This window comes from Streptomyces sp. NPDC030838 (genome assembly GCF_055572035.1).
In genome coordinates this window covers 42952-99396 of the sequence record NZ_JBVIED010000009.1, presented here as the reverse complement: position 1 = coordinate 99396, position 56445 = coordinate 42952, and the positions used below count along the sequence as shown (strand labels likewise).

49 protein-coding genes (1 of these 49 only partly in view) are annotated in these 56445 nt (G+C 72.4%); 25 read left to right on the top strand and 24 right to left on the bottom strand.

Going from position 1 to position 56445, the window contains the following annotated elements; all coding sequences use genetic code 11:
* The 3 genes from ACZ42A_RS23155 to ACZ42A_RS23145 form a co-directional block, all read right to left on the bottom strand.
* On the bottom strand, positions 1-708 hold the 5' portion of the coding sequence (locus ACZ42A_RS23155; protein ID WP_468529335.1) for an MFS transporter. It extends 762 nt beyond the left edge of the window; the window shows 708 of its 1470 coding nt (coding positions 1-708); the start codon lies at positions 706-708; the stop codon falls past the left edge of the window.
* Between the two features lie 241 nt (positions 709-949).
* Positions 950-2161, bottom strand: a complete 1212-nt coding sequence (locus tag ACZ42A_RS23150) for a cytochrome P450 family protein (protein ID WP_468529155.1) — start codon at positions 2159-2161, stop codon at positions 950-952.
* A gap of 104 nt (positions 2162-2265) precedes the next feature.
* Complete coding sequence (locus tag ACZ42A_RS23145) at positions 2266-3471, bottom strand: M20 metallopeptidase family protein (RefSeq protein ID WP_468529154.1); 1206 nt, start codon at positions 3469-3471, stop codon at positions 2266-2268.
* Between the two features lie 178 nt (positions 3472-3649).
* Here ACZ42A_RS23145 and ACZ42A_RS23140 point away from each other — a divergent pair, with 178 nt between their 5' ends.
* Positions 3650-4840 (top strand): hypothetical protein, encoded by a 1191-nt coding sequence (locus ACZ42A_RS23140; protein ID WP_468529153.1) that lies wholly within the window; start codon positions 3650-3652, stop codon positions 4838-4840.
* A 38-nt stretch (positions 4841-4878) separates the two neighbouring features.
* A complete protein-coding gene (locus tag ACZ42A_RS23135; RefSeq protein WP_468529152.1) occupies positions 4879-5112 on the top strand; it encodes a hypothetical protein in 234 nt (77 codons plus the stop codon).
* 20 nt (positions 5113-5132) lie between these two features.
* Here the strand turns inward: ACZ42A_RS23135 and ACZ42A_RS23130 are convergent, their stop codons facing one another.
* Entirely contained in the window at positions 5133-6047 is a 915-nt protein-coding gene (locus tag ACZ42A_RS23130) for a serine/threonine dehydratase (protein ID WP_468529151.1), read from the bottom strand.
* Positions 6048-6127: 80 nt separating this feature from the next.
* Here ACZ42A_RS23130 and ACZ42A_RS23125 point away from each other — a divergent pair, with 80 nt between their 5' ends.
* Together ACZ42A_RS23125 and ACZ42A_RS23120 are read left to right on the top strand one after the other, a co-directional pair.
* The gene (locus tag ACZ42A_RS23125; RefSeq protein WP_468529150.1) at positions 6128-7099 is read left to right on the top strand and encodes a LysR family transcriptional regulator; all 972 of its coding nucleotides are present in this window, start codon (positions 6128-6130) and stop codon (positions 7097-7099) included.
* A 64-nt stretch (positions 7100-7163) separates the two neighbouring features.
* Positions 7164-8144: an alpha/beta fold hydrolase gene (locus tag ACZ42A_RS23120; RefSeq protein ID WP_468529149.1), complete on the top strand. Its 981-nt coding sequence runs from the start codon at positions 7164-7166 to the stop codon at positions 8142-8144.
* Positions 8145-8166: 22 nt separating this feature from the next.
* Here ACZ42A_RS23120 and ACZ42A_RS23115 read toward each other — a convergent pair whose 3' ends face one another.
* On the bottom strand, positions 8167-9396 hold the full coding sequence (locus ACZ42A_RS23115; protein WP_468529148.1) for an alginate lyase family protein: 1230 nt from the start codon (positions 9394-9396) through the stop codon (positions 8167-8169).
* Positions 9397-9663: 267 nt separating this feature from the next.
* On the opposite strand from ACZ42A_RS23115, the gene ACZ42A_RS23110 reads away from it, so the two are divergent.
* Positions 9664-11442: an aminotransferase class I/II-fold pyridoxal phosphate-dependent enzyme gene (locus ACZ42A_RS23110; protein WP_468529147.1), complete on the top strand. Its 1779-nt coding sequence runs from the start codon at positions 9664-9666 to the stop codon at positions 11440-11442.
* Positions 11439-12242, top strand: coding sequence for a phosphatidate cytidylyltransferase (locus tag ACZ42A_RS23105; protein ID WP_468529146.1), 804 nt, complete (start codon positions 11439-11441; stop codon positions 12240-12242). The genes ACZ42A_RS23110 and ACZ42A_RS23105 overlap by 4 nt, the downstream gene beginning before the upstream one ends.
* Positions 12243-12292: 50 nt before the next feature.
* Here the strand turns inward: ACZ42A_RS23105 and ACZ42A_RS23100 are convergent, their stop codons facing one another.
* The 11 genes from ACZ42A_RS23100 to ACZ42A_RS23050 all read right to left on the bottom strand — a co-directional run bounded on the left by ACZ42A_RS23100 (position 12293) and on the right by ACZ42A_RS23050 (position 18322).
* Positions 12293-12757, bottom strand: coding sequence for a DUF1877 family protein (locus ACZ42A_RS23100; RefSeq protein ID WP_468529145.1), 465 nt, complete (start codon positions 12755-12757; stop codon positions 12293-12295).
* A gap of 122 nt (positions 12758-12879) precedes the next feature.
* Entirely contained in the window at positions 12880-13284 is a 405-nt protein-coding gene (locus tag ACZ42A_RS23095) for a gas vesicle protein K (RefSeq protein ID WP_468529144.1), read from the bottom strand.
* Positions 13268-13534, bottom strand: a complete 267-nt coding sequence (locus ACZ42A_RS23090; protein WP_468529143.1) for a gas vesicle protein — start codon at positions 13532-13534, stop codon at positions 13268-13270. Before ACZ42A_RS23090 ends, ACZ42A_RS23095 begins: the two co-directional genes overlap by 17 nt.
* Complete coding sequence (locus tag ACZ42A_RS23085) at positions 13531-14322, bottom strand: GvpL/GvpF family gas vesicle protein (RefSeq protein ID WP_468529142.1); 792 nt, start codon at positions 14320-14322, stop codon at positions 13531-13533. The genes ACZ42A_RS23090 and ACZ42A_RS23085 overlap by 4 nt, the downstream gene beginning before the upstream one ends.
* Positions 14319-14783 (bottom strand): gas vesicle protein, encoded by a 465-nt coding sequence (locus ACZ42A_RS23080; RefSeq protein ID WP_468529141.1) that lies wholly within the window; start codon positions 14781-14783, stop codon positions 14319-14321. Before ACZ42A_RS23080 ends, ACZ42A_RS23085 begins: the two co-directional genes overlap by 4 nt.
* Positions 14780-15883, bottom strand: a complete 1104-nt coding sequence (locus ACZ42A_RS23075) for an SRPBCC family protein (RefSeq protein ID WP_468529140.1) — start codon at positions 15881-15883, stop codon at positions 14780-14782. The genes ACZ42A_RS23080 and ACZ42A_RS23075 overlap by 4 nt, the downstream gene beginning before the upstream one ends.
* Complete coding sequence (locus tag ACZ42A_RS23070) at positions 15876-16436, bottom strand: ABC transporter substrate-binding protein (RefSeq protein ID WP_468529139.1); 561 nt, start codon at positions 16434-16436, stop codon at positions 15876-15878. Before ACZ42A_RS23070 ends, ACZ42A_RS23075 begins: the two co-directional genes overlap by 8 nt.
* A gap of 53 nt (positions 16437-16489) precedes the next feature.
* Positions 16490-16753 (bottom strand): gas vesicle protein GvpG, encoded by a 264-nt coding sequence (locus ACZ42A_RS23065; RefSeq protein ID WP_468529138.1) that lies wholly within the window; start codon positions 16751-16753, stop codon positions 16490-16492.
* 28 nt (positions 16754-16781) lie between these two features.
* Positions 16782-17495: a GvpL/GvpF family gas vesicle protein gene (locus tag ACZ42A_RS23060; RefSeq protein ID WP_468529137.1), complete on the bottom strand. Its 714-nt coding sequence runs from the start codon at positions 17493-17495 to the stop codon at positions 16782-16784.
* A gap of 7 nt (positions 17496-17502) precedes the next feature.
* Positions 17503-17955 carry a gas vesicle structural protein GvpA gene (locus ACZ42A_RS23055; RefSeq protein WP_468529136.1) on the bottom strand — a complete coding sequence of 151 codons (453 nt, stop codon included), beginning with the start codon at positions 17953-17955 and terminating at the stop codon, positions 17503-17505.
* 34 nt (positions 17956-17989) lie between these two features.
* Complete coding sequence (locus ACZ42A_RS23050) at positions 17990-18322, bottom strand: gas vesicle protein GvpO (RefSeq protein ID WP_468529135.1); 333 nt, start codon at positions 18320-18322, stop codon at positions 17990-17992.
* A 111-nt stretch (positions 18323-18433) separates the two neighbouring features.
* Here ACZ42A_RS23050 and ACZ42A_RS23045 point away from each other — a divergent pair, with 111 nt between their 5' ends.
* The 3 genes from ACZ42A_RS23045 (at position 18434) to ACZ42A_RS23035 (ending at position 21195) form a co-directional block, all read left to right on the top strand.
* Positions 18434-20029, top strand: coding sequence for a diacylglycerol/lipid kinase family protein (locus tag ACZ42A_RS23045; RefSeq protein ID WP_468529134.1), 1596 nt, complete (start codon positions 18434-18436; stop codon positions 20027-20029).
* Between the two features lie 110 nt (positions 20030-20139).
* Complete coding sequence (locus tag ACZ42A_RS23040; protein WP_468529133.1) at positions 20140-20757, top strand: hypothetical protein; 618 nt, start codon at positions 20140-20142, stop codon at positions 20755-20757.
* Between the two features lie 138 nt (positions 20758-20895).
* Positions 20896-21195: a hypothetical protein gene (locus ACZ42A_RS23035; protein ID WP_468529132.1), complete on the top strand. Its 300-nt coding sequence runs from the start codon at positions 20896-20898 to the stop codon at positions 21193-21195.
* On the opposite strand, the gene ACZ42A_RS23030 is transcribed toward ACZ42A_RS23035, so the two are convergent.
* Positions 21146-23737 (bottom strand): NACHT domain-containing protein, encoded by a 2592-nt coding sequence (locus tag ACZ42A_RS23030; RefSeq protein WP_468529131.1) that lies wholly within the window; start codon positions 23735-23737, stop codon positions 21146-21148. The two genes, ACZ42A_RS23035 and ACZ42A_RS23030, sit on opposite strands and share 50 nt — an antisense overlap.
* Before the next feature lie 288 nt (positions 23738-24025).
* Between ACZ42A_RS23030 and ACZ42A_RS23025 the strand changes: the two genes are divergently transcribed.
* Positions 24026-25366 (top strand): hypothetical protein, encoded by a 1341-nt coding sequence (locus tag ACZ42A_RS23025; protein WP_468529130.1) that lies wholly within the window; start codon positions 24026-24028, stop codon positions 25364-25366.
* Here ACZ42A_RS23025 and ACZ42A_RS23020 read toward each other — a convergent pair.
* The 3 genes from ACZ42A_RS23020 to ACZ42A_RS23010 all read right to left on the bottom strand — a co-directional run bounded on the left by ACZ42A_RS23020 (position 25350) and on the right by ACZ42A_RS23010 (position 26937).
* Positions 25350-25769 carry a helix-turn-helix transcriptional regulator gene (locus tag ACZ42A_RS23020; RefSeq protein ID WP_468529129.1) on the bottom strand — a complete coding sequence of 140 codons (420 nt, stop codon included), beginning with the start codon at positions 25767-25769 and terminating at the stop codon, positions 25350-25352. The genes ACZ42A_RS23025 and ACZ42A_RS23020 overlap by 17 nt on opposite strands.
* 31 nt (positions 25770-25800) lie before the next feature.
* The gene (locus ACZ42A_RS23015) at positions 25801-26211 is read right to left on the bottom strand and encodes a VOC family protein (RefSeq protein ID WP_468529128.1); all 411 of its coding nucleotides are present in this window, start codon (positions 26209-26211) and stop codon (positions 25801-25803) included.
* A gap of 126 nt (positions 26212-26337) precedes the next feature.
* A complete protein-coding gene (locus ACZ42A_RS23010; protein WP_468529127.1) occupies positions 26338-26937 on the bottom strand; it encodes a hypothetical protein in 600 nt (199 codons plus the stop codon).
* A 253-nt stretch (positions 26938-27190) separates the two neighbouring features.
* On the opposite strand from ACZ42A_RS23010, the gene ACZ42A_RS23005 reads away from it, so the two are divergent.
* The 3 genes from ACZ42A_RS23005 to ACZ42A_RS22995 all read left to right on the top strand — a co-directional run bounded on the left by ACZ42A_RS23005 (position 27191) and on the right by ACZ42A_RS22995 (position 30168).
* On the top strand, positions 27191-27445 hold the full coding sequence (locus ACZ42A_RS23005; protein WP_468529126.1) for a hypothetical protein: 255 nt from the start codon (positions 27191-27193) through the stop codon (positions 27443-27445).
* A gap of 117 nt (positions 27446-27562) precedes the next feature.
* Positions 27563-29839: a catalase gene (locus ACZ42A_RS23000; protein ID WP_468529125.1), complete on the top strand. Its 2277-nt coding sequence runs from the start codon at positions 27563-27565 to the stop codon at positions 29837-29839.
* A 137-nt stretch (positions 29840-29976) separates the two neighbouring features.
* Positions 29977-30168 (top strand): hypothetical protein, encoded by a 192-nt coding sequence (locus ACZ42A_RS22995; RefSeq protein ID WP_468529124.1) that lies wholly within the window; start codon positions 29977-29979, stop codon positions 30166-30168.
* A gap of 87 nt (positions 30169-30255) precedes the next feature.
* Here ACZ42A_RS22995 and ACZ42A_RS22990 read toward each other — a convergent pair whose 3' ends face one another.
* Complete coding sequence (locus tag ACZ42A_RS22990; RefSeq protein ID WP_468529123.1) at positions 30256-32718, bottom strand: SpoIIE family protein phosphatase; 2463 nt, start codon at positions 32716-32718, stop codon at positions 30256-30258.
* A gap of 647 nt (positions 32719-33365) precedes the next feature.
* On the opposite strand from ACZ42A_RS22990, the gene ACZ42A_RS22985 reads away from it, so the two are divergent.
* Positions 33366-35432 (top strand): SpoIIE family protein phosphatase, encoded by a 2067-nt coding sequence (locus ACZ42A_RS22985; protein ID WP_468529122.1) that lies wholly within the window; start codon positions 33366-33368, stop codon positions 35430-35432.
* 5 nt (positions 35433-35437) lie between these two features.
* Here ACZ42A_RS22985 and ACZ42A_RS22980 read toward each other — a convergent pair whose 3' ends face one another.
* Entirely contained in the window at positions 35438-36235 is a 798-nt protein-coding gene (locus ACZ42A_RS22980) for a GNAT family N-acetyltransferase (protein ID WP_468529121.1), read from the bottom strand.
* Between the two features lie 223 nt (positions 36236-36458).
* Between ACZ42A_RS22980 and ACZ42A_RS22975 the strand changes: the two genes are divergently transcribed.
* The 5 genes from ACZ42A_RS22975 to ACZ42A_RS22955 all read left to right on the top strand — a co-directional run bounded on the left by ACZ42A_RS22975 (position 36459) and on the right by ACZ42A_RS22955 (position 44872).
* Entirely contained in the window at positions 36459-36848 is a 390-nt protein-coding gene (locus ACZ42A_RS22975) for a CU044_2847 family protein (protein WP_468529120.1), read from the top strand.
* On the top strand, positions 36845-41167 hold the full coding sequence (locus ACZ42A_RS22970; protein ID WP_468529119.1) for an nSTAND1 domain-containing NTPase: 4323 nt from the start codon (positions 36845-36847) through the stop codon (positions 41165-41167). Before ACZ42A_RS22975 ends, ACZ42A_RS22970 begins: the two co-directional genes overlap by 4 nt.
* Before the next feature lie 373 nt (positions 41168-41540).
* On the top strand, positions 41541-42329 hold the full coding sequence (locus ACZ42A_RS22965; protein ID WP_468529118.1) for a hypothetical protein: 789 nt from the start codon (positions 41541-41543) through the stop codon (positions 42327-42329).
* 189 nt (positions 42330-42518) lie between these two features.
* A complete protein-coding gene (locus ACZ42A_RS22960) occupies positions 42519-44600 on the top strand; it encodes a CHAT domain-containing protein (RefSeq protein ID WP_468529117.1) in 2082 nt (693 codons plus the stop codon).
* Positions 44600-44872: a hypothetical protein gene (locus tag ACZ42A_RS22955; protein ID WP_468529116.1), complete on the top strand. Its 273-nt coding sequence runs from the start codon at positions 44600-44602 to the stop codon at positions 44870-44872. The genes ACZ42A_RS22960 and ACZ42A_RS22955 overlap by 1 nt, the downstream gene beginning before the upstream one ends.
* Positions 44873-44916: 44 nt before the next feature.
* Here ACZ42A_RS22955 and ACZ42A_RS22950 read toward each other — a convergent pair whose 3' ends face one another.
* Positions 44917-50325, bottom strand: coding sequence for a CHAT domain-containing protein (locus ACZ42A_RS22950; RefSeq protein ID WP_468529115.1), 5409 nt, complete (start codon positions 50323-50325; stop codon positions 44917-44919).
* A 470-nt stretch (positions 50326-50795) separates the two neighbouring features.
* On the opposite strand from ACZ42A_RS22950, the gene ACZ42A_RS22945 reads away from it, so the two are divergent.
* Positions 50796-52397 (top strand): TROVE domain-containing protein, encoded by a 1602-nt coding sequence (locus ACZ42A_RS22945; RefSeq protein WP_468529114.1) that lies wholly within the window; start codon positions 50796-50798, stop codon positions 52395-52397.
* Positions 52398-52508: 111 nt separating this feature from the next.
* Here the strand turns inward: ACZ42A_RS22945 and ACZ42A_RS22940 are convergent, their stop codons facing one another.
* Positions 52509-52688, bottom strand: a complete 180-nt coding sequence (locus tag ACZ42A_RS22940; RefSeq protein ID WP_468529113.1) for a hypothetical protein — start codon at positions 52686-52688, stop codon at positions 52509-52511.
* 262 nt (positions 52689-52950) lie between these two features.
* Here ACZ42A_RS22940 and ACZ42A_RS22935 point away from each other — a divergent pair, with 262 nt between their 5' ends.
* From ACZ42A_RS22935 to ACZ42A_RS22915, 5 genes are all read left to right on the top strand, one after another.
* On the top strand, positions 52951-53943 hold the full coding sequence (locus ACZ42A_RS22935) for a phosphotransferase family protein (RefSeq protein ID WP_468529112.1): 993 nt from the start codon (positions 52951-52953) through the stop codon (positions 53941-53943).
* 92 nt (positions 53944-54035) lie between these two features.
* A complete protein-coding gene (locus tag ACZ42A_RS22930; RefSeq protein WP_468529111.1) occupies positions 54036-55190 on the top strand; it encodes an FUSC family protein in 1155 nt (384 codons plus the stop codon).
* Between the two features lie 158 nt (positions 55191-55348).
* The gene (locus tag ACZ42A_RS22925; RefSeq protein WP_468529110.1) at positions 55349-55720 is read left to right on the top strand and encodes a phage holin family protein; all 372 of its coding nucleotides are present in this window, start codon (positions 55349-55351) and stop codon (positions 55718-55720) included.
* Positions 55717-56073: a DUF3618 domain-containing protein gene (locus tag ACZ42A_RS22920; protein ID WP_468529109.1), complete on the top strand. Its 357-nt coding sequence runs from the start codon at positions 55717-55719 to the stop codon at positions 56071-56073. Before ACZ42A_RS22925 ends, ACZ42A_RS22920 begins: the two co-directional genes overlap by 4 nt.
* 5 nt (positions 56074-56078) lie before the next feature.
* Positions 56079-56345: a DUF4235 domain-containing protein gene (locus ACZ42A_RS22915; RefSeq protein WP_468529108.1), complete on the top strand. Its 267-nt coding sequence runs from the start codon at positions 56079-56081 to the stop codon at positions 56343-56345.
* Positions 56346-56445 lie beyond the last annotated feature (100 nt).

Below are 56445 nucleotides of genomic sequence, written 5' to 3'. Positions count from 1 at the left end.
CAGCAGGATGAACACCAGCAGGACGACGACGGCCGCCGCGAACACGGCTGGCGTCAGCCTGTCCCGCCAGCCGTCCTGCGCGGCCCGGATGAACCCGTAGACCAGCAGCACCATGCCGATCGTGGAGGTCAGCGCACCCGCCAGATCGAAGTGGCCCGGCCGGCGCTCGGACTCCCGGATCCAGCGCGGGGTCGCGAGCACGATGAGCAGGCCGATGGGCACGTTGACGAACAGCACCCAGCGCCAGTTCAGCCACTCGACGAGCATGCCGCCCGCCAGCAGCCCGATCGCGCCGCCGCCCGCCGAGACCGCGGCGAAGACACCGAAGGCCCTGTTGCGCTCGGGCCCTTCACGGAAGGTCGTACCGACCAGGGCGAGCGCGGTCGGCGACGCGATGGCGCCGCCGACGCCCTGGAGGGCACGGGCGGCGAGGAGTTGCCAGGCGTTCTGGGACAGTCCGCCGAGCAGTGAGGCGAGGACGAAGACGAGCAGGCCGAGGACGAAGACGCGTCGTCTGCCGAGGATGTCGCCCATCCGCCCGCCGAGCAGCAGCAGTCCGCCGAAGGTGAGGGTGTACGCGCTGACCACCCAGGACAGGCTCGTCGTGGAGAAGTCGAGCGAGCGCTGGATGTCCGGCAGCGCGATGTTCACGATGGTGATGTCGAGCACCACCATCAGCTGGCAGGACGCGATGACCAGCAGCGCCATACCGCTGCCGCGGCCATCGGTCCGCTCCTTCTCCTGCGGGGTGGCCTGTGCTGCGGGTGTGGACTCCGGATGGCTCATGGCATCGCGCCGTCGGCGAGGGTCGTCCGTGGCCGGTGCCGGCCACCATTCGACCGTACGCCGCTCCAGGACGCCCCTCCAGTCGATCACGGGGCCGGCGGGTGACCCGCTGCGGCGGCCGGACTCGGCGCGCGCGCCGCCTCCTTGTGCGGGTGAGCCCGTATCAGGTCGATCCGCTCGCCCGGGCGAACCGTACGGGCAGGCTCCGCGGGCCGCGGATCAGCATGCCCGAACGCCAGGTGATCGCCGCCGGATGGATGTCCAGGGACAGCTCGGCGCAGCGGTCCAGCAGTGTCCCGATCGCGACGCGTGCCTCGAGACGGGCGAGCGGCGCGCCCAGGCAGTAGTGGATGCCGTGGCCGAAGGCAACGTGGCCGCGGGCGTCGCGGCGGATGTCGAAGCGGTCGGGTGCGGGGAAGCGCGCGGGATCGCGGTTGGCGTCGGCCATCGCGACGAGGACCAGTTCGCCGCCGCCGGGGACGACCGTGTCGCCGATCGTCACCGGCTCGGTGGTGAACCGGTACGTGGGGGTCTCCACGGGGCCGTCGTAACGCAGCATCTCCTCGACCGCGTTGTCGATGAGGGACGGGTTCGCGCGCAGCGCGGCCAGCTGCTCGGGGTGCGTGAGCAGGGCCAGGACGCCGTTGGAGATGAGGTTCACGGTGGTCTCGTGGCCCGCGACGAGCAGCAGCCAGGCCATGCCCATGAGTTCCTCGTGGGAGAGCCTGTCGCCGTCGTCGTCCGAGCCGTGCATCAGCGCGCTCATCAGGTCGTCACCGGGGCGCTGCCGCTTGTCCTCCACCAACTCCGCGATGTACCGCGCCATCGAGGCGGCCGCGGCCTTGCGGACCTCGGGGTCGGTGGCGTCCAGGGCGTCGTTCGACCACGTCCGGAAGGACTCGCGGTCCAGGTCGGGGACGCCGAGCAGTTCGCAGATCACGGATATGGGCAGCGGGAAGGACAGCGCCCGCACGAGGTCGGCGCGGCCGTCGGGGGCGGTGAGCATCCGGTCCAGGAGCGCGTCGGTGGTCTTCTGGATGCGCGGGGCGAGTTCCTCCACGCGGCGCGCGGTGAACTCCCGGGCGACCAGCCTGCGCAGCCGGGTGTGGTCCGGCGGGTCGGCCCGGAGCATGTGCGGGCCGGAGGAGACGGCGCCCAGCGGCAGCGAGGGCGAGGCCTTGCTCCAGTCCTTCGACAGCCGGGAGTCGGCCAGTGCGGCGCGCCCGGCCTCGTATCCGACGACGAGCCAGGCCGAAGCGCCCCCTTCCGGCATCCGGATGCGGTGCACCGGGCCCTCGGCCCGTAACCGGGCGTAGACGGGGTAGGGATCGCGGGTGAACGACTCACCGAGCGCGGCCAGGTCGACGACGTTCATGGGGCACCACCTCATGGGCTGGTTGCAGGGCTGTGGACATCGTGCCGCACCGAGCAGGACGTGCCACCGGTGCTGACACCGACGGCTCGCGCGCCGGGGAGGGGCTACCGGGCCAGGTACCGCAGCGCCACCGCCGCGTGCAGCGCGGCGCCGGTCGCGAGGGCCGGCTCGTCGAAGACGACGCGGTTGGAGTGACAGTCGGGCGCCTCCTCCGCGGAGTCGCCCGGCGGGCGGGCGCCGAGGAAGGCCATCGTGCCGGGTACGCGGCGCAGGACGTAGGAGAAGTCCTCGGCGCCCATGAACGGCTGGGACAGGTGGTGGACGCGATCGGCGCCCAGCAGTCCGGCGGCGGTCTCGCGGACGGCGCCGGCGACCGTCTCGTCGTTGACGACGGGCGGGTAGCCCTCGGGCAGCTCCACGTCCACGTCGGCCGCGTGGGCGGCGGCCACATGCCGGGCGACGCGGGCGATCCCCTCGCGTACCCGGAGCCGGGTCTCGGGGGTGAGGGTGCGGAGGGTGCCGTGCAGCTCCGCCGTCTCCGGGATGATGTTGGTCGTGGTCCCGGCGTGAAGGGAGGCGACGGTGATCACGGCGGGGTCGAAGACGTCCACCGTGCGGGTGACCAGCGTCTGCAACGCCTGGACGATCTCGCAGGCCACCGGGACGGGATCGAGGGCCACGTGCGGTGCCGAGGCGTGGCCGGACCGGCCGCGCACGGTCAGGTGGATCCGGTCGGAGGCGGCGAACGTCGGGCCGGGGCGCAGATGGACGGTGCCGGCGGCGAAGCGCGTGGTGACGTGCAGGGCGAACGCCGCGACGATCCCGGGGCCGTCCGTGCTGTCCAGCAGCCCTTCGTCGATCATGTACTGCGCGCCCCCGTCGGTCTCCTCGGCGGGCTGGAACATGAACAGCACCCGCCCCGCCAGCTCCGCCCGCCGCGCGGCCAGCAGCCGGGCCGCGCCGACCAGCATCGCCGTGTGCAGATCGTGGCCGCAGGCGTGCATGGCGCCGGGCACCTCGGAGGCGAACTCCAGGCCGGTGTCCTCCTGTTGGGGCAGGGCGTCCATGTCGGCGCGGAGCAGCACGGTGGGCCCGGGACGACCGCCCTCCAGCACCGCCGTCACCGAGCTGAGCCGCTCCCCCGTGGTCACGGTCAGCCCCAGTCCGTCGAGTGCGGCGAGCACCGCGCGCTGGGTGCGCGGCAGATGCAGGCCCAGTTCGGGGGCACGGTGCAGACGGCGTCGTACGGCGACGATCTCGGGAAGCAGCGCACGAGCCTCGGCGAGCAGGCGATCGGGGGCGGCGGTCACCGCGCACCCCCGGCGAGCGTTCCGTTCAGCAGAGCCACGGGCACGGGCGTCTCCCTCCGGCGCAGGGGTGTGGCGTTCCGTCGGCCCGGGATGACTGCCCACGCGGGAGGCTCTTCACGCGACCCTCCTAGCATGGGGCGGTGGCCGCCCCCGCCGGTGGCCGGGAGGGGAGGGTCCGATGGTGCGCAGACCGGTCGACGGCGAGGTGGACGTTCATTATGGCCAGCTCTACGTCCTGAGCGACCGCGACGACATGGCGGATCTGCACGCGTGTTTCGCCGGTCAGGCGTCGGGGCTGTGCGGAGCCGCGGTGCCCGGCATGCTGTGGCTCGTCACCGGGCTGCACACCGGTGGTGTCGGCTTCACCGTCGAGGTGCACGACCGGGCTCCCGCGGTGGACCCGGTGTGGGAGGACGTCGTGGAGGTGTCCTACCGGCCGCGGTCCGCGCACGCCGTCCTCGAGGAGTGGGGCGGGGGGAGCTATGCGCTCGAACTCGCCGAGACCGACTACCGGGTGCGCTACTGCGCGTGGGGCATGGACCGCGGGAGGGAGCTGGACACGCGGACGGACGGGGAGCAGGCGGACCGCTATCTCCTCCAGTTCTGGCCCGATCCGCCCGCGCCGGACCGCATCCTGCGGCAGACGTCCCGACTGGCCGCCTACTGGCACGGGTTCGCCCGCGGCCTGCCGGCGCCCCCCACGCCCGCCGAACGCGCGGAGGCCGAACGCCGGGCCCGTCTCGAACAGGAGCGTGTCGAGCGGGAACGGCGGCTGGAGATCGAACGCTGGGAATGGGGAGGGCGGTTGCCGAGCGACAGCCTGCGCGCCGTCGAGGGCGTGGCGTCGGATCTTCGCCGCTTCGACGCCGACCTCGTCCACGCGCTGGACGCCGCCGGGCCCGAGGTCCAGCGCGAGGTCGCCGTGCTCGCCGCCCGGCGCGCCTGCACGGCGGCGGGCATCGCCGAGCTGGCCTGGGTCGCTCCCGCCCTCACCGCGCTGGAGCAGGGGCGACCGCTGCCGCCCCCGTTCGACGACTGGGACCGGATGTGGCAGGCGCTGCGCGCCGATCCCGAGGTCCCGGACCGCACGGTCGGCGAGGCGATACCGCCGGAGAGGCCCCCGCGTCCGGAACCGCGCCCTCGCCCCGGCGTGGGGCGCGCCGTGGCGGTGATCCACGTGACGCGTCCGGCGGGCACCCCGGCGCGTCCGGCCCGGGTCTCACAGCCGCACATGGCTCTTCCGGCCGTGTTCCGCGCGGGCGCGTCCGATCCGCTCAGGGCGGCCATCGACGCGGTGACCGCCGCCGTCCACGCCTACGGCGAGGATCACCCGACGCTGCTCCAGGAGGTACGGGCGGCCTGCTCGTAGCCCGGCGGCCGCATGCTGCTTCAGGTGGCGGGCGTCCTATGGTTGCCGGCGCCTGGCCGGCGGTCCCCGAAGCAGGGCTGGAGGAGGTCTCGCAGAAGTACGCGTATCTCACGCTGAGCGTGCGTTCCAGGGACCTCTACCAGGATGAGCCGTCACCGGATCACACCGTCCACGTGCACGTCGAGAGCGCCGACGACACCGCTCGCGTCACCTGGCCGGCCCGTCAGGTGGGTGGCCGGTTCGGCGGCAGGGTGGAGTCGGCCTCGCTCTGACCATCCGACCGCCGGGCGGCTCACTCCGCGGCCCACTCGGCGTTCGCGCCGCAGAGGATCAGGCACGGCAGGTCCCCGGGAACGCGTCCGGCCAGCCAGGCGGCGAACGGGGCGGCCGCGGCCGGTTCGACCGCGATCCGGCACTCCTCCCACAGCCGGTCCCGGGCCCGCAGGATCTCCTCGTCGCCGACCAGCACGGAGGACACGTCGTGCCCGGTCAGAACGGCGAAGGGAAGCGTCCCGACCCGGCTCGCCCCGAGCGCGGAGGCGGCGACCGAGTCCACCGCCGAGTCCACCGGCTCTCCCGCGGCGAGCGCGTCGTGCAGGCAGCGGCAGTTCCGCGGTTCGACGGCGACGACCGGGCGTCCGGCGCTCGCGAGTGCCGTACCGGCCGCCAGTCCGCCGCCGCCGACAGCCGCCGCGATCGTGTCGACCTCGGGCGCGTCGGCCACGATCTCCGCCGCCACAGTGCCCTGACCGGCGACGAGGGCCGGATCGTCGTAGGGGTGCAGGAACCGGTGACCCGGCCGCGCCGCGGCGTCCCACGCCGCAGCGGCGGCCTCGGCGAAGGTGGCGCCGTGCCGGACGAGCCGGGCGCCGGCGGACTCGATGCGGCGGGCCTTCGCCGCCGGAGCGGTCTCCGGCACGTAGACCGTGGCGGACAGGCCGAGCAGCGCGGCGGCCGTCGCGACCGCCAGGCCGTGATTGCCGCCGGACGCGGCCACGACGTGGTCGTCCACGGGCCCGGCGAGCATCGCGTTGAGCGCTCCGCGCAGTTTGAACGAGCCGCTGCGCTGGAGGTGCTCCAGCTTCAGCAGGACGCGCCGGCCGTCGATCTCCAGATCGAGCAGTGGAGTACGACGGACGTACGGGCGGATTCTGTCGGCGGCGGCCTGGACATCGGCCGCGGAGAGCATGGTGGTCGGCGTCTTCACGGATTCCATGCTTCAGCGCCGCCATCATTAGCGCCAGCGACGATCGATAAGCGGCCGTTAGTGATGCTTACGATGGGTGCATGATGCGAGAGCTGGACGTCAACCGCCTGCGGGTGCTGATGGAGGTGGCCCATGCCGCGTCCATCGCCGAGGCGGCGCGGAACCTGTCCTTCACGCCCTCGGCGCTCTCCCAGCAGCTCTCCAAACTGGAAGCCGAACTCGGCACCCGTCTGCTCGAGCGCCGCCCGACGGGGGTGACTCTCACCCCGGTCGGCGCCGTGCTCGTGGAACACGCCGAGCGCGTGATCGGAGAGCTCCGGCAGGCGCGCGTCGCGGTGGAGGCGGCGATGGGGGCACAGCCGCAGCGGCTCGCGCTCGGCTCCTTCGCGACCGCGGCGCAACTGCTGGTGCCGGCTGCGCTGGCCGCGCTGCAACACCGCCATCCCCGGGCCGAGTTGTCGCTCGTCGACATCGAACCGCCCGAGGGCTACGGACTGGTGACGTCGGGCGATCTCGACGTGCTGATCACCCACCGCTACCCCGGCGTGGCAGCGACGCCCCACCCGGGGCTCGACCGCCTTCCGCTGCTCGACGACCTGCTGCGGCTCGTGCTGCCCACCGGCCACCACCTCGCCGGGGGCACGGCACGCCGTGGTATCGACCTCGGCCGGCTCGGGAACGAGACGTGGATCTCCGGCGCGCCGGGCGTCCCGAACAGGATCTGTCTGGACACCCTCGCCCGCCAAGCCGGTGTCGACGTCCATGTCGCCTACGAGTCGGCCGACTACCACGTCATCCTGGCGCTGGTCGGCGCCGGACTGGGGGTCGCGCTCGTCCCCGAGAGCATGCTCGCCGGCGCCGACCGCTCCCGGGTCTCCGTCCACGGGCTGCGCGGGCTCACTCCGGCCCGGGAGATCAGCATCGTCCACCGCCGACGACCCACCCCACTCGTCCGCGAGCTCATCGACTTCCTGCGTCCGGCCCCCGGCAAGTTGCCGAAACGGCAACAGGACTCGGTGGCGCGGCAGCGTCCGCGGCATGATCGGCACTGAGCCGGGGCGCGCGGCGGATCGATGACGGTCGTGGCCCACGTAACCCGATCGACGCGGAGGACTCATGCCACTGCACGTCACCGAGGCCACGCACCGCCTCGTCCCGTCGGGGGCGGGCCGGATCCACCTGGTGGAGCAGGGAACCGGGCCGCTGGTGCTGCTCGTGCACGGTTTCCCCGAGTCCTGGTACTCCTGGCGCCATCAGCTGCCGGTGCTGGCCGCGGCCGGTTTTCGCGCGGTCGCCCTGGACGTCCGCGGTTACGGCCGCTCCTCCAGGCCCGCCGACCCCGCCGCGTACCGGATGCGCGATCTGGTGGCGGACACCGTCGACGTGGTGCACGCCCTGGGCGAGGAGTCGGCGGTGGTCGTCGGCCATGACTGGGGCGCGGCAATCGCCGCGAACTCCGCCCTGCTCAGGCCGGAGGTCTTCCGCGCGGTGGGGCTGCTCAGCGTCCCCTACACACCGCGCGGCGGACCGCGCCCCAGCGAGGTCTTCGCACGGCTGGGCGGGGACGAGGAGTTCTACGTCTCCTACTTCCAGCAGCCGGGCCGCGCCGAGGCCGAGATCGAACCCGACGTGCGGGGCTGGCTCGCGGGCTTCTACGCCGCGTTCTCCGGCGACACCATGCCCGGGCCGGGGGCTCCGGACCCGCACTTCGTCGGCAGGGGCGGGACGCTGCGGGACCGGTTCCCCGCCGGCCGGCGTCCCGCCTGGCTCGGTGAGGGCGATCTGGACGTCTACGCCGGGGAGTTCGAGCGGACGGGCCTGTCCGGGGCGCTGAACCGGTACCGGAACATGGACCGCGACTGGGAGGATCTCGCCGGTCTCGACGGCGCCCCGATCACCCAGCCGTCGCTGTTCATCGGGGGCCGCCGGGACGCCTCCACCACCTGGCTGGCCGACGCGATCGACGCGTACCCCACCACCCTGCCCGGGCTGGTCTCCTCCCACCTCCTCGACGACTGCGGCCACTGGATCCAGCAGGAACGCCCCGCCGAGGTCAACCGGATCCTCACCGACTGGCTGGCCGCCCTGCCCGCCTGAACCGCGCGCCCCGCTCCGCGCCTCAGGACAGGTTGTCCCCGTGGGTCAGCGTCTCCCAGGCGACGAAGAGGTTGTTCACCCCCATCGGACGCCGGGCCAGGGTGTACGCCTGGGTGTTGGTCATGGCGTGGCCGAGGCGGTTGTGCAGGGCGTTGTAGCCGACCTCGGTGACCGGGCCGAGGCCGCGCTTGACGGTGCCGCCGCAGAGCCAGGACGGCGGGTCGTTCAGTTCGTACGTGGCGTGGAAGCCGAGCGCGTGCCGGAGCCGCTCGCCGAACTCGGGGTAGAGGTCCTGGCCTTGGATCCGTGAGGTCTCGGCGACCTGGGCGATGGCGGCGATGCCGTAGCCGGTGTGAGTGAAGTCGCGGCAGGTCTCCTGGCTGAGCCCGTTGACGAAGGTGGTCTGGTGGTGCCAGTAGGCGATGATCTCGTCCCGGGTGTCGCGTCCGTCGCCCGGCTTGGTGCGGGGCAGGGCGCCGTCGGACGTGAGGTAGATGTAGGCCGGCACGCGGTTGCGGAAGAGCGAGACGGCCCGGTCGTAGATCGCCCTGTCCTCGAGGAAGACCCCGATGCCGATGATGGCCTGGGTCATGCTCAACTCCCAGTTGCCGTTGGAGTTGGAGCCGTTCTGGATCTCCGGGTAGTAGACGTTGCGGAGCATGGTGGCGAACCGGCCGGCGTTGGGCCAGTTGCCGTACACATGCTTGATGATCTCGGCGGCCTTGGGCCAGGAGGAGGCGGCCCAGGCGGTCTGCAGCGGCGCGTTGCTGTTGGTGTGGTCCCGGATGGTCGCCGACCAGGCGTCCATGATCTGGATCGCTTTGTTCGCGTGGGCGGTGTCCCGGGTGACGTACCAGGCGAGGGCGTGGGTGTACGCGGCGAGGGCATCCTCGCGCTCGTCCGTGCAGCCGTAGTTGGGGTTGGAGTACGAGCCGCACTCGACGACGGCGCGCGGGTGGGGCGTGTAGGAGAGGGAGGCGTACCGCGAGTTCATCATCTGGCTGAAGGCCGCGGCCTGCGGGGCGGTGCCCGCGTTGACGCGGGCGCGCATGGTGTCCAGTTGGGCGCGGCTGACGCCCACGCCGGGATGGGTGAACACGGCGGGGGCGGCCTGCGAGGCCGGGATCGCGGCGTCGGCGGTGGCGGAGGGGGCGGAGGCGGACCGCCCGGCCGTGGCCGGCGTGGCGAGGACGCCCGCCAGCAGCGCGCCGACCGCTCCGAGGAGGGCGGATTTCAGGACTCTGCTTCGCATGTGGGGGGTGCCTTTCTGTCGACACTGCGTTCACATATGTGAGTTGCTCCCGTTGACATGAACGACTCTCTGATGCCGGGAAGTTAACGGCACGCCATGCACGCGTCAAGGTCTAGACCTACACGGAAGACCGGGTCCGGGAAAGCCCACCGCCCGCGATCGCGCCTGAGTACGCGTACTCAGATCGCTTGCGTCGTACGCCCTTACGTCACCACTCCGCGTTCCCCACGATGAAGTGCCCCGCCCCCGCGTCCGAAAGAGGAACCCATGGGCCGTGACCTGCAGCTGCGCGCTGCCACTCCCGAGGATCTGGAGTGGATCCACGAGCTGCGTCATCGCGTGTACGCACAGGAGCTGGGCCAGCATGCGCCGCATCCGTCCGGGCGGCTCCGCGACGGGCTCGACGGCGACAACGTCTATCTGGTCGCCGCGCGCGGAGCGAGTCGCATCGGCTTCGTCAGCCTCACCCCGCCCTGGCTGGGCCGGTACGCGCTGGACAAGTACCTGACGCGCGACGAACTGCCGCTGCTCGCCGAGGACGAGCCGTTCGAGGTGCGCATCCTCACCGTCGAGCCGCGCTACCGGACCACCGTGGCGGCACCCCTGCTGATGTACGCGGCCCTGCGCTGGATCGCCGCCCGGGGCGGTCGCACGGTGGTGGCGATGGGGCGCGCGGAGCTGCTCACCATGTACCGGTCCGTCGGGCTGCGCCCGGTCGGCCGTACGGTCCACAGCGGCGCAGTGACGTTCGAGGTGCTGAGCGGAAGCGTCGCCGAGCTGACGAGGACGGCGATGGACCGTTACCGCGCCCCGCTGGAGCGTCTGGCATCCGCGGTGGACTGGCGGCTGGACGTGCCGTTCGCACCCCGGCCGGACGGCTGTGAACACGGCGGCGCCTCGTTCACCGCCATCGGCACGGACTTCCGCACCCTGCACCGGCGCCATGAGGTGGTCGCGGCCGACGTCCTGGACGCCTGGTTCCCGCCGGCCCCCGGGGTGCGGGCCGTCCTCGCCGAGGACCCCGCCTGGGCCGCCCGCACCTCGCCCCCGACCGGCGCCGAGGGCCTCCAGGCGGAGATCGCCGCGGCCCGTTCGCTGCCGGCGGAGACCCTCGCCCTCGGCGCCGGTTCGTCCGACCTGATCTTCCGGGCGTTCGGCCGGTGGCTGACGCCGGAAAGCAGGGTGCTGCTCGTCGACCCGGGGTACGGCGAGTACGCCCATGTCACGGAGCGGGTGATCGGCTGCCGGGTGGACCGGTTCCGGCTGCGCCGCGAGGACGGCTGGCGCATCGACCCGGACCGCCTGTCGGCCGCCGTCGACGCCGGCCGGTACGACCTCGTGGTGGTGGTCAACCCGAACAACCCGACCGGACGTCACGCGCCGGCCGCGGAGCTGCGCTCGGTGATCGCCGCCGCGCCGGCCCGGACCCGCTGGTGGATCGACGAGGCATACCTGGGCTACGTCGACCTGGAAGAGTCGCTCGCCGGGCTCGCCGCGACCGACCCGCGGGTCGTGGTGTGCACCTCGCTGTCCAAGATGTACGCGCTCTCCGGCGTGCGGGCCGCCTTCCTGGTGGCGGAGCCGGCCACCGCGGCCGAGCTGCGCCGGTGGACGCCGCCCTGGCCGGTAAGCCTCCCGGCGCAGCTGGCCGCGGTGGCCGCCCTGCGCGACCCGGCCTACTACCGCGACCGCTGGCTCCGCACCCACGAGCTGCGCCGTCGACTGGCCGCCGATCTGGCCGGGTTGGACCCGACCCTGCTGGTCGAGGAGTCCGTGGCGAACTTCCTCTCCGTGACCCTGCCGGCCGGCGGGCCGAGCGCCGCACAGTTGGTGCACGAGTGCCGCCGGCACGACGTGTATCTGCGCGATCTGTCGCCGCTGTCCCCGGCGTACCAGGGCCGCACCGTGCGCATCGCGGTCAGGGACACCGCCGAGAACGCGCGCATCGTGGCCGCGTGCCAGGCCGCCCTGGACACACTGGGCCCGCGTCCGGCCTCGCCCGCTCCGGTCCCCGCACCCCTCTCCGCCGCCGGAAGCACTCGATGATCACCGTCGCCGCCCTGACGCCCTACCTCGGTGGGGCGCTGCTCCTGGGCGGCGTCGCGGTGGTGGCGTCCCGGCGCCGTGAGCTGATGATCCGGTGGTGCGCCTGGGCGGTCGGAGTGCCCCTGGTCACCGGTGCGTTCTGGTGGGGCCGCCCGGGCGCCGCGCTGGTCGCCGTCGTGGCCGGGCTGATCGCCGTGCTGGAGTACGGCGGGCTGATGCGGCTGGGCCGGGCCGACCGGCTGGTGCTGGCCTCGGCGGTCACGGGCGTGGTGCTGGCGGCCTGGCTGGCCCCCGGCCAGGTGCTCCGGGTCGTGGCGATCGGGGCCCTCGCGGTGGCCGCGGTACCGCTCCTGGCCGGCGACGCCGAGCACGGTCAACGCCGGCTCGCCGCCGGGCTGCTGGGACTGGCCTGGCTGAGTGTGCTGGCCGCGCTGGTGCCGCTCGGGGCGAGCGCGCTGGCGCTGTTCGTGGCGGTCTCCATCGCCGACATCGTGGCGTACTTCGCCGGTCAGGGGCTCGGCGGACCGCGGCTGTCGCCCCTGTCACCGGCCAAACGCTGGAGCGGAACGCTCACCGGTGCCGCCGCCGGCCTCGCGGTGCTCGCCCTGCTGTCCGCGTTCAGCTGGCCGATGGCCGTCGCCGTGGCGGTCGGCGGCCCCGCCGGGGACCTCCTCGAATCGATGATCAAGAGAGGTGCGCAGGCCAAGGACGCCGGCCACTGGCTGCCCGGCTCCGGCGGCCTGCTGGACCGGATCGATTCACTGCTCGTCGCCCTGGCCGTGCTTCTGGTCCTGCGGTGACCCTCGTCGTCGACACCGGCCTCCGGGCCTGGTGAGGAGGCGCGCCCCGGTCAGAACGAGAAGTGCTTGGCCACCGCCCAGCCCCGCTGAGCCGCCCTGTCGTAGAAGGCCCGCAGTTCCTCGTGGTACTCGGCCAGAAGCTCGCGCAGTTCCTCGTCATCTCGGGCGGGCGAGGACTGCCGGGTCCACTCCTGCCAGCGCTCCTCGAACGACACCCCCTCCAGATACGCCGCCGCGCGCGCCGCCTCCGGCGGGTCGAGCGCCACGTGGCCCGGGCCGCCGTCGGGGTCCGGTATGTGCCGGCCGCCGAAGACGGGGAGTTCCCGGTCGCCGCCCGGCTGCGACCGGGGGCAGTAGAGCTCGTTCAGCTGGAAGAAGCCGCTCTCCAGCCATACGGCCACCCCTGCCCGGACCCGGCGGCGCAGCTCGTCGAACTCGACGTCGAAGTGGGCTTCGAAGCCCGCCGCGTCCGCGGGCAACTCCGTGGGCTCCAGCCCTTGAAAGTAGATCCACATGCTCACGCCTCCCGCCGGGCCGTCATGTCCCGGTCTCGAACCCGACCCCGCAGTCGAACAGCCTAGGCAAGCGGGTATCGGCGTCCCTCACAGGGGGTTCCCGGCGTCCCTCGGCCGGACCGTCACGGTGGGGGGAGCAGGGGGCCGAGCGGTCCCAGATCGAGGTTGAGGTCTTCCAGGGTGAGGCCGTAGCGGTCGCACAGCTCCGCCATCCGGTCGTGGAGGATCATCAGGGTCAGGCCCAGGCGCTCCTCCTGTTCCTCGGTCAGATCGCCCTGGTCGACGCGGTGCAGCGCTTGGCGCTCCATCAGCTGGCGAAGGAGTTCGACGAGGGTGAGGACCAGTCGGACGAGATCGCGTTCCACGGTGTCGGGGTCGGTGTGCAGTCGCTGTGCGGCGGACTGGCCCGCGGGCGGGGGCGTGACGTCGTCCGGCCGGGCGGGCAGGAGCGAGAACGCGCGGCCTGCGGCCTCGGCCACTTCCTGCAGCCGGTCGGCGGGGAAAGGCGGCTCAGACCGGCTCGTCATGGTCGACGCCGTGTTCCGGGGCCGTCGGCGCCGTCAGCACCGGGGCCCATTGCTCCTCCACCTGCTCGCGGATGGCGACCACCACCGCGCGCAGCGAGATCCGCACCAGGTCGATGTCCGCGATCGACAGGACGACATCGCCGGTGAGCACCACCCCGCCGCTCAGCAGCCGGTCGAGGAGGTCGATCAGCGCCACCTGCCGCCCGCTGATCGGACGGTCGTCGTCGGGGTACGCGGCGTACTCGGTCATCGCTGCCCCGCTCCCTCCGGCAGCACGGTGAAGGAGTACGGCGCCCAGGGGCCGGTGACCTCCACCCGGACGCCGGGCAGGTCGTCGGCGGCGTGCCGCATCCGCTCGCGGAACTCGTCGGCCAGGTGGCGCGGGACGAGGTAGGCGTCGTTGGAGACGTTCCGGCCGGGCCCGGCGGCCAGTTCGCCCTGCTGCGGGCGGTGGCGGGCGCGGTCCACCGCCAGACCGCGGGCCCTCTCCTCCGTCCGCCGCACGGCGGCCTCGGCGGCTCGCCAGACGTCCTCGCGGGTCTGGTACTGCTGTCTGCGGCGCCGTAGATACGCGCGGCCGGAGGCGGGCTCGTCGGTGGCGTCGCCCTGCGAGTCGGAGGTGGCCGCGGATGCCTCGGCGTATACCTTCACGCCCCATTCGAGGTGCCCCTCCAGCCGGTCCAGCAGCGCGGTGAAGGTCTGCTCCCGTTCGCTCAGCATCTCCTCGACGCGGGCCTCGTCGCGGTACACCGTGGCCAGCCGCAGGGGGAGGACGGTGGTGTGCGCGGCCAGGGCGTCCACGACGAAGTGGTGTGCCCGGGCGGTCGCCTCCAGCCAGTCCAGGCGCTCCAGCCGCGCCTTCAGCGCCGTCTCGGAGAACTCGTCGGCGGGCACCGGGCCGACCGCGGCGGCCACCGCGCCCGCGCGGACCAGCGTCACCGGTGCCCCGGCCACGCCGCGGACCCCGGTCAGCGCGGTCCGCGCCGCCGTGGCGGAGGAGCGGACGACGGCGTAGGCGTAGCTCAGCTGCCCGGTCACGGCTCTCGGTCCCGCTCCTCGTCGTCGTCCCGGTGCTTGCGCCGGGTGCGCCGCGGTTCTCGACCGGGCTCACGCTCGGACTCGACGCGACGCCGCGGGGGAAGTTCGGCCGGGGACTCCCCGACGCGGCGGCGCAGCTCCCTCACCTCGGCACGCAGCCGCTTGTTCTGCTCTTCGAGCGTGCGCCGGTTGTCCGCGCGGGAGGACAGCGAGGGATCGTGCTCCCACCAGTCGATGCCGATCTCCCTCGCCTTGTCGACCGAGGCCACCAGCAGGCGGAGCTTGATGGTGAGCAGCTCGATGTCGAGCAGGTTGACCCGGATGTCGCCGACGATCACGATCCCCTTGTCGAGGACGCGTTCAAGGATGTCGGCGAGGTTCGCGCCCGACTGCTGGCCGTACGGGTAGAGCGACGACCCGGAGGGCGAGAGCGCGGAGGAGCGGGGCTCGGGCTCGGTCACGGCGCGCTCGACCTGTCGTCCCGGCGGTTTCGGCTCTCCTCGTCCTCCTCGTCCCACTCGTCCTCGTCGTCGGACGAGTAGTCCGTGTCACGCTCGGCGTACTCGGCGTCCTCGTCCTCGTCCTCGTACTCGTCCCGGCCCTCTCCCTCTTCGTCTTCCTCCCGCTCCTCCTCGTCGTACCGGTCCTCGGGGCCCTCCTCCTCGTCCTCGTACTCCTCCTCGTCCTCCCGTTCCTCCTCTTCGCGCGCCTTCTCCGCCTTCTCGACCTCCTCGGGCGTACGCACCACCTCGCCACCGTGGATCTCCCCGCGCCAGCCTCCGGTGGCCTCCCCGCGCATCATCACGAAGGTGCGGTACAGCTTCAGATCGAGGCGGGCGCGACGGCCCTGGGCCCGCACCAGGCTGCCGAGCCGCTCGACCGGCCCCTTGGGGAAGTACCGCAGGACGAGCAGCACCTTGGTGAGGTTCTCGCCGAGCGGGTGGAAGGTGACGACGCCCTTGGTGGTGGCCTTGTCGCCCTCGGACGTCCAGGCGATCCGCTCGTCGGGCACCTGCTCGGTGATGGTGCCGCGCCAGCGGCGGCTGGCCTTGGCGATCTTGACGTGCCAGGTCGTCGTGGTGTCGTCCTCCTGTTCGACACCGACGACGCCCTTGCTGAACCGCTCGAACTCCTGGAACTGGGTCCACTGGTCGTAGGCCTCGCGCACGGGCACGCCGACGTCGATGTCCTCGATGATGGTCAGGCCCTTGCCCGCGGCGTCCGGGGCCACGTCCTGCGCCGTGCCCTCGCGCTCCTTCGGGCCGTGGAGGGCGACGTCCTTGGCCTTGTCCAGTACGACGTCCTTCGCGTGGACGGCGGTGTCCTTGGCGTGCGAGGCGGCCGAGGTCAGCGTCCCGCCCGCCGGCATGTGTCCGGTCAGCCGCTTGCCGCCCTTGGCCGCCGCGGTGGCCAGCCCGCGGGGACCGATGTGGGTCTCGGCCAGCCGTCGTGCGCCCTCGCCCATCCGGTGGCCCACGCCCTCCAGCATCACCTGGACACGGGCCTCGACATAGCGCTCCAGCTCCTGCTTCAGCCGCTCCGTGCCCCGCTGCTCAGCCATCGTCCGGCCTCCTCGCTCGTGAGGTGCCGCTCCGCGAGCGGCTCTTCGCGGAGGAGGTCTTCTTCGCGCCCTCGCCGGACGGCCGGCGCTTCGGCTGCGCTCGCTCGCCACGCTTCTGGTCCTCGCCGCCGCCTGCCTCGCCCCGGCTCTCCTCGTCGGCCTCCTGGGTCTCGTCGGCCTCCTCTGCCTCCTCGGCCTCGTCAGTCCGGTCGGTCTCGTCCGTGTCCTCGGTCCCCGAGGTGTCCCGCTCACCGGTCGGGGGTGCCTTCTCGCGCAGCCCGGTCGTCCGTTCGTGGAGGGCGTCGGCCAGGCTGTCGGCCTTCGCGGACAGCACGGATGTCGCCGCCGCCTTCCCCGCGCCCGTCAGTTCGGTCCGCACCTGCTTGGTGAGGGTGTGGATGAACGGGGATTCCTGGATCGCCTTGCCGACCTGCGCGGGATTGATCCGCGATCCGGCCAGCATCGCGCCGAGGCCGATCGCCATCTTCGCCTTCTTCGTCCGGCCCAGCACATAACCACCCAGCAGAGCCGCGCCGATCTTGGCGTTGTTCATGACCTGTCTTCTTTCCCCGCCCACGCGCCGAGGCCCGTGGGGCGGTGGGTGCGTCACAGCGGCCCCTGGCCGCCTTGTCGCAGCTGGTAGGCCCTGATCTCCTCCAGGCGGTGCAGCAGCGCCTCCTCCTGCCGGGCGAGCTCCTCGGCGTCACCACGGCCCTGGGCCCGCTCCTCCTCCAGCTTCACCAGAGCCTCCTGGACCGGAGTGGGGTCGTAGAACTCGTCCTCGGCGGCGCGGACCACCTTGTCGAGCACCCAGCCGATGCCCCGCGCGGGGGCGAACGGCAGCAGCAGAATCTCGGTGACCAGTCCCATCTCGCCTCCTCACCCGGCTCGGACGAACTCAGACGAAGCTGTACGGCGGCAGGGGCCCCCGCAGCCGGACCTCGACGTCCTCGCCGTAGCGCTCCGCCAGCTCGCGGCCGGCCTCGGCGAACTCCTCGGAGCGGTCGCCGTCCACCAGGAAGGACGCGTTGACGAAGTACTGCTGGGACGGCGGCGCGACCTTCTCGGCCCGGGCCAGCGGCCGCAGCGCGGACAGGATCTCACCGGCGAGCGCCTCATGGTGGGCCTGCACGCCCTGGGCGACCAGCTCGCCGAGGGCCAGCCGGTCCTCGTACGTGCCACCGCCCTCGCGTGTGCGCTCGTTGAGCTCCCGGGCCTGCGGGTTCTCCAGGAGGACGGCACGCAGCGCGGCGTCCTCCTCCTCCAGACCCTTGACGTTGAACTCCGCCCGGTCCGTCAGCTCGTCCAGCCGCTGCGTGAGCTCCTCGGTCCGCTGCTGCAGAGTGGCGCTCACAGTGTCGTCGTCCGGGGAGAGGAACCCGAAGCTCAGCGGGAGGATCGGGCCGTCGGCCCAGAGCCGTTCCGCGACACCGTGGTGCGCCTGGAGGTCGTGGCGGGCGACCGAGAGGTCGTCCGGCGTCTCGCTGACGACGGCGCACAGGGAGTCGCCGCGCACGACGCGCAGCTTCGCGGGCGGCTCCCCCACGCCTTCCAGGCCGTCCAGACGGAGCGGATGCGATGCCTTGGTGATCGCGTACACGTACACGGACATCGCTCGCTCACTCCTCCCGCTCCCGCGCGGCGTCCCGCTCCCGCGAGGAACGCCGGCCGGAGCCGCGCTCGGCGTGCTCGTGCTCGCGCTCCTTGTCGCGCCCCTTGCTCAACGATTCGGTGACGGCCTCGACGGCGCCCGTCAGCGCGCCTTTGCTCTTGCCCCGGGCGCCGCCTTCGGAGGCGTCCTGGACGAGTTCGGACAGCTGTGCCGGAGCCTTGCGGCCCTCCTCGAGGTCCAGCCGGTTGCACGCCTCGGCGAAGCGCAGATACGTGTCGACGCTGGCCACGACGACCCGCGCGTCGACCTTGACGATCTCGATGCCCACCAGGGACACCCGCGCGAACGCGTCGATGACCAGGCCCCGGTCGAGGACGAGTTCCAGTACGTCGTAGAGATTTCCCCCACCGCCCCCGCCTGCGGCAACGGCTCCACTGTTGCCCTGCGGCATGACAGTCACGGTTTCTTCCCTTCCAGCGAAGGGGTGAACCGATCTAACGGTCGTCCGCCCTGTCGATCTGCGAGCGCGTGTAGCGGCGCCCGCGCTCGTACGCCAGCAGATTCCCCGCGGGGTCCAGCACCACCTGGTAGCTGGCCATCACGCTGGTCGTCTCGGGGATGCGCTCCAGTTCCACGACTTCCACGTCGGCTTCCCAGCCCTGCTCGGTCGGCTTGAGGGAGGAAACGGACTCCGGAACCCTGCCCAACAACTCACTGAGCTGCTCGATCGCACTGCGCATGGCCGCCGGGGCGGACACGCGCTCCTCGGCGGAGGCCTGCTGTGATGAGGGACGAGCCTTCTTCGGCTCACGGTCGCTCGTGATCATTCACCTTCTCGGTCGTACTCCCATCATCAACCACTCGCACAGCCCACGCCAGCCGTGCAGCCGCGGAACCGCGCAGCGCAGCCCCTGCGAGTTGCCGATCCACTGATGCGAGTGCTTGATTACGCCGCGTTGATCGACCACTGCTCGCGGATGCTGCGCGAAGCCGCCGCCGCAGCGGTGGCCAAGGTCGACAGCACCGACCCGGAGGCCGTCCTCGCGGCGCTCGGCTCCTCGTACGGGGACGTCGTCGCCGACCGTGCGCCGGTGGGCTGCCGGAGTTTTCGGGGAAGGGAACGGGGGACGACGACCGCCGGGAGCGTCCGGTGGCGTCGGGGGGAGGGACGAGTGGTACCGGTGGTCAGGGAGTGGACGCATCGCCGTCAGGCCTGGGCGGCCAGGGCCTCACTGGGGGCCGCGGCCGGCGCGCTGCTGCTGCCGCTGGTGGAGGGCGGGGTCGGCGGGCTGCTGCTGCTCGTGGCGGGCATCGCGGGCCTCGTCGTCACGTTCGCCGCACTGTGGTGGACGCTGTCGCGCCGCGGCGCCGTGCGGATGGCCGCCGCCGCGCTGGCTCTGCTCACCCCCGTCGCGGTCGTCACCCTCTTCGCGCAGGCGAACCTGCTCTGGGTCGTCGTCCTGTCCGCGCTGCTGTGGTCGGCGGCGGTGTGGAGCGGCCGGTACGCGCTGCGCACCACGGGGCTGCGGCCCAGCCGGGCCAAGGAGTACCGCACGCCCGCCCCGCAGCGCCCCTTTCTCTTGCTCAACCCCCGTTCCGGCGGCGGGAAGGTGGAGCGGTTCGCCCTGCGGGAGAAGGCCGAGCGGCTGGGCGCACGGGTCGTCCTGCTCGATCCGGAGGCGCGCCAGGACGTGGTCGCCCTGGCCCGGGCCGCGGTCGCGGAGGGCGCCGACCTGCTCGGCGTGGGCGGCGGCGACGGCACTCAGGCCCTGGTCGCCGCCGTGGCCGCGGAGCACGGTCTGCCGTTCATGGTGATCTCGGCCGGTACCCGCAACCACTTCGCGATGGACCTGGGCCTGGACCGCGACGACCCCGCCGCCTGCCTGGACGCGCTCACCGACGGCGTCGAGGTCCGCGTGGACCTCTGCTTCGCGGGGGACCGCCCGTTCGTCAACAACGCCTCGTTCGGGGTGTACGGAGCGGTCGTGCAGAGTCCCGGCTACCGCGACGACAAGGTCGGTACGGCGCTGCACCTGCTGCCCGAGCTGCTCTCCCGGCAGCGCGGTCCGCGGCTGACGGCCACGGTCGGCCGGACCACGATCAGCGATCCGCAGGCGGTCCTGGTCAGCAACAACCCCTACCGCATGGACGACCCCTTCGGCTTCGGCCGACGCGCGCGGCTGGACTCCGGGCGGCTCGGTGTCGTCGCCGTGAAGGTCGACAGCGCGGTCGAGGCCGCCGAACTGCTCCTGGATCCGCGCGGGTTGGGCATGACGACCTCGCACGATGTGGTCATCGACGCCGACGTCCCCGAGGTGGAGGCCGGAGTCGACGGCGAGGCCGTGCTGCTGCCGACTCCCGTCCGCTGCCGTGTCGAACGCCGCGCGCTGCGCGTCCGCGTGCCCCGGGAACGGCCCGGCATTCCCGACCCGCCGCCCCGGCTGGACTGGCGCCGGCTGCGCAAACTGGCGGCGGCGGTGGGCCGTACGGCCGTACCGGTCCGGTCGCGTGCCGGAGAGCGTGTCCACGGGTGAGTTCGGCTCCGGAACCGGGGGGCCGCTGAACCGAGCGCCCTCCGCCGCCGTGTTCCTGGACACCCGACCGGCCGGTGCCTCGGGCACCGGCGAAAGGAGCAGTACGTCCCGTGCCCACTGACCACGCTTGCCGCACGGCCGCCGAGCAGGCCGCGCGCTGCCTCACCCCCGTGCGCTCGGCGCTGGTGCCCGCCGACCCCGTGGAGTCGGCTCCGGCCGAGGTGATGCCCGTCGTTCTGCGCAACTATCTGGGCGTGACCGCGCGGCCGTCCACCACGGGAGCGGCGGCCGGCAGGCGTCCGGCGCCGGTGGGCATCGCGGCGGGCGTGGCGGTCCTCCGGATGTGCCTCGACGGCCTCTGTGCGGAGATGGCCGGCGCGATGACGGCCTGGCACGCGGATCTCGGGGGCCGGCTGCGCGAGGTGCTGGCCGACCCTCGCTCGACGGGACGACAGGCCGATGCCTGGCAGCCGCTCGCGGATCTGCAACGCCGTGCCCACGAGGTCATGACCCTGGTGGCCGACCACGGCCGGACCGGGCCGGCGGGGCCACGGCTGCTCGTCGCTCGGTTCGCCTTGCTGGAGGACGCCGTCTCCGGGGTGCTGCGGCGCATGGCCGTACCGGCCGGGACAGCCGCCGCGTGCGCGAACGGGCTCACCGCGGCGACCGGCTCGCTCTTCGGACTGGCCCTCGCCCAAGGGGACGGCGCGGAGGAACACTTCGCGTGAGACACGGCTCGCGGATGCCGTCCGGTGGCGGCATGACGGACGCGGTCTTAGCGTGGTCGCTGCGAGCTTCCGACGAATGCGGCCCACGCTGGATTTCGCACACGATGGATTGCGGAAGCCGTATGAGGAGCGTAGTTCATGGCGTCGGAGAATCTGAATCCCCAGGGTGGCGTAAGTCACCAGGCCACCACCGTTTTTGTCGACGGCCATGCCGTCGAACTGCTCGGCGGTGAGCCGGGCCCCTGGTCGATCGGAGAAATTCTGGACCAGGCTCGGAAGCAGCTCGACCCGTCCGAGACGAGTGCCTGGAACTGCGAGAGCGGTGGCTGCCAGGTCATGCCGGCGGGCGCGGTCCGCGTGGAGCTGAAAGGCGGCGAGAGGTTCTTCGTCAGCAGTGAGGCCGTTGAACCTCTGCTGGGAATGGTGAGGGAGAACTGACGCCGCCGCCTCCGCCTCCGTCGTACCGGTCTTTCAGTCGCGCGTGACAGAACTGGTGCACGGCGCCCACCTGCCGCAGCAGATACAGCAGATGAGCGTCCTCCAGGAATGCCATGGGCCGACGCGGAAGCCGGCCCTCCCCGGCGAGCCGCAGACAGGTCTCGCGGTAGGCGAAGAAAGCCGTGTTGGAGGCGATGACGAGGCCGGCGGCCAGCCCCAGAGCCACGTTCGCCTCCGGGCTGGCGAGCAGGTCGCCGATCAGCCGCAGCGGAAGAACCGGGGCATGGCTGAGGTCGGCCGCGGTACTCACCACCCACTTCACAACGGGCGGGATCACCCCCAGCGCGACGATGGTGACGGCCACTGTGCGGTCACCGCGCAGGGTCGACGCCGGTGTGGCCTGATGGAGGTCCGCCGGAGCGCGGGACCACCGAAGGATCCCCAGCCCGATACCGAAGAGAAGGCCCAGCGAGGCGCCCAGGCCGCCGGTGGTGGCGAGCCTGGTGGTGAGCGGAATGTCCTTCGTCCAGGGCGATACGAAGGCAAGGGCCGTTCCGAGCGTGACACCGAGCAGGAGACCACGCCCCAGCGCACTCGGAAGCTCCGCGAGCAGCAGGCCGATCCGGCCGCGGAGGCGGAAGTCCAGGCGCGTCGGGGGCGATGCCTCGTCGGCGAGCGCCAGGGCCAGCATGATGCCGAGAATCATCACGAAGACGAACGCTCGAAATGCCGCACGCCGGGACGCGAACTCGAAATCCTCCCAGAAGGCGGGGAACGTCGCACCGAGAAAACCGGGTGCCGCGCTCTGCTGAACCGAGAGATATACGAGGACCCCTGTGAACTCGGCACCGAGCCAGAAGAGAAACCCGAAGGCGAGCACCTTCTTCAGGTGGCCCCTGAGGCTCATCCTCCGGCGGCTCCGGCGATGTCCCGCGCCGGTGCGGCCGCGTGCGGCGCTCACAGCCGAGACCACCACCGCCCCCAGTCCGAAGACCACGAGGGCGAGCGCCCAGCCGAAGCCGGCCCTCAGACCCGCCCCTGGAGCGGGCCGCGGGAGATCCATGACGCTCCCGAACAACGAGTACGGCGCCGCCGCGGTCCACCGCCCCACGACTGCGCCGACGCAGAGCGCCGAGGCGAGGAGCATGACAGCCGCGGCGCCGAGCCGGCCCCAGGACCATCTGCGCCACGCCAGTTTGATCATCACCGTTCCGGCAGCCGCCGTGGCCAGGGTCATCACCAGGAAACCCACCAGCCGGGCGAGGGGTGGAAGGGCCATGTTGAAGTAGTCGCCCGCCATGCATCCGGCACCGAGGCCGAAGACCGCTCCCGCCAGCGGCGCCGACAGGGGGCCCGCGGGGTCTGGTGGCAGCGCCCGGTGGAGCTGCCACCACGCGATGTCCTCGGTGCCCTCCCGTTTGATGTGGGCGGCGAGGAATCCAAGGGTGCTGTGCGCCTGGTCCGGGCTCCAACGGGCCGCGGCGGCGCGGCGGCTGTCCGGCACGGACGGGTCGAGCCGGCTCGGCGGGCCCTTGAAGACGGCCGGAACGAGCGCGTCGAGAAGGTGGTGCTGCAAGGTGTCGGGGTCGCTGTGGCGGGTGAGTTCGGCCGGGTCGGTGCCGGGGGCGGAGTGGACGGTACGGGCCAGCCAGACGTTCAGCGGGACGGAGAAGGCCTGTGCGAGGGGTCCGCGGGGGTTGCCTCGAAGCTCGTCGACGACGGGTCGCCATGCAGCCGTACGCCGGGGTGTCACGGTGTTGCGCAGGTAGTCGACGACGTCGTCGGGGGTGACCGGCTCCGCGACGACGACCGCCGCGGCGGTGACCACGTCGCCCGCTTCCACGGCGTGGTCGTACTCGGCGACGCGTGAGGTGAGGATGAGCGGGCCGTGCACGGCGATGGCCTGGTTGATGGCGTGCAGGCCCTTCGGCCGCAGCGCGTCGGGGAGTTCGTCGAAGCCGTCGAGGACGGGGAGGACACGGCCTTCCGCGACCAGTCTGCGGGCGGCGTACCTGCCGTACAGCTCGTGATTGCGCAGCGCCGGGTAGTCCTCGTGGACACGGCGGGCCAGCCAGCCGCTCAGCGACTCGGCGAGCGGGTTCCAGGACGCCAGGGGCAGGAGTACGGGAACGGGCTCGCCCGGCTGCGGACGCAGCAGCAGCTCCCGGACGAGCAGCATCGCCAGGGTGGTCTTGCCGGAACCCGGTTCGCCGAGCACGACCAGCCGCCGGTGGGGCAGGGCGAGGAAGCCCGCGGCGAAGGCGGGAAGGTCGTCGCTGCGGCCCGAGAGCGTACGGCCCACGACGCGGACGTGGTCACCGGCCTCCGCCTGGGCGCTGCGCCAGCGCACGGCCAGCGGGTGAGGGTCGAGAAGCCCTTGTGCGGCGGCTTCCTCGGTCCACTGCCGGCGCACCATGGCGGCGAGGGCTTCGGTGGCCTGGTCGAGTTCGGCGGTGTTGGCCGGGGCGACGGGGCGTGAACGGTGCCACGACCATCCCAGGAGGCCGACGGTCGTGGAGATCAGGATGCTGAGGGACGCCACGGCCGTTTCTCCGCCGGTCCGCATCGCCACGATGACGGCTGCCGACAGTGCGGCCAGTCCGGCCGCGCCGACGAGCCAGGGCCACCACCGTCTATGGTCTCACATAACGGTCAGTATTCATGCATTCCCATGCATACAGAGTGAATGACGCACTCTGGACGGTGGGGGCGGGGCGGTCAGGGCGAGCGCGCTGCGCGGCGGCCGAGCGCCCCGATGCAGTCCACTCCCGCGGCGGCCGGACGCCCCGTTCAAGTGGAGGACTCGCCGATTCCGGCCGAGGCTTGTGAGGTGACCGCCAGCTCTCCCGGTTCCGGCACGCCGAGTGCGGAAACGCGTCGTCGGCTGCCGCGGGCCCTTCCCGCGCTCGTCGCCGCGGCCTTCGTGCTGCTGCACGTCCTGGGCTACCCGGCGACCCGCTTCTCCAACGACTCCTACCGCTATGCCCGCCAGGCCTTCGAGTTCCTCGGCGACTCACCGCGCGCCGCGACACACAAGGCCGTCGCCGCGTACTGCGAGGACACGGCCAGGCTGGTCCAGCGCAACCGCATGCTCGACCCGCTCACGTTCCGCGAACCGGGCCGCGAGGCCGCCGACGCGGCACAGTGCGAGAAGACGTACGCGAACGGGCTCGAGCCCACCGACCCCCGGTACGAGAGGATCTTCCACACCCGGCCCGGCTTCCCGCTGGCGGCCGCGCCGTTCGTGGCGCTGCTGGGCGCCAAGGCCGGGCTCACGCTGGTCGCGCTCGCCTGCACCGCGCTCGCCGGATATCTCGTGTACCTGCTGCTGCGCGCCCTGCGCGCGCCGCCACCGGCGGCGGTGCTCGGGCAGGCCCTCTGTTACGTGACCCCGCTCGCCTCCTGGGGCGGCCGGCCGCTCACCGAAGGCCCGACGCTGGCGCTGATGGCCGCGCTGCTGCTCGCCTCGGTGTGGTTGCTCCACGGCCGCGTCATGCCAGGTGCGGTGCTGTTCGCCGGCGCCTTCGGCTGCGGGGTCGCCGTCAGGTACTCGAGCTTCCTGATCGCGGGTCTGTTCCTGGCGGCCGCGGCGGTCACCGCGCTGCTCTTCGTACGGCGCGTCCGGCACCGCGGAACCTGGTGGCTGGCCGGGCTGTCGTCGGGCGGCGCACTGGCCGTGCTGGTGCTGAGCCGGGCGCTGAGGCTGCCCGGCACGACCGACTCGATCCAGGACACCTTCACACTGCACTGGACCCGGCCCGAGATCGCCGATCCATGGCAGTCCCTCGTCCGCCTCAACCTCGACTACTGGGGGCAGTGGCTCCAGAAGGAGGCCCTCGCGCCGCTGCTGCTCTTCCTGCTCGCGGCGGGCGCGTGGGGCGTGTGGCAGCGCTCGGTGCCGGTCGCGCTGTGCGTGATCGCCATGGGCGCCACCGGCTTCGCGACGGCGGCCGCGCATCCCGTCGCGGTCGAACTCGACCGGCTGTACGTCGCCGTATGGCTGATCCCCGTGATCGGCGTGCCGCTGGCGCTCGCCCGGCTGTGGCGACCGGTCCAGGAGTGGCCGGCCGCCGGTGGTCTCCACGGCTCCCAGAAGGAGGCGCGCCCGGGCCCGGTGCGCACCGGAGGCCTGCCGGCGACGCGGCTCGGCCGGATCAGGAACTACCGGTAGGGCTCGTCACGAGCGGCATCCCCGCCGAGGGGCCCGCCGTCTGCCGCTTGTAGGCGCCGGGCGGCATGCCGACCAGCTCGGTGAAGCGGGTGCCGAAGATGTCCGGTGACGGGCAGCCGACCGCGCGGCAGACCTCGGTGACGCCGAGGTCCCCGTGCCGCAGCAGTGCCGTGGCGCGCTCGATACGACGCCTCATCAGATACGTGTACGGCGACTCGCCGTAGGCCAGCCGGAACTGGCGGCTGAGGTGCCCGGCGGCCATGTTCGCGCCGAGGGCGAGCGCCTCGACGTTCAGCGGCCACGCGTACTCGCGGTCGATCCGGTCGCGGACGCGGCGCAGTCGCGCGAGGTCGGCCAGGCGCTGCGCCGCGGTGCGTGCGCGTCCCCACGAGGGGTGACACATCGGGGAACTCCTTCGCGTCGCGGGGGACGGCTCAGCGGATCTCCTGGATGCGGACCAGATTGCCCGCCGGGTCCCGGAACGCGCAGTCCCGGATGCCGTACGGCTGCTCGGTCGGCTCCTGGACGACCTCGACGTCGCGGGCCTGCACCTTCGCGAAGGTGCCGTCGAGGTCCCGGGTGGCCAGCAGGATCCAGCCGTAGGTGCCCTTGGCCATCATCTCGGCGATGGTGCGGCGCTCGGCCTCGGTGATCCCGGGGTCGGCGGCGGGCGGCGCCAGGAGGATGGACACGTCGGGCTGGCCGGCGGGGCCGACCGTGATCCAGCGCATCTTGCCCTGCCCGACATCGCTGCGGACCTCGAAGCCGAGGGCGTCGCGGTAGAAGGCCAGGGACGCGTCCGGGTCGTCGTGCGGGAGCGAGGCCGTGTGAATGGTGATGTCCATAACGATCAGGCTAGGCGCGGGGAGGTGCCTCGCGCTTCTCCGTTCCTGACGGAGATTGCTGACGGAGATTGCTGACCGAGGTTGCTGACCGAGTCCCCGAGCGAGGTTCCCGAGCGAGCACCTGGGTCAGTCCTCCAGGAGGGCCAGCTCCTCGTCGGTGAGGCGGCCGAAACAGGACTCTTCTGTGGCCATGGCGGTGGACTGGCTCAGAGGGGGCGTGGCCATGTGCCGGGCGTTGAGGGTCCACCCCTGCTTCTTGTACGTGGCCATGAAGTACGTGCCGTCGTCGCCGAGCGGCACTTCCTCGGGCCGGCCGGTCTTCTTCCAGCCCCGTGCCACCAGATCCGCGAGCACGGCGTCCAGCTGCCGCCGCGCCTCGCCCGGGTCTGCCCCGGTGGACGACCCTCCTGTGCCGTTGGACTGCCAGGAGACCACGCACGGCGACACACGAGCGCTGAGGGCGGCCCGCTTTCGTTCCTTCTCGGTCGCCCCCGGGCCGGCGGATCGGCCGGCCGAGGGAGGTCCCGGTTCCGTCCGTCCCGCGGGCAGTCCGGCGGCCGCGATGGCCGCGTCCAGGTCCGCCCGCACGTCCTTCTGGCCGAACGACGCCGGGGAGGCGACAGCGGTCGGGGCGGAGGACGCGGCGCCGCCACCGCAGCCGGTGAGGAGAACCGCCCCCGCGGCGGCGGTCGCGAGCCGTCCGGCCCTGATCACGGTGGTGCGCATGCGTTCTTCTCTCGGTGCGTGGTCGCCGCGGACCGCCGATCCGGTCCCGGCTCATGAGCGGTAGGTTCCGGATCTTCGCACGACGGCTGTCCGGCCTTCCCGGCCAGGGGGGGGCGAAACCCCGGCGGTACCGGTCAGGCCGGCGCGCGCGGCAGCACGCCTGATTCGGCGCGTCGCCCGGGTGCGTCTGTCCGGTCGCGGGGCGGGCGGTGGGCGGTGACGCTGAGAGGGCACGGGTGAGAAGGAGTCTGCGATGAACAAGTCGTCATGGGTGCCGGCCGCCGTGCTGGCCGTGTCGGCGCTGTGCGCCGCCCCCGCTCAGGCCGTCGCCGCTCAGGGCCTGCCCGGCGCCGCCGCCCCGGGCGCCGCTCGGGCTCCGGTCGACGTCACCGCGCAGGAGTGCATCCAGGGCGGCGGGATGATCATCATCTCCGTAGACGGCATGGGGCCGAACGGCGTCTCCCAGCGCTGTCAGGGCGGCACACACGACGGCGAGACGGTCGGCTGACCGACCCGCCGCTGATCCTGCGCCCGTTGCTGCCGGAACTGACCCCCGCGCGCGTGGGTACTCGCCGCGCGCGCCCCGAGGGCGGTACGAAACGACACGAGCCGAGGAGCAGGACGTATGAGCGAGGCCAACCCCCTGAAGCGGGTAGCCCACAAGGTGGCCGACAGCTTGCAGGGCGACGGCGGACCCGCGGAAGGAATCCCCGGCAAGCCGGGGGCCGAGTCGCCGTCGGTCGCCGAACCGACCGACCCGAGGGAGCCGCTGCCGCCCAAACCGGACCAGAGCGGTCCGGAGACCGTGTCCCCGACCGGTCAGCCGACCGGCGCCGAGCAGGCCCGGATGGCCCAGTCCGGCGCCTACCTGACCACCGCTCAGGGCACCCGGCTGTACGACACCGACCACTCGCTCAAGGCGGGACCGCGCGGACCGGTGCTGCTCCAGGACCACCATCTGCGCGAGAAGGTCATGCAGTTCGACCACGAGCGGATCCCCGAGCGGGTGGTGCACGCCCGGGGCGCGGCCGCGCACGGGGTGTTCCAGAGCTACGGCACGGCGACCTCCGTGACCAAGGCCGCGTTCCTGGGCAAGGACGTGGAGACACCGGTGTTCGTGCGGTTCTCCACGGTGCTGGGATCGCGCGGGTCGGCCGACACGGTGCGCGACACCCGCGGGTTCGCGACCAAGTTCTACACCAGTGAGGGCGTCTTCGACCTGGTCGGAAACAACATCCCGGTCTTCTTCATCCAGGACGCGATCAAGTTCCCGGACGTCATCCACGCCGGCAAACCGCACCCCGACCGGGAGATCCCGCAGGCGCAGAGCGCGCACGACACCTTCTGGGACTTCGTCAGCCTGCACACCGAGGCCACCCACCACACCATGTGGAACATGTCCGACCGGGGCATCCCCCGCTCGTTCCGGATGATGGAGGGCTTCGGCGTCCACACCTTCCGCCTGGTCGACGCCGACGGCGGTACGACGCTGGTGAAGTTCCACTGGAAGCCGAAGCTCGGTGTGCACTCCCAGGTGTGGGAGGAGGCGCAGATCACCAGCGGGGTGGACCCGGACTTCCACCGCCGGGACCTCGCCGACGCCATCGAGGCGGGCGCGTATCCGCAGTGGGAGCTGGCCATCCAGACCTTCCCCGACACTCCGGAACAGACCTTCGAGGGCATCGACCTGCTGGACCCCACGAACATCGTCCCCGAGGAGCTGGCGCCGGTGCAGCCGGTCGGGCTGCTCACCCTGAACCGCAATCCGTCCAACTTCTTCGCCGAGACCGAGCAGGTCGCCTTCCACGTCGGCCACCTGGTCCCCGGGATCGACATCACCGACGACCCGCTGCTCGCGGGGCGGCTGTTCTCCTATCTGGACACGCAGATCACCCGGCTGGGCGGGCCCAACTTCCCGCAGCTGCCCATCAACCGTTCGCACGCGCCGGTCAACGACATGCAGCGCGACGGCATGCACCAGACGGCGGTCCACCGGGGCGTCGCTCCCTACCGGCCCAACTCGCTCGACGGCGGCTGCCCCTTCACGGCCGGAGCGGACACCGGGGCGTACGTCGAGACGCCGGTGCGCATTCCCGAGGCGACGAAGGTGCGGGAGGCCCCGGAGTCGTTCGCGGACCACTTCAGCCAGCCCCGCCGGTTCTGGCTGAGCATGAGCCCGGTGGAACGCGAGCACATCATCGGCGCGTACGTCTTCGAACTCGGCAAGTGCTATGAACAGGCCGTCAAGGAGCGGCAGTTGCGGGTGCTCGCCAACATCGATCCCGAGCTGTGCGAACAGGTCGCCCAGGGGCTCGGCCTGCCCGCCCCGGCGCCGACCGTGCCGCTCGCCGACGTCGAGCCGAGCCCGGCGCTGTCGCAGGTCGGCCGGACGTGGCCGGTGGACGGGCGCGTCGTCGGCATCGTCACCGGCGCGGACGGCGAACTGGACGGCGTCCGCGCGGTGCGCGAGGCGGTGCTGAACGCCGGCATGGTGCCGCTGGTCGTCGCGCCCGCCGGCGGCAGCCTCGGCTCGGACGACGGCGCGGTGACGGTGCAGCGCACCTACGTCACCGCGCGCTCGGTCGAGTTCGACGCCCTCCTGCTGGCCGGCACCCCCGGCGTGGGCAGCGACGCGTACACCGCCCGTGACGCGAAGTCCACGCCCGCCGCCGCGGAGCCGACGCCGTGCGACCCGCGTGTCCTGCTGCTGCTGACGGAGGCGTTCCGGCACGGCAAGGCCATCGGCGCCTGGGCGGGCGGCAAGGTCGCCCTCGAAGCGGCGGGCGTGCCCGTGGACGCGCCCGGCGTGGTCCTCACGGACTCCCCCACCGCCGCGCTGGAGCAGGTCGTCCGCCTGCTGGGGGCCCACCGGGTGTGGGAGCGGTTCGCGACGCCGGTCTGACGTGGTCCGACGGGCGTGCGGACGTGGCGCGATGGCCCCTCGGGTGGCCTCTCTCCTCCGAGGGGCCACCGCGCCCGTCCGGGCGGTGCCTGCTGAGATGATGGCGCCGACCGTCGAACCCGAGGGGGGACCTTTCCATGGCCGTGCTCCTGCTGTCCTGCGTTCTGCTGCTCACCGTGGGCGGATGCGTCTGCGTCGTGTGGGCGGCGCGGGGTGGTCCTCGCTGGGTGCGGGCGGTGGCCAGGGTGACCCTCGCGGGCGGTGAACTGGCCCGCCGGTCGGCGCGCTCGGGCGGCGGGCGGGGCGGCGATGCGGACGGCGGCGACTGAGCCAACAGCCGGCCGTGTCCGGCGGCTCCCCGGTCCCGGGTACGGCGCCGGCCGGAGTCTCCGGCGCGGGCGTGACGGCCCGAGCCGTCACGGGAGTTCCTGTTCCGCCCAGATGATCTTCCCCTCCGGCGTGTACCTGGCTCCCCAGCGATGGGCGAGCTGGGCGACCAGGAAGAGGCCCCGGCCGCCTTCATCGGTGCTGCGGGGGTGTCTCAGCCGTGGGGCGGTGCTGCTGCCGTCGGCGACCTCGCAGGTCAGGCGGGAGTCACGGAGCAGGCGTAGGCGTATGGGCGACTGGGCGTAGCGAATCGCGTTGGTGACGAGTTCGCTGACGACGAGCTCCGTCGTCATGGCCAGCTCCTCGAAGCCCCAGGCCTCCACCTGACGCGTGGCCAGGGCGCGGAGTTCGCCGACGGCGGCCGGGTCCACGGGCACGTCCCACGAGACGACGTGCTCGGAGTCCAGGGCGTGTGTGCGGGCGAGCAGCAGGGCGATGTCGTCGCGTTGGGGCAGCGACACGAGGTGTTGCACGGCGGACCGGCACTGGGTGTCGAGGTCGGTGCCGGGCCGGGCGAGGAGCTCGCCGAGTCGGGACATGCCCGACTCCAGGTCGCCGTCGGGTCCTTCGATGAGGCCGTCGGTGTAGAGCCCGAGCAGGCTGTTCGCGGGCAGTTCGATCTCGCCGGACTCGAACGCGATGCCGCCCAGCCCGAGCGGAGGGCCGGCGGGGGGTTCGGGGAAGGAGACGTGCCCGTCCGGTGTGACGACGACAGGGGGTGGATGTCCGGCCCGGGCCATGGTGCAGCGCCGGCTGACCGGGTCGTAGACGGCGTAGAGGCAGGTGGCTCCGAGGAAGGGGGTCGTGCTCTGCTCGGCGCCCTCCTCGGAGGTCTGCTCCTCGCTCAGCCGGAGGACGAGGTCGTCGAGATGGGCCAGCAGTTCGTCGGGCGGCAGCTCCATGTCGGCGAGGGTCTGCACCGCGGTGCGCAGCCGGCCCATGGCCGCCGCCGCGGTGATGCCGTGGCCGACCACGTCGCCGACCACGAGGCCGACGCGGGCGCCGGACAGCGGGATCACGTCGAACCAGTCGCCGCCGACCCCGCCCGTCACGTCCGCCGGCAGGTAGTGGGAGGCCACCTCCAGCGCTTCTCCGCCGGTGAGCGCCTGGGGCAGCAGACTGCGCTGCAGGGTGACCGCCGCGGTGTGTTCCCGCGTGTAGCGGCGGGCGTTGTCGACGCACAGCGCCGCTCGCGCGACGATCTCCCGGGCCAGCAGGACGTCGTCGGGCTGGAACGAGGCGGGATTGGCCGACCGCAGGAAGGTGGTGAGCCCCAGGACGGTGTTCCGCGCGCGCATCGGCACGGAGATGAGCGAGTGCAGGCCGTACTCCCGCATGCTGGTGAGTCGCTCGGGCGGTTCGGCGGCCCACATCTCGTCGTCCGGATCGAGGACCGGAATGAGGACCGGTTCGCCCGTGAAGAGCATGTTCACATCGCCGGGCGGAGGGATGAAGTCGACCCGCTCGCCGACCCGCGCCACCGCTTCCGGGCAGCCCTCCCGCACCGAGCTCATCCCGGCGCGGCGCATCACCGGCCGGGCGGACGCCGGTCCCTCGTCGGTCAGCCACGCTCCGTGCCCCGCGGTGCTGAGGACGGGCTCGAGCAGGTCGACGATGACGAAGTCCGCGAAGCGGGGCACGGCGAAGTCGGCGAGTTCCTGGGCCGTGCGCAGCACGTCCAGCGTCCGGCCGATGCTGACCCCGGCCTCGTTGACCAGCGACAGCAGCCGGCGGGCGTTCCAGCGCTCGGTGACGTCCAGAACCATGTAGCAGACGCCGGTGACGGAGTCGTCCGCGTCCACCAAGGGGAAGAAGGAGGTGGAGTAGGCGTGCTGGCGGTGTGGATCGGCCCAGCTCCATCCGACGTACTCGTAGTCGGTGACCGGGACTCCGGTCTCCAGGACCTTGCGCATCAGGCCCTCGAGGGCCTCGCCCTGCAACCCGGGCAGCACCTCGCTCAGCCGGCGCCCGAGGCGTTGTTCGCGGGGCACGCCGCCGAAGCGCTCGAGGGTGTCGTTGAGCCATACATAGCGCAGCTCCAGGTCCATCACCGCCATGCCGACCGGCGAGCGGGTCAGGAATCCCTCGAGGACGGACTGGCCCACCGCCCACTGCTGCCGCAGCTCGCGGGCCGAGACCAGAAAGCACTCATCCTCGCCGACCCGGAAGGACGCGGAGACCCTGAGGTCGGCGTCGACGCGGTGGCCGTCGCGATGCCGCAGGGTGATGAAGCCGCTCCACCCCATGCCGGCCCGGCACCGCTCGACGACCCCGGCCACCCGCCCGGGATCACCGGGCATCGCCACCAGGGGCGCGGCGGAGCCGCCGACGACCTCGGCCGCCCGGTAGCCGAGGAGATCCTCGGCGCCCCGGGTCCAGCCGATCACGACGCCGTGGGCGGACAGTACGGCTGCCGCGTCGGTGGACGCGTCGAACAGATCACGCGGCGTTGCGGACGTGGGCGGATCGGAGCCCTTTCGCACGGAATCCATTGGTTCCATCCTCCACTCGACTATGTTCCCTTTTGTCCGCGTGATGTGCACAATCCCCGCAGACAGGCCGTCCGGGCGTGCGGGCGGGCGGGGCAGGCGGGGGGCGGCGCGGGGAAGGCCAGTCGGCGAGGGGAAGCCGTCGGCGCGCGGAAGGGCGGTTGCCCCGGGAGGACCGGTGACACCGGAGGGCCGGTTGGCCCGGGAGAACCGGTTGGCCGGGGCGGACCGGCTGAACCAGGACGGCTGGCTGGCCCGGGAGGGCTGGCGAGCCCGGAAAGACCGGATGCCCCGGCAGGACCGGCCAGCCCAGGACGGCTGGCTGCCCCGGCAGGACCCGCCAGCCCGGAAAGACCGGATGCCCCGGGAAGACCGGCTGACCCGGGAGGGCCGGCGAGCCGGAAAGACCGGATGCCCCGGCAGGGCCCCTTGGCCGGGGACGGTCGGGCCTGGCGGCCTGCCGCAGGCCTCGTCGGTCTCCCGTCGTCATCCCAGGTCAGCAGCGCCGCTCGGACGGCTCCGCCCGCCGGGATTGGGCAAGGCGGGGGCCCGGAGGGAGCATGGAAGGGCCGACGGCCACAGCAGTGCGGCGATGCCGGCGGAGGCCGGCACGTCCTGCCGGCCGGCACAGCCGGTACAGGAGGCCCAGGATGACAGCCGAATCCTTCCCGTCCGACGGTGACCCCTACGACACGGGCGCGCCCCAGCAGACCAGCCTGCTGGACGTGCTCAGCGTGGCGGCGCTGGTTCTCGACACCGACGGGCGCATCGTGTTCTGGACCCCGCAGGCCGAGGATCTCTTCGGCTACACAGCGGAGGAGGCGCTGGGCAAGCCCGCGGCACGGCTGATCATCCACCCCGAGCACTTCCAGGCGGTCCTCAAGCTGTTCACGGAGGTCCTGGAGACGGGCCGGAGCTGGGCCGGCGCCTTCCCCGTCCGGCACAAGGACGGCAGCAGCCGCCTGATGGAGTTCCGCAACATGCGGCTGCTCGACGATCTCGGGGATGTCTACGCCCTGGGCCTGGCCGCCGACCACACCCTGCTCCAGCGCGTCGAGACCGACCTGGCCCTGTGCGAGCGGCTGATCAACCAGTCCCCGATCGGGCTCGCCCTGCTCGACCCCGACCTGCGTTATCTCCTGGTCAATCCGGCGCTGGAGCGGATCGACGGCATCCCGGCCGAGGACCACATCGGCCGTCACCTGCGCGAGACCCTGCCCTTCCCCGACGTCGACACCGTCGAGTCGGCGCTGCGTCAGGTGCTCACCACGGGCACCCCGCTGCTCGACCAGTACCACGTGGGCCGGCCCCCGTCCGACCCCGAGCACGAGCGCGCCTGGTCCCTGTCCTTCTACCGCCTGGAGGACCCGGGCGGGCGGGTGCTCGGCGCGGCCACGTCGGTCGTCGACGTCACCGAACGGCACCGGGCGGCCGCCGAGGCGGACCGGGCCCGGCGCCGCCTCGCCCTCATCGCCGACGCCTCCACCCGCGTCGGCACCACCCTTGAGGTGGAGGAGACCGCCCGCGAGCTGGCCGAGATCGCCAGCCCGGAACTCGCCGACGTGGTCGCCGTGGACGTCCTGGACTCCGCCCTCGCCTGCCGCCGCAAGCGCCCCCCGGACGACGGCCCGGAACTCTTCCGCGCCCTCGCCCTCAAGGCGGCCCATCCCACCGTGGCGCTGCGTGCCGCCGACCCGCCCGGCGACCTCGCCGCCTACGAGGGCGACCGCTTGGTCACGCTGTGCGTGCACACGGCACGGGCGATCCTGGTACGGCACGTCGGCGACCAGGATCTGCCACGGATCGCCCGCGACGCCGAGGCCGCCACGATGCTGGCGCGGGCCGGGGTCCACTCCTACCTCGCCGTGCCGCTGATCGCCCACGGCGAGGTGCTCGGCGCCCTCGACCTCAAGCGCACCCGCAATCCGCTTCCGTTCGACGAGGACGACGTCGTCCTGGCCAGTGAACTGGCCAGCCGGGCCGCGGTGGCCATCGACAACGCCCGCTGGTTCCAGAGCGTGCGCAACACCGCCCTGACCCTCCAGCGCAGCCTGCTGCCCGACCATCCCCCGCACCACACCGGTCTGGAACTCGCCTCCCGCTACCAGCCCGCGCAGGCCACCAGCGAGGTCGGCGGCGACTGGTACGACGTGATCCGGCTGAACGGTGACAAGACCGCGCTGGTCGTCGGCGACGTCATGGGCAACGGCATCGACGCCGCCGCCACCATGGGCCGGCTCCGCACCGCGACCTGCGCGTACTCGGACCTGGACCTCGACCCGGGCGAGGTGCTCCAGCACCTGGACAAGATCACCTGCGACCTCGAGCACTACATCGTCACGTGTCTCTACGCCGTGTTCGACCCCCACACCAGACAGTGCTGCATCGCCAACGCGGGGCACATGCCACCCGCGCTGGCCCGCGTCGGCCGTGCGCCGACCCTGCTCGACCTGCCGACCGGAGCACCGCTCGGCGTCGGCGGCATCCAGTTCGAGACCACCACGACCGAGCTGGGTCCGGGAGATCTGCTCGTGCTCTACACCGACGGCCTCGTCGAGACCCGGCAGCATCCCATCGACGACCGTCTGAACGTCCTCCTCGGCTTCCTCGACGACCCGGGGCGGCCCCTGGAGGAGACCTGCGATCTGCTGCTGTACGGCCTGCGCCACCCGGACGACCACGACGACGTCGCCCTCCTCGTCGCCCGGGCCCTGTGACGCGGCTACCGCAGACCGAAGAAGTGCAGGGGTGAGTTCGGCCGGAAACCGATGCGCGGGTAGACGGGTGCCCCGGCGACGGTCGCGTGCAGGGTGGCGCGGGTCAGTCCGGTGGCCCGGGCGCCCTCGTACAGGGCCTTGCGGGTCACGGCCTCGCCGTAGCCTCTGCGCTCCCATCGGGGGTCCGTGGCGACGAGGACGACGAAGAGGCGGCCCGCCGCCTCGACCGTCGCCGCGCACGTCACGGGGACGTCGCCCCGCATCCCGAGGTAGGCGTGCACGTCCTTCTTCCACAGCGCCGAGCCGGCGAGTCCGTCACGGCCGTCCTCCAGCGGGAAGCCGTAGGCGCGGGAGTTCAGGTCCGCGTAGGCGCGCAGGTGTTCGTCGGTGCGTACGCGGACGAACGTCAGGTCGGGGTGGCTGGGCTCGGGGATGGGGAGCAGGTCGCCGGCCATGCCGGTGCCGGGGAAGGCGTGGGCGAGGCCCGCCCGTTCGGCCGCCGCCGTCAGTGCCGCGCGCGCCTCGGGGCCGAGGAGGTCCTCGAAGACCCACAGAAAGCCCGGATGCTTCTTCGAGCGCATGATGTCCGCCGCCTCGGCGAGACGCCGCTCCGCGAGCGCGGCGTCCGCCCCCACGTCGGTCAGCGTGACGCAGTTCCAGAAGGAGAACCGGCAGTCGGCCCAGCGGACGGCGATGCCTGGAAGGTCCCGCACGTCCGCCTCCGGGTCCCGGTCGAGCACCATGGCCCGCCAGACCGTGGCGAGTTGCTCCATCGATTCGATCGAGTCCGCGAGGTGCGTCACCGTGTCTCCCCTGAGCGCCGTGTGGTCCGCAATGCCGCCGACGTCACGACGACGCCGGCCGGCCCGACCGTTCATGCATGCCCGCTGTCGTGTTCGGTGATCCGGCGAGCGGCGATCAGGCCGGATACCGCCGCCACCCCGGAGGGGTGAAGCGCACCCGAAGTGGCCCTCGGACGGCCCACCGCGTCCCTACGATCTCCAACTCCCGACATTGGAGGTTGTCATGAGCGATCGGCCCGTCCACACGGTGGAGGTGCCCCTGGGCGACGGGAGCGACGCAGCGGTCCGGGTGCAGATCCGTGAAGTGGACGAGACGCTGGTCCGGGTGGGCCGGGGCGGCCGCTCGGTGGCGCGGGCCGAGCGGTCGTTCGGTCAGATGCTGGACACCGTACGGCCGGTGGCGGAGAGCTTCGTGGGGCGCTTCCGGGACCTGGCGAGCGCTCCGGACGAGATCACGCTGGAGTTCGGGGTGTCCCTGTCGGCGGGGGCGGACGTCGTGATCGCCAGTACGGCGACCGCGGCCAACTTCTCCGTGACCCTGACCTGGCACCGGAGTCAGGCGAGAGAGGACTCGTCCGGTGTTCCGGCGCAGGGAGCCGGCGCCGCCGTATGACGAGCGGCGACACCACGACGACGGCGGGGGCGTCGCCGGGTGGGACGGACCGGATGCCGGCCGCCGGCGTCGTACGGATCAGCGGCGAGGACGGCGCGCTGGGTGGCGCCGGTCTGCTCGTCGCCCGCGATCTGGTGCTGACGTGCGCCCATGTGGTGGCGGACGCCCTGGAGCGGCCGCGCGAGGCCTCGGTGGCCCCCGGCACCGCGGTGAGGGTGGACTTTCCGCTCGCGGAGGAGGACCCACGGCCGGGCGGCGGTGCCGGGGGCGGTGTCGCCGTGGTCGAGCACTGGGTGCCGATCCGCGCCGACCGCACCGGGGACCTCGCCGTGCTGCGGCTGACGGACCCCGCTCCGGACGCCGCGCGTCCGCTGCCCATGGCGTCGCCGAAGGAGGTCTGGGACCATCCGGCGCGCGCCGTGGGGTTCACGGGCGGCGAGCCGAGCGAGATCTGGTTCCGGGGGCGGCTCGGCGGGCGCACGAGTGAGGGATGGCTCCAGCTCTCCCGGGCGGACGGCCAGACCACGCACATCCGGCAGGGGTTCAGCGGCGGTCCCGTCTGGGACGAGGAGCTGAACGCGGTGGTCGGACTCGTCGTGGCGGCGCAGGTCGGCCAGGACTCGCAGGCCTTCGTCCTGCACACGGGGACCGTGCTGCGGGAGCTTCCCGGCCTCGCCCCCGTCGTCGATCCGCCCTCCCCCTTCCGTGGTCTGGTGGCCTTCGAGGAGCGCGACGAGGCGCTGTTCTTCGGGCGGGACGACGACATCGACGAGGTGATCACGGCCCTGCGGGGCACCGGCGCGGCCGTCACCCTGTACGGGCCGTCGGGCTGCGGCAAGTCCTCGCTGGCGCGGGCCGGTGTGCTGCCCCGGATGCGGCGGGAGGGGTACGAGGTGCTGGTGGTGGACGCCGGCAAGGTGTCGTCCCCGCGGGCCGCGCTCGCCACCGAGCTGTGGGAGGCCGTCCGGGACGGCGGCCGCGGCCCGCGCCGGGCGAGCGGTGTCGACCAGGTGGAGGAGTGGCTCGCCGCGTACGGACTGACGGACACCCTGCACCGGCTGCGCGGCGGCCAGGACGGTCGGCTGCTCGTCCTGCTGGACCAGGCCGAAGCCCTTCTGGACCGTACGGAGTCGGAGGTGGCCGAGGCCGTCGAACTGCTCTTCCCCGAGCGGCGGACGGGCGCGGGGCCACGGGTGCTGGTCACTCTGCGGGCCGACTTCATGGACGCGACGCTGAAACACCCGCGCCTGGGTCCGGCCCTGCGGGGCGGCAGGACGCTGCCGCTCACGCCGATGTCCCGGGCACAGCTGGCGGAGGTGATCACCAGGCCGGTCGAACGGGTCCCCGCGGTGGAGTACGACCCCGGACTCGTCCAGCGCATCCTGGACGACGCCGGGGGCGAGCCGGGAGTCCTGCCGCTGCTGGGATTCGTCCTGGAACAGCTGTGGCAGCGGCGGTCCGGCGGGCGGCTGCTCGCGACGGCGTACGAGGAGATGGGCGGCGTCCTGGGTGCGCTCCGGCGGCATGCCGACCGGGTCTGGGCGGAGTGCGTCGGCGGACGCGGAGCGGACGAGGCCGAGGCCCGGGGGCTGCTCACCGGCCTGGTGCGCGTCCTCCCCGGCAGCGAGACCCCGCTGCGGCGCAGGCTCACCCGGCAGGAGGCGGGCGAGCTGCGCTGGGCGATCGCCCGGGACTTCGCCGAGCGGCGGCTGCTCGTCCTGCACGGCGACGAAGGGGAACCGGAGACCACCGAGCTGGCCCACGAGGCGCTGATCACGGTCTGGGGGAAGCTGCGGGAGCAGGTCGCGGCGGACGGTCGGTTCCTCGCGACCCGCGCCGAACTGGCCCACGACCTCGACCGCTGGACCCGGGGCGCGAAGTCCCCCGATCTGCTGCCCGGCCCGATCCAGCTCGGCGTCCTGGAGAGCCGGCTCGGGCAGCGCGAGCGGGAACTCACGGCGGCCGAACGGGACTTCCTCGCGCACGCCCGCAGGCGCCGGCGGACCCGGCGGACCCGGGCCCGGATCGGCTGGACGGCCATCGCCGTGGTGCTCGCGCTCATCGCTGGACTGGGCACCTTCCTCGTCTACCAGTCCCACATCAGCGAGGAGCGGGACGCACAGGCCCGGTCGCGTGCGCTGGCCAACCTCTCGGACGAGCAGTCGGCGCGGGACCCCGGCCTGGCGTCCCTGGCCGCCGTCGCCGCGTTCGACATCTCGCCCACCAGCGAGGCCCGCAGCGCGCTGATGCGCCGTTACGCGTCGCTCAAGGAGGCGGAGTGGATGCTGAGCGGCGCGGAGGGGAAGATCCGCGGGGTGGCCACCAGCGACGACGGCACGGTCACCCTGGTGACGACGGAGCGCGGGCGCGCGACTTTGTTCGTGCGCCGGGCCAGCGGCACGGTGCATCGCACCCATCTCCGGCTGGCGGTGAACGCCGTAGTCCCTCTCGTGAGCCGGGACGGGCGGCGTATCGCCTATCTGTCGTCGCGGAAGGGCGACTTGTCCTGGCACGACGTGGATCCCACAGGGCACAAGGTGCTGGGCCCGAGGCACACCGTCCCGGCCGCCGGGTTCAAGAACCCCGCCCGCGCCGAGAACACCGGGCTGTCCCCGGTCGGCATCGCCGGCTTCTCCCCCGACGCCCGGCGTGTGGTCACGGTGTCGAACGACGAACGGCTGTGGCTGTGGGACCTGGAGACGAGGAGCAACCGGCGGCTTTCCGCTCGGGTCGAGCATGTGCAGGGCGTGTCGTTCGGTCCGGACGCCGACACACTGGTGGCTCATCTGCGGGACGTGGAGCGGATCGGGGCGAGGTTCACCCTGGCCGCGGTGGACATCGGCAGCGGTGCGGCGCGCACCCTGGCACGTGACGTCGCCGTGGCGACGGACGTTCCCAGGAGCGGCCTTTCGGGGAACGGCCGTGTCCTGGTCGTCTGCGAGACCGGATCCGGGGGCGCTCCGGACGTGTACCGGGCCGTACGTGTGGCGGACGGGCGGGAATTGGTACGCCACGAGCCCGCACTCGACACCCTCTGCGACGACATCACGGTGGACCGGACCGGCAGCCGTTTCGCGATCCACCACGGGAACGGACAGTGGACCCTCGTGGGCACAGGCCGCGACGGAGGGGCGCGGCAGACCATCGGGCACTCCTCCGGAAGCGTCATGGGAATGCCGCTGCTGGGCAGCCGCGAGGCTCCCGTCGCCCTGGTGTGGGACGAGAGCGCGGTGGTCGCCCGGCCGATGGACATGGACGTCTTCGACGTCGTCGGTCCGCCGGTGCTGATCGACAACGGCGACAGGATGCTGGCCCACCAGGGGGATCACGGAGAGCGCCTGACCCTCGCGGACACCAGGGCGCAGCTGACCGGCGGAAGACTGAAGATCCTCCACCAGGCCGACCGCGAACCGTCCCCGAGGCCGCTGGACGGACCCCCGCCCCGGATCCAGGTCAACCGCTCCGAAACACTTCTAGCCGACCTGGTCCCCGGCAACCGGGTGGTGATCCGCTCCCTGCCCTCCCTGCGCCGGGTCGCGGAGATCAAGACCGCGCCACCACCGCCGAACGTGCTGGGCCAGACCGGTCCGCCGTACGTCGGATTCATCGACGACGACGAACTCCTGACGGTCTCCGGCAGCCGCATCGAACAGTGGAACGCCCGCAACGGGCTGCGGCTGGAGAAGACGATCGACGCGCGCGATCTGGGGCTGACCGAGCAGCCGTCGCCGGACTTCTTCGTACGGCCGCACCCCACGCCGGGTCATCTGCTGGTCAGCGTGAGCGGCGAACCGACCGTCCACGCCGTCGACCGTCGCACCGGCAAGGAGAACCCGTCGCTGCGCACCCGTTTCGGCGACGACTTCATCGCCGGCTCCTTCACGAGGAACGGGCGGTACGCGCTCGTCGCGACCACGGGTGGCCTGCTGGAGGGGTGGTCGGTGGCTCCGGGGCGGGCGCCGCGGCGGGTGCTCGGTCCGCTCGGTCCGGCGCTCCGGGAGGACCAGGCGCAGCTGAGGGCGGTGGGCGACTCCGCGTATGTCGTCGCCAACGGCAACTCCGTCCGTTTCTTCCACTTCACCGACCTCAACCGCCTCGACTCCTACGACTTCGTGGAGGACCAGGTCTTCTACTCCCTCTCGGCGGACGGAAAGACGGTGCTGCGGCGGGTGGAGGGCGGAGGAATGGACCTGTTCCGGCTCGACCCGTCCCTCTGGAAACGCCATCTGTGCGACGTCCTCGGCCGTGACCTGACAGAGGACGAGCGCCGAAGCCTGCCGTCGGAGCTGCCGGGGCGGATCTGCCCGGAGGGGAGCTAGGGCCTTTCTTTCGGATCCCCTTGCCGGGCGGCCGTCGGCACCGGAAGGCAGGGGGCCGAGGTCGGGACCGCGCGTTACTGGCTCTAACAAAAGCGGGTTGATCATGTGACTGTCGGCTTGTCTGCTCGTTGTTAGCAACTGGCGGCCGGTCCAGAGGTCTTCCACACCACCGGCGACGAGAGCGGCGCGGGGGTCCGCCAGTGGTGGATTCGCGCGAGGGGATCGCAACCCGCGGAGAGTCAGGCGTGGTTCAGGGCACGCCAGGTCGTGGCGCACGCGACCAGTGGGCGGGCCGGCCGCCGGATATCCCTTGCGGGTGCCATGCCTTGACCGCATACAGTCAGCGGGTTCGACAGGGAAGGGAAACCCGCACGTGAAGCACCACATCACCCACCGCACCGCTGCCGCGCTGCTGTGCGCCGCCGCCACCGTGGTCATCACCGGCTGCAGCCCGAACCGTACCGAGGCCGACGCGGAGAACACCGCGCCGGCGACCAAGAGCCCGGCCGAGCCGAAGCACCCCTTCGACACCATGACGCCCGAGGAGATCGACCGCCAGGCGCGAGAAGCCTTCAAGGACGCCTCGAGCATGCGCTGGACCGGCAAGTTCAACAGCGACGGTCGACAGATCGACATCGACCTGGCCGTGGACGTTCACGGCTCCTGCAACGGCACGGTCAGCCGCAGGTCCATGGGCACCATGCACCTCATCAAGAAGGGCTCCCTCGTCTACGTCAAGGCCGAGGAGAAGTTCTGGCGGACCTCCTTCAGCCGCGGGATGACGGCCGAACAGACCGAGGAGATGGTCGCCCTCTTCAAGGGCCGCTGGATCAAGCCCCCCAAAATGATGTCGGAGACTTTGGGGGGCATGTGCGACGGCTTCCACACCCAGATAGAGGCACTGAGCCTCGCATCTGACGGTAACCCCACCCGCGAAGCCGACACCACCGTGGACGGCCGGCCGGCCGCCGTGCTCGCCGAAAGGACCATGGCCGAGACCACGACCGTCTACGTCGCCAAGGAGGGCAAGCCCCATACCTTGAGAATCACGGTCACGGGCGGCGACGAGCCCATGGACGTCTCCTTCACCGACCACGGCAAGCCCGTCGACACCACCCCGCCGCCGCCCGACCAGATCCTCGACCCCACCAAGCTCCGCTGACCCGACGCGGGCCGTGGGACGGGCCCGGAACCCGGCGACGGGAGTTCGCGACCGGGGCATGGCGTCCCGGCTCCGGCTCCTCCGGATCCGGCTTCCGGCAGTTCCGCCCACTGTTGTGCGAAGGGGCTTTTGCCGCACTAACCTCGGGCTCACCTGAGGAACTGGCGGCGCGGCTGGACGGGAACGGGGATGCATCGGAGTGTTCTGCAGGCGGCCGTCCGTTCCCTTCTGCGGGAGTTGCCCTGGCTGGTCGACTCCGCGGCGGCGCCCGCGCTGACGGAAGCCCTGGCCAGCCGAATCCAGGAGATCGAGGCGGACCCGCTGAGCGAGGTGCAGAAAGCGGCGCTCGTGGACGCCCTGCTGGTGACGCACCCGAGGGCGCAGCGGCGTTTCAGGGAATTGCTGTCGGAACTCGATGGATTTTCCGGCCGTACGACGAAGTGGCTGCCCGCGGAGCAGCGGAGCATCGACGGGGCCCCCTTCCGGCATGTGAACACATGCTTCGTCCGGGAGCCGGCCGGACCACCGCTCGGTCGGCAGACGAATCTCGGCTCCGCGGTGCACTACGCGCTGAGGGTGGACATCGGCAGGCTCTCGCCGGACAGCATCCTCGACCATCCCGAGCCTTTCCCCGACGACCACCTGCCCCCTACGGACAGCGGCACCTGGCTGTCCGTGCTGGTCGTCAGCGACGACTTCCATGTGCCGGTCGTCGCCCACCGGCTCTTCCTGCCCTCCCGGGGGCCGAGCTGGGTGTGTGCCTGCGCCCCCGAGCGCGGACATACGTGCGCCCCGCAGGAGCGTGCGGCGTACTTGTACGTCCCGGTCGTGGCGCCGGCTGCTCCAGGGCGTGCGTGGCTGTGGTTGGGGGTGTATTCGGGCCGGAACCTGATGCAGTCGCAACGGGTGATCGCGCGGATCGACACCGAGGAGTCCTTCGGCTCCGGGTGCCGTGCCGAGATCGATTTCAGTCTGTCAGGGGGTCTGCGAGCGATCGATCGGCTCCCGCCGAGAAGTGTCAATGTGATGACCCGGCCGGCCGGCCACGGGACCCACATGATCGTGGTGGACGGGGACATCGGTGAACCGTTCGTCTTCAGTCTCACCGAGGACCAGATGAGTGGGGCGTCGAAGGCCGTCCGTGAGGCATTGCGCGACATTCACGTGGAGCAGTACGGAGGAAGGCTGGGCAGCAGGCCGCGACTGCGCAGTCGACTGGACCCGGGTAACGGCAAGAGCGTGCACGACTTCGCCCGGGACCTGCTCCGTCTGGCGCCGTTGGGGCGCCGGCTGTGGACGCTGCTGCTGTCCGGACAGCCGGAGCGACGGCGGCTGCTGCGCGAGCGGTTGATGCGTGAACCCGCCACTCTCCAGGTCGCGCGTGCCGGAACGAGCAACCTGGTGTTCCCGTGGGCGGCGGTGTACGACATGCCGTTGGAGGACGGTCGACCGGAGGCGCACACGATCTGTCCGGTGGTGGAGGAGTGGCACAGCGACCGGGACGCCCCCGACCACGTCGTGAACCGGTGCCCGCACGAGTCGGGGCACCGGATGAACACGGTGTGCCCGTTCGGCTTCTGGGGCTACCGCCACCTCATCGAGCAGCCCCCCTCCATGCCCTCGGCTCGCACGCTGCCCTTGGTGATCGCGGCGGGTGCCGACGGACCGCGGATGGTGATGGGATACAGCCTCGATCTCGACGGCACGCTGACGGCGCGGCACGTCGAAGCGCTGAAGGCGGTGTTCCCGGTCGACGCGTGTGACTCCCGTGAGCGGATGGTGGCCGAACTGGCACGGCCGGACGTGCAGTTCGTCTACTTCTACTGCCACGGCCGCAGACGCCCTCCCCACGCCGACCTGCACCTCGAGCTCGGGCGGGGTGAGCGCCTGACCCCGGTGGATGTACAGGCGCTCGCCGAAGGCGTGTGGCCCGTCGGCCACTGGACGCACACGTCGCCCCTCGTGTTCATCAACGGATGCGAGACCGTGGAGATCGGACCGGAATCGCTGGTCGGCTTCGTGGACGCGTTCGCCGACGTGTACGCGGCAGGGGTGATCGGCACGGAGACGGTCGTACACCAGGCACTGGCCGCCGAATTCGGGGAGGAGTTCTGGCGGCGCCTCCATGAGGGTGTCACTGTGGGTGAGGCACTGCACGCGACACGTATACGCCTGCTCCGCAAGGGGAATCTGCTGGGCCTCGCCTACACGGCTTACTGCTCGGCGGCGCTCCGACTGGGCACCACGGTGACGGCAGAGGAGAGAACGTAATGGTCTTCGAGTTGGCGGGCGCCGGTTGCTTCGGGCTGGTGATCGGCTGGATCACGTACCGCACACTCAGGCGCAAGGAGCGCCCCTCCGCCCTCTCCGACCTTGCCGCCGTGCTCGGCGTCGTCGGCGGCGGGGTCGTCACGGCGCTCTACCCCGATCCCGGCCTCTTCGCCGCCTACTCCATCGGACTCGCCGTGGGATTCTTCGCCTACCTCCTGGTCGGCCTCCGGCTCGGCGGCACCGAACGGACCGACAGGTGGATGGGCGACTGAACCTCGGCCGCCACTGCCCAGCCACGCTACTCAACCGCGACTGTTCAGCCGCGACCACTCGGCGCCGCGCCTATGGGGCCGCCGCTGCCCGTCAGCATGAACCCGGCCCAGAAGTACGGGTGTTCGTACCCTGGGGTCGCCCGGAGGTCCAGCATCGCCTGACGCAGAGCGTCGGCGGCCGTCGGGCGGGGCGAGGCGGTCACATGGCGGTAGAACAGCCGCATCATGGTCCGCGTCGCCTGCGCGTCGACCTCCCACAGGCTGAGGAGGGAGGATCGCACGCCCGCACTCGCCAAGGAGGTGGCGAGCCCCACCAGTTCGTCGCCGTGGCGGTGATGGCTCACTCCGGTGTCACAGGCGCTGAACACCGCGAGCCCTGTGCTCAGCCGCATCGTCATGATGTCCCGTGCGCTCAGCACCCCATCGGCGAGGAGGACCCCGGAGCGCAGAGGATCATCCGGGTCGAACCGGCCGTGGCAGGACAGGTGCAGCACCTCGGCACCCTCCGCGTGGCTCCGCAGCGCCGCGCCGACGGCCTGCTCGCCCTTCGAAGCCCGCACCCCCAAGATCGCGGCGACGTCGTCGGCCTCCCCCTCCAGCGTCTCCCGATCGCGTCGGTCCGCCGCATATCCGAGAACCAGTGACGGACCGGCCTCGGGCACGCCCCGGGCGTGGAGCCGGCCCAGCACACTGGCGCTGGGCGCGAACGCCACCGGATACCGCTCCAGCAGCACCCGTCCGTCGACCGTGAGCGCGTGCAACGGCAACTGGTGCAAGGGGCCGTGCGGTATGAGGTGCAGCAGCTCCACGTCGTCACCGAGGGCGGCGACGGCTGGTCCGAGAAGCGGCTCGGCGAGATCGCGCCAGTCGGGTCCGGAAGGAGTGCTCTCCCGGCCACGGCCCACCCACGTGTCGATCTCCGCCCTGAGGCCGGGCAGGTAGGCGCGCGCGTCGGCCACCACCCGGTAACAGCGTGGCTCGTTCCAACCGCTGCGCATGACGATCACGACGATCTCCCCGGGCAGGGTGTAGAACTCGATCAATCCCGTCGTCGCGGCCGGTCCGGCTGTCATCACGGTGCCCATGGCGACCTCGTCGAGCGGCTCACCCCTGCGCAGCGCGACGTACTCCGGTGCCTGGCCGGACATCTCCTCCCAGAGCGAGCGGAGTTGCTCCTCGACAGCCGCCAGCCGGCCCTCGGCGCGACGCCGGGGTGGCCCGTCGACGGCGGTGCGCAGCGCGTCCGTGAGGCGCCTGGCCTCGTCGAGCAGAGAGCGTTCCCGGTCGAGCAGTGACTGTGCGACCCCCGCCGGACGGGGCAGGTCCCCCCATCCCAGCAGCTCCACCAACGACCGTGATCTCGCCCTCTCCATCAGTGTCCAGACCAGTGACGCGAGGCCGGCGCGTGCGGCAAGCCCGATGGCTCGGTCGTGAACCTCGAGCCCCAGCCTCGCGGCGAACGTGTCCCGGTGGGACGGAGCCATCAACTCGCGGCGCACCGACTCGGCCAGGTCGCTGGCCGCCAAGGCGTCCTCCAGGGCGCCGTGTGCGTCACCCATCGCCTCGGCCGCCGCGCTCCTGTTGTAGTGGGCCAGGGCTCGCTGTGCCGGTTCGCCGGCGGCCAGGAGACGGATTGCATCCGACAGCTCGGAGTGCGCCCTCTCGTACCGCGACAGCATCATGGACGTGACGCCGAGATTGCACAGCTGTATGGCCTCACCCTTCACATAGCCGATGTCACGGCAGAGGGCGAGTGCCTGCTCGTACAGCCTCCGGGCGGATTCGGGCGCTCCGATCGCGAGGCTGCCCAGATTCGCGAGCGTGACGGCGACGCCGCGGCGATCGCCGATGGCGGCGTCCAGCCGCAGCGACTCCTCGAACAACGCCTGCGCCTCTTCCACCTCGCCTCGCGCCCACAGGACGAGCGCGAGATCGGCCAGCGGTCCTGCCCTGCGGCTCCCGGCGCCGAGTTCGTCGAGCATGGCCAGGGCGAGGCGCTGATCGGCGTACGCCTGGTCCAGGTCCCCCAGCTGGTAGTACACGTTGCCTCGGTTGCCGATGGCCTGGGCCTCCACCACCTTGTCGCCGGCGGCCCTGGCGACATCGGCAGCCGCGTTGTGGTGGCGCAGCGCATCGGGCCACCGTCCCATGTCCGCACAGATCAGGCCCGCCGCCCCGAGCAGGGAGGCCTCGCCACCCTCCGCACCGCCCTCCTCGCGGACGATCGCCAGGGCCTCGGTCGCGTGTGCCAGCGCGCCGGGGAGGTCTCCGACGGCCCGCTCCGCCAGGCACAGGACATGGAGCAGTTCGGACCGGCCCACGGACAGCGGGGCACGCTCCACGATGCCGAGTCCCCGGTGCGCGTCCGCGAGCGCCTGGTCCAGTTCCCCGGCGCGCCTGTGCAGGTCGCTGGTCTGGATGAGAGCCACCACCATCATGAGACGGTCGTCGGCGGCCTCGGCGAGGCGGAGGGTCTCCTGCGCGGAGGTCAGGGCGCGTGGAAGGTCGCTGTCCTCGTTCTCGAGTGTGGTGAGCAGGCCCAGCAGCTGGGCCTGCCTTCTCATGTCCCGCGCGTCCTGTGCCCGCCGCAGGCCCTCGCGGAGAACCGTGGTGGCGCGGTCGTGGTCGCCGAGAAGTATGTGCTGCTCCCCGAGTCTGATGAGCAGGTCGGTGTGGAGCCCTTGATCGTCGGTGTGTTCCGCGACGATGCTCAGCTGCACCGGGTCCTCGACCGTGCCGGTCATCCCGTCCTGCAGTGAGAGCTGTGCGATGGCGTCCGTCGCGGCGCGCAGACACCGCACCGCCGCCCGCGTGTCACCGAGGTCGGCCAGTGCGAATCCGAGCCGGACGGTGACCGTCCATGCGGCGTACTCCTGGCCGGCGCCGCGGAGCAGGTCGCGCGCCTCCGAGAGCAGCAGGACCCGGCGTTCCGCGTCGTCGTCTCCGTCCTCCGCGAGTTCGGACATCTCGATCGCGACGAGGGCAAGCATCGGTGCGGGAATGGTGTCGTCGGCCTCGGCCGCCCTGGCCAGCCATGCGGACGCGGCGGCCGGGTCGCCCGTGTGCCGGCTGTGCCGCGCCAGCTCGAGCATGGCGCCCACGCTGGCCCCGCCGGTCACCGAGTCGGCCAGCTCCTCCAGGACGCGGGTGGCCTCATCGGCGCGGCCGAGCGCCAGGAGGCACCTCCCCTTCATCCAACGGGCCGCGGCGTGCTGGGCCGGATCCATCTGCGCGGCGGCCGCTGCCTCGAACCGCGCGAGGGCATCGCCGTAGATGCCGGCCGCCAGATGGGTGAGACCCATCTCGTGCAGGGCGGCACCGGCCCCGCTCTCGTCGCCTGCGGCGATGAACATCCCCCTGGCGCGGTCGAGTACCGCGATCGCGGCATCGTGGTGCCCGTCCTCGCGCCGGCGCCGCCCCGCGGCGAAGAGCGCCAGTGCGGCCTCCTGGCCGCCGAGACGGTTCGCGGCGTCGATCAGCTGCCGGTCGACCGCAGCCGCTTGCCCATCGCGGCCGTTCGCGCGGCATACGGCCGCCCACTCGTCGGCGACCGCCACCGCCGCCGCCCAGTCACCGCCGGCGGCGTACGCTCCATAAGCGGCGCCCAGCCGTTCGACCGCGCGCCGGACATGCCCTTGCGCTTGCTCAGCGCGGGCGAGCTCCCTCAGTACGGATGCGCACGCCGCATGGTCGCCGCGGCGGCGGTGGATGGCGAGGGCCCGCTCGAAGGCAGCGGCGGCGTCGGCATGGCGCTGCTGCGTCATATAGGTGTCACCGGCCCATTGGAGGTAAGAGGCCTCCTCCTCGGCCAGCCCGCCGTTCCTGGCCAGTGTGGCCGCGGTGTGGAACATCGCGAGCGCCTGGTCGGGATGACCGCTGCGGCCATGGACGATGCCGATGCTGCCCCGTTGGAGAACCTCCCCGCGTACATCACCGACGGAGTGGAAGAGCTCCGCCGCGCGTTCGAAGACGGTGACGGCTTCCTGGAATTCGCCCAGGTCCTCGTGGTCGAGGCCGATCCGCGACAGGCAGTACGCCTGCATGCCCACGTCACCGAGTCGGGCGAACACCGCCGAAGCGCGCTCCAGCACTGCGATGGCGTCCCGGAACAGCTCCTGCTCGGCCAGCCGCCGGCCCAGCATCAGCAGGTACTGGGCCTGTGCCTCGTCGCCGTGGGCGTGCAGCACCGTCCGTTCGATGGCCAGCAGGAGGCGCGTACGCCGTTCGGGGTCCTCGCACGCCAGGGCATCGCGGCACCAGGACGCGACTGTTCCGGGCGATACGCTCGCTGCGCCGGCGAGAACCGCGTCCATGGCCATCTCGTCGGAGCACGCCAGCAGTTGGCCGAGCAGCCGGGCCGAGCCGGGCTCGTCCAGTCGCTCGCGCGGGAGTCGGCTGAGCATCGTCGCCATGTTGTCCGCGGCCGTCCGGCTGCCCGCTTCAGCGGCCCGCCGCCACCAGGTGGCCGCGTCGTCGGGGGCACCGCCTTGCGCCAGCACCGCAGCCAGGTTGTTCATGGCGGGGACGACGCCGGCCTCCGCGGCCTTGCTCCACAGACGCTGCGCTTCCGCCTCCTGGCCGCGCTGGTACAGCACGCATCCGAAGTTGAACATGCCGTCGGGGTTCTCGGCGGCAGCGGCGGCCTCCCAGAGGCGCTCCGCCTGTGGTCCGGCGCCCTGTTGGTGCAGCAGGGAGCCGAGATCGTTCATCGCCTGAGGCACTCCCAGGCCGACGGCCCGCCGAAGCCACCGCCGTGCTCTCCCCCGCCTGCCGCGCCGGATCAGCTCGGCAGCGTGGTGCACCATCGCATCCGGGTTGCCCGCGCGAGCGGCTCTGGCCAGCCAGACGCGGGCCCCTTCGTCATCACCGGCGTCCCGGCAGGCAAGGCCTTTGAACAGGAGTGCGTCGGTGTCGCCGGCGGCGATGGCCTGGTTCGTCCACCGGGCCCCTGTCGCTGCGTCGCCGTGGCTGATGGCCATCGCGGCGAGGCGGAGCATCGCGGCGGTGTCACCGTCCTCCGCCGAGCGGCGCCACCACCTTCCGGCTTCCTGCGTCTCACCGCGCTGCGCGGACAGCGCGCCGAGAGAGGCCCGCGCCGCCGGGCTCCCTGCCTCCGCCGCATGCCGCAGACGGCGTTCGGCCTCGGCGTGGTCACCCGCCTCTGCGGCGAGCAACGCGAGATTGTTCCATGCACTCGCATCCCCCGCCGCTGCCGCGCGACGCCAGCATGCCTCCGCCTCCGCTGTGCGGCCCCGCGCGTAGAGGGAGGCCCCCAGGCGGGTCTCGGCCCCGCTGCTGCCCGCCTTGGCTGCGCGGCGCCACCACATCTCGGCCTCACTGGGCTGACCGTTCAGGTGATGGAGCTCCGCCATCCGCCACATGGCCGAGACGCTCCCCCGCTCGGCCCGGCGCACCCAGTGCCGCAGAAGCAACTTCGCCAGGATCCGCCGCATCACACCGCTCCTCCGTCAGGAACAGCCCCCACCCGGCCGTACACGGGATCCTGCCCACGACCATGCGGGGAGGAACCGCCTGACGTCGAGACCCCGGGGCGTGACGCCGGCATGTCTCCGCCTGCCCGGTGCGGCCCCGCTCCCCTACGAACGCCACCAGATCCCCGGGGGCCGCAGGAACCTTGTCCAACAGCGGCAGCGGCTGGGTGACGTCGTTGCGGGTCAGAGCCAGTTAATCAGTGGTGTGCGGACTAGTGGGCCTTGTAGGTTGACATCGCGACCGCGCCTTTCGATGCGCTCGGCTGCGGCTACTTCCTTCTGACAACCAAGTGACGCCGCCGCCACTTTGATCTCGGAAGGCGCGGACGTCTTCGCCCCGTAGAGCCTTTGGCCGGGGCCGTCCGATCCTTTGAATCCGGGGGGATTCGCTGCCTCGTTACACCCCACGCGTCTCCAAGATCTGGTCCGAGATGCTCGTGGCCCCGCACGTCTCCGCGGCCGCCCGCTCCGTGCCCCCTCCACGACTCCGACACGGGACCGCCGGGCGGGGCTTCCAAACCCACGAGGGCGGTCCGGCCTTCGTCCGGGAGCCCCGCGAGGAGCTCTTCCTCCTCGCGGTCGCCAACTTTGTCTCCCAGCGGACCTTTTACGAGAGCGGGGCGGAGCGGGACGACCGGTTCACCCGTCTCGTCGGTGAACTCGCCGTCCAGGACCCCGTGTGGACGGCCCGTCTGCTGCGCTGGCTTCGCTCCGAGGGCAACATGCGGACGGCGTCCCTGGTGGGCGCCGCCGCGTACGTGCGGGCCCGGCTCGAGGCGGGGGTGTCCGCGGGTCCATCCAACCGGTCCGTGATCGACTCGGTGCTCCAGCGCGCCGACGAGCCCGGCGAGCTGCTCGCCTACTGGGTCTCGGTGTACGGGCGGAACGTGCCGCAGCCCGTGAAGCGGGGCATCGCCGACGGCGTACGCCGCCTGTACACGTCCCGGTCCCTGCTCAAGTACGACACCGCCTCCAAGGGCTTCCGCTTCGGCGACGTGCTCAATCTGGTGCACGCCTCCCCCGACCCGGCCAAGCCCTGGCAGGGCGCGCTCTTCCGGTACGCCCTGGACCGCCGGCACCACCCGGAGCGGGCGGTTCCGCCGGCCTCCGACCACCTGCTGAACGCCCACCGGGCGCTGATGGAGACGCCCGTGGACGAGCGGCGGGCCGTGGTGACCGGGCCGGGCGGCTCCGAGCGGCTGGCCGCGGCGGGCATGACGTGGGAGGCTCTGGCGGGCTGGCTCCACGGACCGATGGACGCTGCCGTCTGGGAGGCCGTCATCCCCACGATGGCGCCGATGGCACTCCTGCGGAACCTGCGGAACTTCGACGAGGCGGGGGTCTCGGACGACGTCGCCGCCCGGGTCGCCGCACGGCTCTCGGATGCCTCCGAGGTCGCCCGGTCCCGGCAGTTCCCCTTCCGCTACCTGGCCGCGCACCGGCACGCGCCGTCGCAGCGCTGGGCGGCCGCGCTGGAACGGGCGCTGGGCCACTCCCTGGCCAACGTACCGCGCCTGCCCGGCCGGACTCTGATCCTGGTGGACCGGTCCGACTCCATGTTCTGGGACACCGTCTCCGAGCGGTCCACGCTGACCCGGGCGGACGCGGCGGCCGTGTTCGGCACCGCGCTGGCCATGCGTGCCGAGCAGGCGAATCTGGTGGAGTTCGGCTGGAACAGCAAAGAGGTGCCGTTCGAGCCGGGCGAGCCGGTGCTCGAGGTACTGAAACGGTTCCACAGTCTCGGAGGCACCTACACCGCGAAGGCGGTGCGTACCCACTACCGGGAGCACGACCGGGTCCTGATCGTCACCGACGAGCAGGCCGCCCCCTACGGCCTCGGCGGCCCGGCCGAACCGGTCCCTGCCGACATCCCGGTCTACACATGGAACCTGGCGGGGTACCGGCCCGCCCACGGCCCCACGGGCCCCCATCGACACACCTTCGGCGGCCTCACGGACGCCGCGTTCCGGATGGTCGGCCTCATCGAGGCCGGCCGCGAGGCCGCTTGGCCGTGGACCGCTGATCCGGCCTGATCCGAACGACGTCACGGGAAGCCGCGCCGCCCACGGGGTGGTACGCGGCATCGTCAGGGAGTGAGCGCCGGGTCAACGGACAGCCCGGCCTGGTGCTTCAGCAGGAGGGCGTCACCGCTGCGGGCGCGGGAAGTGCGGCTGGGCGGGCAGGCCGGACAGAGGGCCGCCCGGTGCGGCACGCATCACGGATTCCAGCTCGCGAAGTATGCGTTCGGCTTCGCCCCTCACCTGGGTGGGGATGTCGCCCCGCTCGGCGACGAGGCGGCTGTAGATCGGGGTCTCCTGGAACAAGGGGATCTGCTTTCTCGGGTCGTGCCGGGTGGTGTGACGGCGTGTACTGTCGGCTGGTTGTCCGTGTCGACGATGATCAGTATCTCCGACACCGGGTCGCCGCGGTGCAGAGTGCGGGAGGCCGTGACTATGACGCTCGCCTCGTTGGCCATGTGCCTGTGGTCTGAGCAGCGCATGATTTCGGCCGCCTGACCCTGGACGTGAGGATGGCCGACCGGCATTCTGGGAGCGCTCCCAAGGCCCCGTCTCGGAAAGCGTGTTCATGCAGAGCCTGACCAAGCGCAGCGTGTCCCCCGACGAGCTCGACGCGTTGCTGCGTACCTCCACCGGCATGGGATGCCGTCTGGAGGGCGAGCTGACCGACGGCTGGTTCAACGCGGCCTACCGGGTGGTGCTCGACGACGGCCGGCCGGCGGTCGTGAAACTGGCACCGCCGGCCGACGCGGCGGTCCTGCGCTACGAGCGGGGCATCATGACGACCGAGGCCATGGTCTACCGCCGCCTGACCAGCCTTCCGGACGGCGGCGTGCCGACCCCCGCCCTGCTGCACGCTGGAGAGGAGTTCCTGGTCGTCTCCGTCCTGGAGGGCGCGGGGTGGGACAGGGCGGCGGCCCGGCTGGCGCCCGCGGCCGAGGCGGCGCTGCGCCGCGACCTGGGCGCGATCACCGCGCGCCTGCACACCCTCGCCCCGGAGGACGGCCGGTTCGGCTACCCGGCCGCCGCGTCCGCGCTGTCCGCCGCCGACTGGCGGACGGCGTTCACCGCGATGGTGGACGCGCTGCTCGAGGACGCCGAGCGCTGGCACTCGCCGCTCGATGTGCCGCCCGCCGGCCTGCGCGCCCTGGTGGCGGAGGGCGGGTACGCGCTCGACGAGGTCACCGAGCCCCGGCTGGTCCACTTCGACCTGTGGCCGGGCAACATCTTCGTCGACGTCGCCGATGACGGGGCGTACGGCCGGATCACGGGGCTGATCGATCATGAGCGGGCGTTCTGGGGCGACCCGGCCGCCGAGCTGGTCTCCCTGGCCTTCGGCGGCGACACCGGCCCGGACAGCGACCTCGTCGCCGGGTACACCGAGGCCGGCGGCAGTCTCGACTTCACGCCGGCCTTCCGTCACCGCCTCGCCCTGTACGACCTCTACCTGGGCCTGATGCTCGTCGTCGAGTGCGGTCCGCGCGGCTTCGGCGCCGACCGGGTCGCGTTCGGCCGCCGTACCCTCGCCGACGCCGTCGCCGCGCTCCGGGCGCTGGGGTAGACGGCGAAAGGTGCTGGAGAAGGCGGCGAGGACGCTGGGGCAGGCGGCGAAACAGGCGGCATTCATCCCGGCAGGGGTGGCACCTGCCAGGCATGGAGGGGATACGACGGGCGGTGCGGGCCGCCCGGCGCCACGCCGGGGCGGCGGGAGCCACGGTGCGCCGGGCCTGGGCGGAGCCGGGCCGGGAGCGGGACCTGGCGGTGCAGGCCGGCAAGGCCGCGCTGGCCGCGTGCCTGGCGTGGGCGGTGGCGGGCTGGTGGCTGAACGCGCCGATGGCGTTCGTCGCGCCATGGGTGGCGATCGTCCTGGTGGAGTCGACGGTGTACCGGTCGATCGCCCACGGGCTGCAACAGGTGGCTGCCATCGCCACGGGAACGGTCGTGGCCACCGGCGCCGCCCTCCTGCTGGACTCCCCGATGGCGGCGATGGCCCTGGTGCTCCCGGCGGCCGTGCTGCTGGGCAACTGGCGGCGTCTGGGCAGCCAGGGCGTGTACGCGGCCACCGGCGCCCTGTTCGTGCTGACCAGTGAGCCGGTCACCGTCACGGCGTCGGCGGCGCGGATCGCGGAGGCGGTGTTCGGTGCCGTCGTCGGCATCGCGGTCAACGCGCTGGTCCGGCCGCCGGTGTATCTGCGCAGTACGCGCGCCGCGCTGGAGGACGCGGCCGGGGAGGCGCAGGAGATCCTCGACGCGGTCGCCGACGGGCTGGTCTCCGGTGTGTGGGACGCCCGGGCGGCGGGGGCGCTGCACGAGCGGGCGCTGCGCCTGGGCCGGCTGGTGGATCAGGCCCGCTCCGCGGTCGGCTGGAGCCGGGAGAGCCTGCGGGTCAATCCCCGGCGCCGCGGGCGCGCGCTCGCGGCCCCCGGGCAGGACTACGACGACGCGGTCACCGTCCTCGATTACGTGGCCGTCCACACCACGGGGGTCACCCGGGCGGTGCTGGAGGCCTGTGACGGCGATCGCGCGCAGCCCCGGCCGGGCCCGCACCTCACCGAGCCGTACGCGGCCTTCCTGCACAGCAGCGCCCACGCGATCCGGCTGTACACCACGAGCCGGTTCGCGCCGGGCGGTCGGGACCGGCGGGCGGACCAGGAGCTGCGCGAGGTGGTCGAGGAGCTGGACCGCACCCTGGAGGACCTGCGCCGGCGTCTGCCCCGCGCGGTGCCCGACGATCCCGACGCGCTGGCCGTCTACGGCACGCTGCTGGCCCAGGCGCGCCGCCTGGCCGGCCAGCTGGTGGGGAGCTGACCGTTCCGCACCGGGCCGGCGCCCCTGAAGTCGGCCGTTCGGGGGTACTCGCGCAGGCGACACAGGAACGAGACGGATGGGAGGTGATCGCCGTGTCGAGTACGCAGTCGCATCGCACCGCTCCCAGCCGGCAGGCACACGAGCCTGGCCAGGAGCCGGTGAGCGAGCTGGTCCAGCGTGCGTCACAGCAGCTGACGGAGCTGGTACGCGGCGAACTGCGCTTGGCGCAGGCCGAGATGAAGGAGAAGGGCAAGCGCTACGGCAAGGGAGGCGGACTGTTCGGCGGCGCCGGAGTCGTCGGCTTCCTGATGCTGCAGGCCCTGGTCGCCACGGTGATCGCCGCCCTGGCGGTGCCGTTGCCCGTGTGGGCGGCGGCGCTGATCGTGACCGCGCTGCTGGGTCTGATCGCCGCGGTGATGGCGCTCGGCGGGAAGAAGCAGGTCGCCCGCGCGGCCCCGCCCATGCCCGAGCAGGCGATCCAGAACGTGAAGGCCGATGTGGCCGAGATCAAGGGGAGCACACAGCGATGACTCAGCCGCCTCGCGAGGAGAAGCCGGCCTCGAGCACGGAGGAGCTGCGCCGGCAGGTGGAGCAGACCCGCGCCGAGCTCGGGGAGACGGTCGAGGCGCTCGCCGCCAAGGGCGACGTGAAGACGCGCGCCCAGGAGAAGGCCTCGGATGTCAGGGAACGGACCGCGACGAAGGCCGGTGGCCTGAAGGCCAGGGCCTCCGACATGGCCCATCACGTCCAGGACAAGCTGCCCGACCCGGTCCGGGAGCGGGCGGCCAAAGGGTCCCGGCTGACCCGGGACAACCGCACGCTGCTGCTGGCGGCCGCGGGCGCGGCCGTGGTGGTGTGGGCGGCCTGCCGCCGGAAGGGGTGACCCCGGTGAAGGCATCGAAGATCGCCTACAAGCCGGTCGGACTCGCGCTGGGTGCCGTGAGCGGCATGCTCGCGGGAGCGGTGTTCAAGCAGGCGTGGAAGATGCTCGGCCACGAGCAGGACGCCCCGGACGCCACCGACGAGGAGCGCACCTGGCGTGAGGTGGTGCTCGCCGCCACCCTCCAGGGGGCGATCTTCGCAGCGGTCAAGGCGATCGTGGACCGCGCCGGAGCCACCGCCGCCCGCGGCGTGACCGGCACCTGGCCCGGCTGACCACCGGCGGGGGGGGGGGGGGGGGGGGGGGGGGGGGGGGGGGGGGGGGGGGGGGGGGGGGGGGGGGGGGGGGTGGGGGTAGTGCCGTGTTGTGCGATTG

Excerpts from the sequence above, each read along its gene's own strand:
- ACZ42A_RS23100 (WP_468529145.1), bottom strand. The coding sequence starts at position 12,757 with ATGTGGATCTACTTTCAAGGGCTGGAGCCCACGGAGTTGCCCGCGGAC.
- ACZ42A_RS22930 (WP_468529111.1), top strand. The coding sequence starts at position 54,036 with ATGGAGGGGATACGACGGGCGGTGCGGGCCGCCCGGCGCCACGCCGGG.
- ACZ42A_RS23140 (WP_468529153.1), top strand. The coding sequence starts at position 3,650 with ATGGTGCGCAGACCGGTCGACGGCGAGGTGGACGTTCATTATGGCCAG.
- ACZ42A_RS23115 (WP_468529148.1), bottom strand. The coding sequence starts at position 9,396 with ATGCGAAGCAGAGTCCTGAAATCCGCCCTCCTCGGAGCGGTCGGCGCG.
- ACZ42A_RS23090 (WP_468529143.1), bottom strand. The coding sequence starts at position 13,534 with ATGACCGAGTACGCCGCGTACCCCGACGACGACCGTCCGATCAGCGGG.
- ACZ42A_RS23005 (WP_468529126.1), top strand. The coding sequence starts at position 27,191 with ATGAACAAGTCGTCATGGGTGCCGGCCGCCGTGCTGGCCGTGTCGGCG.
- ACZ42A_RS23010 (WP_468529127.1), bottom strand. The coding sequence starts at position 26,937 with ATGCGCACCACCGTGATCAGGGCCGGACGGCTCGCGACCGCCGCCGCG.
- ACZ42A_RS23120 (WP_468529149.1), top strand. The coding sequence starts at position 7,164 with ATGCCACTGCACGTCACCGAGGCCACGCACCGCCTCGTCCCGTCGGGG.
- ACZ42A_RS23035 (WP_468529132.1), top strand. The coding sequence starts at position 20,896 with ATGGCGTCGGAGAATCTGAATCCCCAGGGTGGCGTAAGTCACCAGGCC.
- ACZ42A_RS22960 (WP_468529117.1), top strand. The coding sequence starts at position 42,519 with ATGCATCGGAGTGTTCTGCAGGCGGCCGTCCGTTCCCTTCTGCGGGAG.
- ACZ42A_RS22975 (WP_468529120.1), top strand. The coding sequence starts at position 36,459 with ATGAGCGATCGGCCCGTCCACACGGTGGAGGTGCCCCTGGGCGACGGG.
- ACZ42A_RS22950 (WP_468529115.1), bottom strand. The coding sequence starts at position 50,325 with ATGCGGCGGATCCTGGCGAAGTTGCTTCTGCGGCACTGGGTGCGCCGG.
- ACZ42A_RS23105 (WP_468529146.1), top strand. The coding sequence starts at position 11,439 with ATGATCACCGTCGCCGCCCTGACGCCCTACCTCGGTGGGGCGCTGCTC.
- ACZ42A_RS23095 (WP_468529144.1), bottom strand. The coding sequence starts at position 13,284 with ATGACGAGCCGGTCTGAGCCGCCTTTCCCCGCCGACCGGCTGCAGGAA.
- ACZ42A_RS23000 (WP_468529125.1), top strand. The coding sequence starts at position 27,563 with ATGAGCGAGGCCAACCCCCTGAAGCGGGTAGCCCACAAGGTGGCCGAC.
- ACZ42A_RS23110 (WP_468529147.1), top strand. The coding sequence starts at position 9,664 with ATGGGCCGTGACCTGCAGCTGCGCGCTGCCACTCCCGAGGATCTGGAG.
- ACZ42A_RS23065 (WP_468529138.1), bottom strand. The coding sequence starts at position 16,753 with ATGGGACTGGTCACCGAGATTCTGCTGCTGCCGTTCGCCCCCGCGCGG.
- ACZ42A_RS23050 (WP_468529135.1), bottom strand. The coding sequence starts at position 18,322 with ATGATCACGAGCGACCGTGAGCCGAAGAAGGCTCGTCCCTCATCACAG.
- ACZ42A_RS23020 (WP_468529129.1), bottom strand. The coding sequence starts at position 25,769 with ATGTGTCACCCCTCGTGGGGACGCGCACGCACCGCGGCGCAGCGCCTG.
- ACZ42A_RS23135 (WP_468529152.1), top strand. The coding sequence starts at position 4,879 with ATGGTTGCCGGCGCCTGGCCGGCGGTCCCCGAAGCAGGGCTGGAGGAG.
- ACZ42A_RS23075 (WP_468529140.1), bottom strand. The coding sequence starts at position 15,883 with ATGGCTGAGCAGCGGGGCACGGAGCGGCTGAAGCAGGAGCTGGAGCGC.
- ACZ42A_RS22995 (WP_468529124.1), top strand. The coding sequence starts at position 29,977 with ATGGCCGTGCTCCTGCTGTCCTGCGTTCTGCTGCTCACCGTGGGCGGA.
- ACZ42A_RS22990 (WP_468529123.1), bottom strand. The coding sequence starts at position 32,718 with ATGGATTCCGTGCGAAAGGGCTCCGATCCGCCCACGTCCGCAACGCCG.
- ACZ42A_RS22920 (WP_468529109.1), top strand. The coding sequence starts at position 55,717 with ATGACTCAGCCGCCTCGCGAGGAGAAGCCGGCCTCGAGCACGGAGGAG.
- ACZ42A_RS23125 (WP_468529150.1), top strand. The coding sequence starts at position 6,128 with ATGATGCGAGAGCTGGACGTCAACCGCCTGCGGGTGCTGATGGAGGTG.
- ACZ42A_RS22955 (WP_468529116.1), top strand. The coding sequence starts at position 44,600 with ATGGTCTTCGAGTTGGCGGGCGCCGGTTGCTTCGGGCTGGTGATCGGC.
- ACZ42A_RS22935 (WP_468529112.1), top strand. The coding sequence starts at position 52,951 with ATGCAGAGCCTGACCAAGCGCAGCGTGTCCCCCGACGAGCTCGACGCG.
- ACZ42A_RS23060 (WP_468529137.1), bottom strand. The coding sequence starts at position 17,495 with ATGTCCGTGTACGTGTACGCGATCACCAAGGCATCGCATCCGCTCCGT.
- ACZ42A_RS22970 (WP_468529119.1), top strand. The coding sequence starts at position 36,845 with ATGACGAGCGGCGACACCACGACGACGGCGGGGGCGTCGCCGGGTGGG.
- ACZ42A_RS23150 (WP_468529155.1), bottom strand. The coding sequence starts at position 2,161 with ATGAACGTCGTCGACCTGGCCGCGCTCGGTGAGTCGTTCACCCGCGAT.
- ACZ42A_RS22945 (WP_468529114.1), top strand. The coding sequence starts at position 50,796 with ATGCTCGTGGCCCCGCACGTCTCCGCGGCCGCCCGCTCCGTGCCCCCT.
- ACZ42A_RS22985 (WP_468529122.1), top strand. The coding sequence starts at position 33,366 with ATGACAGCCGAATCCTTCCCGTCCGACGGTGACCCCTACGACACGGGC.
- ACZ42A_RS23070 (WP_468529139.1), bottom strand. The coding sequence starts at position 16,436 with ATGAACAACGCCAAGATCGGCGCGGCTCTGCTGGGTGGTTATGTGCTG.
- ACZ42A_RS23015 (WP_468529128.1), bottom strand. The coding sequence starts at position 26,211 with ATGGACATCACCATTCACACGGCCTCGCTCCCGCACGACGACCCGGAC.